Origin of the sequence: Ectothiorhodospira mobilis, assembly GCF_016584115.1 — a bacterium.
Lineage (GTDB): Bacteria > Pseudomonadota > Gammaproteobacteria > Ectothiorhodospirales > Ectothiorhodospiraceae > Ectothiorhodospira > Ectothiorhodospira mobilis.
On sequence record NZ_NRSK01000007.1, the window covers coordinates 1 to 56,702 of the forward strand.

A 56,702-nucleotide genomic window follows, 5' to 3' on the forward strand; every position below is an offset into this window, starting at 1 on the left:
GCGTCCCTTCGACGCCCCGCGTCCCGGGGGCTGAGGTTCCCCCTTGGCCCCCGGGACCTACACCGGTCGTTTTGCCCCCTCCCCCACCGGCCCGCTGCACGCCGGCTCCCTGGTGGCGGCGGTGGCCTCCTGGCTGGATGCCCGCGCCCATGGCGGCCTCTGGCGGGTGCGCATCGAGGACCTGGACCCGCCCCGGGAGATGCCGGGGGCCGCGAGCGCCATCCTGCACACCCTGGAGGCCCACGCCCTGCACTGGGACGGCGAGGTGCTCTTCCAGCATACCCGCCAGGCCGCCTACGAGGCCGCCATGGAGACCCTGCGGGACCGGGGCCAGGCCTATGACTGCGGCTGCACCCGCCGCGAGATCGCCGCCGTGGCGGTGCACGGCCCCGAAGGCCCGGTCTATCCCGGCACCTGCCGCCGGGGGCTGGCGCCGGGCAAGGCCCCCCGCGCCCTGCGGGTGCGCACCCACGACACCCCCATCGCCTTCACCGACCGCCTCCAGGGCCCGGTCCGCCAGTGCCTGGAGACACAGATCGGGGACTTCGTCATCCGCCGCGCCGACGGCCTCACCGCCTATCAACTGGCGGTGGTGGTGGACGACGCCCACCAGGGGATCACCCACGTGGTGCGCGGCCTGGACCTGCTCTGCTCCACCCCCCGGCAGATCCACCTGCAGCGCCTGCTGGGCCTGGCCACCCCAGCCTACCTGCATCACCCGGTGATCCTGGATGCGGGCGGCCGCAAGCTCTCCAAGCAGACCCACGCCCCGCCGGTGGACGATGCCCGCCCGGGGGAGAACCTGGCCGCGGCCCTCACCTTCCTGGGGCTGCCCCCGCCGGAACCCGCCCCCCCGGCGCAACTGCTGGCCTGGGCCGCCGCCCACTGGCCCCACCGCACCGCCCCCTGAGGCAGGCCCCGGAATCAGGCCCCCTTGGCCGGGACGGCCGCATGCTGCATCCTATGTAACATCCATTTCCGTCCTCTCCGCCGTGGGTCCCGGCGCCGGGCACCCCGGCAGGCACCGGCCCAGGCGAATCGCAGCGCAGCCCATGCCGACCCTGGACAAGACCGTCATCCTCTTTTTGACCGGCCTTCTGCTCTTCGCCTCCCCCCTGGTGGGCTGGTGGTCCCGGCCCGGGCTGCCCTGGTTCACGCCCTATCTCCTCTGGGGCGGACTGATCGGGCTGGCCGCCCTGGCCCACCTGCTGCAGCGGCGTCATGATCTCTGAGATCGGCCTGCTCTATGGCGCCGGGGTGGCCTACCTGGGGCTGCTGTTCTTCATCGCCCATGCCACCGAGCGGGGCTGGCTGCCCGCCGCCCTGGTGCGCCATCCCCTGGTATACATCCTGTCACTGGGGGTCTACGCCACCACCTGGACCTACTACGGCAGCGTGGGCTTCGCCCAATCCGAAGGCTACACCTTCCTCACCATCTACCTGGGGCTCACCCTGGCCTTCCTGCTGGCCCCCGTCCTGCTGGCCCCGGTGCTGCGCCTGGTGCGGGACTACCAGCTCACCTCCCTGGCGGACCTGTTCGCCTTCCGCTACCGCAGCCAGCTCACCGGCGTCCTGGTGACCCTGTTCATGCTGGTGGGGGTGCTGCCCTACATCGCCCTGCAGATCAAGGCGGTGACCGAGTCGGTATCGGTGCTCACCCGGGAGGCCCCGCCCAACCTGCTGGCCCTGGGCTTCTGCGCCACCCTGGGGCTGTTCGCCATCCTCTTCGGGGCGCGGCATATCACCCCGCGGGAGAAGCACGAGGGCCTGGTGGTGGCCATCGCCTTCGAATCGGCGGTGAAGCTGGGGGCCCTGCTGCTGGTGGGCGGTTTCGCCCTGTTCCAGGTCTTCGGCGGGCCCGGGGGGCTGGGCGACTGGCTGGCCGCCCACCCGCAGGCCCTGGAGACCCTGTATGCCCCGGTGAGCGAAGGGCCCTGGAGCAGCCTCATGCTGCTGGCCTTCGCCGCCGCCTTCCTGCTGCCGCGCCAGTTTCACATGCTCTTTGTGGAGAACATGGACCCCCGGTCCCTGCAGGTGGCCAGCTGGGGCTTCCCCCTCTTCCTGCTGCTGCTTAACCTGCCCATCCCCCTGGTGCTGTGGGCGGGCCAGGCCCGGGGCCTGGAGATTCCGCCGGACTACTACGTCCTGGGCCTGACCGCCGGGGACGGTGCCGGCTGGCTGGCCCTGCTCACCTTCATCGGCGGGGTCTCGGCGGCCAGCGCCATGATGATCGTCACCACCCTGGCCCTGGCCGCCATGTGCCTGAACCATCTCCTGCTGCCGGCCCACGTGACCCAGCAGAGCCTGCCCCGCAGCAACCTCTATGGCTGGCTGCTGTGGGGGCGGCGGCTGCTCATCCTCCTGATCATCGCCCTGGGCTACGGCTTCTACTGGCTGCTGGAGTTCAACCAGGGCCTGGTGCAGATCGGGCTCATCTCCTTCGTCGCCGTGGCCCAGTTCCTGCCCGGATTCCTCGCCCTGCTGTTCTGGCCCCGGGCCACCCGCATCGGTTTCATCGCCGGCCTCTCCGGGGGCATCCTCATGTGGCTGCTGGCCCTCATCCTGCCGCTGCTGGAGGCCTCGGGTCTGCCGGGACTGCCCCTGAACCTGGCCGCCCTCATGGGCGCGGAGGAGGAGAACCGCTGGGCCTTCGCCACCTTCTGGTCCCTGGCGGTGAACAGCGTCCTGTTCGTGGTGGGCTCCCTGCTCTCCCGCCCCACGCGGGAGGAGGCCGAGGCGGCCCTGGCCTGCCGCCGGGAACAGCTGCCCCCGGCCCGCTCCAGCGGGGAGGTGCAGAGTGTGTCCCAGCTGGAGACCCATCTGGCCCGGGTGGTGGGGCCGCAGACCGCCGCCCTGGAGGTGGAACGGGCGCTGCAGGACCTGGAACTGGAGGCCACGGAACGCCGTCCGGCGGAACTGCGGCGCCTGCGCGGACGCCTGGAGCGCAACCTCTCCGGGCTCATGGGGCCCCTGCTGGCCCGCATGATGGTGGACAACCGGCTGGATGTGGCGCCGCAGACCCAGGTGGCCCTGGCGGACAGCCTGCGTTTCGTGGAGGAACAGCTGGAGCACTCCACCGTACGCCTGCGCGGCCTGGCGGCGGAGCTGGACACCCTGCGCCGCTACCACCGCCAGGTGCTGCACGAACTGCCCCTGGGGGTGTGCTCCATCGCCCCCTGCGGCGACATCCTCATCTGGAACCACACCATGTCCACCATCTCCGGCATCCCCGCCGACGATGCCGTGGGCCAGCCCCTGGAATCCCTGAAGGACCCCTGGGAAGGGGTGCTGCGCACCTTCATCAACGGCGACGACCGCCACCTGTACAAACTGCAGCTCTCCGTGGAGGGGCGCTACCGCTGGCTGAACCTGCACAAGGCGGCCATCGAGTCCCTGATCCCGGGGGACTCCGCCGCCCACGGACTGGGGGGCATGGTGGTGCTGGTGGAGGATCTGACCGAACTCCACACCCTGGAGAGCGAGGTGGCCCACAACGACCGCCTGGCGTCCATCGGGCGCCTGGCGGCGGGGGTGGCCCATGAGATCGGCAACCCCCTCACGGGCATCACCTCCCTGGCGCAGAACCTGCGCTACGAGCAGGACCCGGCGGAGGTGGAACTGACCGTGCGCCAGATCCTGGAACAGACCCGGCGCATCAACGACATCGTGCAGTCCCTGATCACCTTCAGCCACGCCGGCGAGGCGCCGCGTCCCCTGCCAGCGGCGGTGGACCTGCGCGCCTGTGTGGACGAGGCGCTGCAGCTGGTGCAACTGGGGGAGAGCGGGCGGGAGATCGCCTGCCTCAACCACGTGCCCCGGGATCTGCGCGCCCGGGGCAACCAGCAGCGCCTGCTGCAGGTCTTCGTCAATCTCATCAACAACGCCCTGCAGGCCTCCCGTGCCGGTGACCGGATCACCATCACGGGCGAGCGTGTCCCCGGCGGTGTGGAGGTGCACGTGGAGGACGAGGGCAGCGGCATCGAGGACGGCCTGCTGGATCAGATCTTCGAACCCTTCTTCACCACCAAGCCCCCCGGCGAGGGCACCGGACTGGGCCTTTCCGTGGTGTACAGCATCATCCAGGATCACGGCGGGACGGTCTTCGCGGACAACCGCCCCGAGGGGGGCACGCGCTTTCGCATCCGCCTGCCGGCGGCCGAAGAGGAGGTCATGGCTTGAACCGCATTCTCGTCGTCGAGGACGAAACCGTCATCCGCCGCGCCCTGGTGCGCCTGCTGGAACACGAGGGCTACCGCGTGGCCGAGGCCGGCGGCCTGGAGGAGGCCCGGGCACACTGCGGCGAGGCCGCCTTCGACCTGCTCATCTGCGACCTGCGCCTGCCCGATGGCGAGGGCATCCGTCTCGCCGGCGAACTGCCCGGGGTCCCCGTACTCATCATGACCAGCTACGCCAGCGTGCGCTCCGCCGTGGACGCCATGAAGCAGGGGGCGGCGGACTACATCGCCAAGCCCTTCGACCACGACGAGATGCTGCTGTGCGTCGCCCGCATCCTCAAGCAGCACCAGCTGGAGAAGGAGAACGCCCAGCTGCATTCGGAAATCGGCGAGGTCTACCCCGTGGACGGCATGGTGGGGGAGGCCCCGGCCATGCGCGAGGTGTGCCGCATGGTGGAGAAGGTCTCCCCCACCGACACCACCGTGCTCATCCGCGGTGAGTCGGGCACGGGCAAGGAACTGGTGGCCCGGGCCATCCACAAGAAGGGCCCCCGGGCCCAGGCCCCGCTGATCAGCGTCAACTGCGCCGCCATCCCCGAGGGCCTGCTGGAATCGGAGCTCTTCGGCCACGAGAAGGGGGCCTTCACCGGGGCGGGCCAGACCCGCCAGGGCCTGGTGGAGGCCGCCGACACCGGCACCCTCTTTCTGGACGAGATCGGCGAACTCACCCCCCAGGCCCAGTCCCGCCTGCTGCGGGTGCTGCAGGATGGCGAGATCCGCCGCGTGGGGGCCACCCAGAGCCGCAAGGTGGACGTGCGCCTGCTGGCCGCCACCCATCGCGACCTGGAGCACATGGTGCGCGAAGGGGGCTTTCGCGAGGACCTCTACTACCGCCTCAAGGTCATGGAGATCACCCTGCCCCCGCTGCGGGAGCGCCGGGAGGACCTGCCGCGGCTGGCCCGCTTCCTGCTGGAGAAGGCCTGCAAGCGTCTCAAGCGCACCCCGGTGGAGCTGGACCCGGCCGCCCTGGAGGCGATGCAGGCCCATGGCTGGCCCGGCAACGTGCGCGAACTGGAAAATGCCATCGAACGGGCGGTGATCCTGGCCGATGGTGAGCCCATCCGCCCCGAACACCTGGCCCTCACCCCGGCCGTGGACCGCACGCAAGAGGCCAGCACCAGCCTGGAGGACTACTTCCGCCGCTTCGTCCTGGAGAACCAGGGACACATGACCGAGACCGAGCTGGCCCGCCGCCTGGGCATCAGCCGCAAGGCCCTGTGGGAGCGGCGCACCCGGATGGGGATCCCCCGGCCCAAGGGGTGACCCGGCCCGCCCCGGCCGCGACCGTTCTGTTACCTCGGGTAACAGCCGTTACCCGAGGTAACAGAACGCCATGCCGCTGTTCCTTTATGTCCTTGTTTCTCAAGGGAACACTAATCCGGCACGATGCATGCTTTCTATCCCGCATCATCCACGGCGGCGACGGGCCTTCATGCACACGGATCCCACAAGCGGTCAGGAACGCCCCCAGGGCGTATTGATCCCGGTGATGGAATTCCTGGGACGGCATTCGCCGTTCGACCAGATGGATCCCGTGCACCTGGAATTCCTGGCCAAGCGCCTGAAGCTGGTGTTCTACGCCCACGATGAGGAGGTGACCGGCCCCCGTGCCGGTCCGGCGAACCGCTTCTTCATCATCAAGCAGGGCCGCGTCCTGGGAGAACCCCTGGACGCGGACGGCAATATCACCAGCACCGCCTGGGAACTGGTCCCCGGGGAATGCTTCCCCGTGGGGGCGCTCATGGGGCGGCGAGCGGTGCGCACCCGCTACCGGGCGGCGGAGGACACCTTCTGCTTCGAGCTGGACCGGGAGGACTTCCACAAGCTCTTTCGCATGTCCGGGGAGTTTCAGGATTTCTGCACCCGCCGCCTGGCCAGCCTGCTGGACAAGGTGCGCCGCCAGGTACAGGCCAGCGCCGCGGCGGGGCTGGGTGGGGACACCTCCCTGAACACCACCCTGGGGGAGCGGGTGCGCCGCGAACCCATCACCTGCCCCCCGGGCACCCCCATCCGCCAGGTGCTGCAGACCATGGACGACGAGCACGTGGGCAGCGTGGTGGTGGTGGACGCCAGCCAGCGCCCCCTGGGGGTGTTCACGCTGCACGACCTGCTCAGCCGCGTCTCCCTGCCGGAGGTGGGCCTGGACGAACCCATCGAGGCGGTGATGACCCCGGACCCCATCACCCTGCCCCCCACGGCCTTCGCCTTCGAGGCGGCCATGCTCATGGCCAGCCACGGCTTCCATCATCTGTGCATCGTGGAGCGGGGCCGGCTCACCGGGGTCATCTCCGAACGGGACCTGTTCTCGCTGCAGCGGGTGGGGCTGGTGAACCTGAGCCGGGCGGTGGGCCGCGCCGAGGACGTGGCCACCCTGGCGCGCCTGGGCCGCGACGTGCACCTGCTCATCGGGCAGATGATCGCCCAGGGGGTGCGGGTGGACCAGATCACCCAGATCATCACCCTGCTCAACGACCAGGTGACCCGGCGCGTGATCCAGCTCTGCCTGGACGACACGGACCCGGAACTGCCCGAATTCACCTGGCTGGCCTTCGGCAGCGAGGGGCGCCAGGAGCAGACCCTGAAGACGGATCAGGACAACGGCATCCTGTTCCTGCCCCGGGAAGGCATGACCGCCGAGGAGGCGCGGCAGCGGCTGCTGCCGGTGGCCCAGCGCATCAACCAGGCCCTGGACCTGTGCGGCTTCCCCCTGTGCAAGGGCAACGTCATGGCGGGCAACCCGGAATGCTGCCTGAGCGCGGACGAATGGCGCCAGCGCTTCACCCGCTGGATCGACCAGGGCACGCCGCGCCATCTGCTCAATGCCAGCATCTACTTCGATTTCCGCGTGCTCCACGGCAACCAGGCCGCGGGGGAGGACCTGCGCACGTGGCTGCTGGAGAAGACCTCACAGAACAGCCGTTTCCTGCGCCAGATGGCGGAGAACGCCCTGCGTCTGCGTCCGCCCCTGGGCCTGTTCGGGGATTTCAAGGTCACCTCCGGCGGGGCCCATCCCCGCAGCCTGGACCTGAAGGTGAACGGGGCCACCCCCATCGTGGACGTGGCCCGTATCCACGCCCTCGCCCACCAGATACCGGAGACCAACACCGCCCGGCGCCTGGAGGCCTGCACCGGGGCGGGGCTGATGAAGCGCGAGGACGTGGCCGCCTGGCTCAACGCCTATCACTACATCCAGCTGCTGCGCATGCGCAGCCACCAGGAGCAGTCCCAGGCGGGGCAGCCGCTGAGCAATTTCGTCAATCCGGAGCGCCTGGACGAGCTGGAGCAGCGCATCCTGAAGGAGGCCTTCCGTCAGGTGCGCAAACTCCAGTCCCGCCTGGCCCTGGACTACCAGTTGTAGGGAGGTTCGCGGATGGGGCCCGGCAGAAGGCCCCGGCGCGCAAGGGAGGAACCCCGCCGGGGCATGGCCCGCGGCAGCATGTTTCAAGGGGAGGATGAGAGGTTTTTGCGACAACCCGCTCGACAACGACCGAAAACGGAACGATGGAGGAAGACCGGGTGAAACCGACCCACGCAGTCCACAACAAGACCTTTGCACGGAGGAGTATCCCATGAACACAAAGCTTCAAGAGCAACGAAGCGCCTACTGGAAGGCGAACCTGCGCATCCTCATCGGATGCCTGATCGTCTGGTTCATCGCCGGTTATGTGCTGCCCATCTTCATGGTGGACGTGCTGAACCTGATCTCACTGGGCGGCTATCCGCTGGGCTTCTGGATGGCGCAACAGGGGTCGATCTACGTCTTTCTGATGCTGATCTTCTTCTATGCCTGGCGCATGAACCGTCTGGACCGCAAGTTCGACGTCCACGAAGAGTGACACTGGGGGAGACATCATGGATCTCAAGCTAATGATCTACCTGGTGGTCGGTGCCACCTTCGCGCTGTACATCGGCATCGCCATCTGGGCCCGTGCGGGCAGCACGGGCGAATTCTACGTGGCCGGCAAGGGGGTCAACCCCGTGGCCAACGGCATGGCCACCGCGGCGGACTGGATGTCGGCGGCCTCCTTCATCTCCATGGCGGGCCTGATCGCCTTTTTGGGCTATAGCGGATCGGTCTACCTTATGGGCTGGACCGGCGGCTACGTGCTCATGGCCCTGCTGCTGGCCCCGTACCTGCGCAAGTTCGGCAAGTTCACGGTGCCGCAGTTCGTGGGGGACCGGTTCTACTCCAACACCGCGCGCATCGTGGCCGTGATCTGCCTGCTGGTGATCTCCATCACCTACGTCATCGGGCAGATGCGCGGCGTGGGCATCGCCTTCTCGCGCTTTCTGGAGGTGGACCTGCTCTGGGGCCTGATCGCCGGCATGGGCGTGGTCTTCGTGTACGCCGTGCTCGGCGGCATGAAGGGCATCACCTACACCCAGATCGCCCAGTACGTGGTGATGATCTTCGCCTATACCGTGCCCGCCATCTTCATCTCCCTGCAGCTCACCGGCCACTTCCTGCCCCAGACGGGCCTGGGTGGCTCCCTGAGCGGTCAGGACGGGATGTACCTGCTCAACGCACTGGACCAGACCCTGGTGGATCTCGGCTTCAACGAGTACACCACCAACCGTAATCTCAGCACCATGAACATCTTCCTGCTGACCATGGCGCTGATGATCGGCACCGCGGGCCTGCCCCACGTCATCATCCGCTTCTTCACCGTGCCCCGTGTGCGCGACGCCCGTAAGTCCGCCGGCTGGGCCCTGGTGTTCATCGCCATCCTGTACACCACCGCCCCCGCCGTGGGCGCCATGGCCATGTACAACCTGATCGACACCTTCCACCCGGGCGGCGTGGGCAACCCCGAGGCCGCCATGGTCTACGAGGATCGCCCGCAGTGGATGCGCACCTGGGAAGAGACCGGCCTGCTGCAGTTCGAGCAGGAAGGGGATGGCGAGCGGGTGCACTACTACAACTATAAGAACCCGCCGGCATGGACCGAGGAAGCGGAACTGGACGGCTACACCGTCGCCAACCTGGACCGCGACATCATGGTGCTGGCCAACCCCGAGATCGCGAGCCTGCCCAACTGGGTGATCGCCCTGGTGGCGGCCGGCGGCATCGCGGCGGCCCTGTCCACCGCGGCGGGTCTGCTGCTGGCCATCTCCTCGGCCATCTCCCATGACCTGCTCAAGGGGGTGTTCATGCCCAAGATCTCGGAGAAGAACGAGCTCATGGCAGGACGCCTGGCCATGGTGGCGGCCATCCTCCTGGCCGGATACCTGGGGCTGAACCCACCGGGCTTCGCGGCCGAGGTGGTGGCCCTGGCCTTCGGTCTGGCGGCCTCCTCGCTCTTCCCCGTGCTCATGATGGGCATCTTCTACAAGCGGATGAACCGTCAGGGGGCCATCGCCGGCATGCTGGTGGGCATCTCCACCACCCTGATCTATATCTTCCTGTACAAGGGGTGGTTCTTCTTCCCGGGCACCGCCATGCTGGCGGACAACCCGGACGGCTGGCTGCTGGGCATCGCGCCCCAGGGCTTTGGCACCGTGGGCGCGATCTTCAACGTGATCACCGCCTATGTCGTATCCAAGCTGACGGCCCCGCCGCCGAAGGAAATCCAGGACCTGGTGGAAAGCGTGCGCGTGCCGCGCGCCGACACGGCCTGACCGGATCGGGACGATCCATCCTGGCAGGGCCCCGCTCCGGCGGGGCCCTTGCCCTTCGGGGCAACGGCAGGCCCCTTCCCTCAGACCGCCACGACGACGGCCTGAGGGAAGGGTTCTGGAAGACGGGACCCAGGCCCGGCGGCCGACGCCGTCCAACGTCATGCACACAGATGCAGTCATCCGACAAATCGACCAGGCCGGGGACCGCGCTGCGGTACTCCGCGCCGCCCGCGGGCGTGCCGGTGTACAGGTGGCGGTGGTGACCGCGGGCGGTGACGGCAACGCCGTGGGATACGCCCTCACCGCCGTGAGCGATGCCCTCACCCGGCGCCTGATCCGGCTGGCCGAGGCGGAACTGGGGCCGCCCCCCGGCCCCTATGCCTGGGTGGCCTGCGGTTCCCAGGGACGCCGCGAGCAGACGGTGCACACGGACCAGGACAACGCCCTGATCCTCGGCCGCCCCCCGGGGGATGCCGAGGAGCAGGCCTGGTTCCGGCAACTGGCCGAGCGGGTCAACCGCGACCTGGACGCCTGCGGCCTGGTGCGCTGCCCCGGCGGCGTCATGGCCTGCAACCCCCGCTGGCGGTGCCCCCTGGCGGCCTGGGAGGACGCATTCCTGGACTGGTTCCGCCACCCGGACACCCAGGCCGTGATGCTGGCCCAGAACTTCCTGGACCTGCGCACCCTCCACGGTGACGAGGCCCTGCTGCAGCGTCTGCGCCACCGGGTGCTGGCGGCGGCCCCCGGTTCAGGAAGGTTTCTGGGGCAACTGGCGCGGCAGGCCCTGCGCCAGCGTCCGCCCCGCTGGCCACTGCCCGCCCCCGGGCGGCGCAACCGCGCCCTGGATCTGAAACGCGGCGGGGTGCTGCCCCTGGTGGGCCTGGCCCGGCTGCTGGCGGTGGCCCACGGCATCCCGGCGCTGCATACCCGCGAACGCCTGCTGGCGGCACAGGGACCGGCCGGGGTCAGCGCCGAGGGTATGGCGGAACTGGTGGCGGCCTGGGACCGGATCGTCACCCTGCGGGCCCGGCACCAGGTGCGCCAGCTGCGCTCCGGGCGCCCACCGGGGAATGCTATCCTCCCTGGCAGACTCGATGCCGGCGAGCGGCGGGACCTGCGCCGGGCCCTGAGGACCGTGCGCCGCATGCAGAGCGGCCTGGCCGGTCCCCGCACCGGGGGCGTGCTGCAGTGATCCGCCGCCCGGGAGATGGACGAATCTGCCGCAAGGACGCGTTATACTGAAATATTTGCCGGTCATCGGCCCGAATTCATTCATGTCCAAGCCTATGCAGGAGGAGATCCATGTCCGAAGTGAAGGTTCATGAAGTACCCCGGACGTTCGCCGAGCAGGCCAACGTCAGCGCCGACCAGTACGAGGCCATGTACCGGCAGTCGGTGGAGGACCCGAAGGGCTTCTGGGCCGAACAGGCGGAGCAGTACCTCACCTGGTTCAGGAAATGGGACAGTGTCCTGGAGGGTGACTTCGAGGGCGATGTCCGGGTGCAGTGGTTCCAGGGCGGCAAGCTCAACGTGGCCTACAACTGCCTGGACCGGCACCTGGACACCCGCGGCGACCAGCCCGCCCTCATCTGGGAGGGGGACGATCCCGGTGAGGACCGCACCTTCACCTACCGCCAGCTGCATGAAGAGGTGAGCCGGTTCGCCAACGTGCTCAAGGACCGGGGCGTGCAGAAGGGGGACCGGGTCTCCATCTACCTGCCCATGATCCCCGAGGCCGCCGTGGCCATGCTCGCCTGCGCCCGCATCGGCGCCGTGCATTCCGTGGTCTTCGGCGGCTTCTCCCCGGATGCCCTGCGGGACCGCATCCTGGACGCCGAATGCAAGGTGGTCATCACCTCCGACCAGAGCCTGCGCGGCGGCCGCAAGGTGCCCCTCAAGGGCAACGCCGACAAGGCCATCGCCCAGTGCCCCAGCGTCAGCACCTGCATCGTGGTGCAGCGCGGCGGCGAACCGGTGGACTGGCACGAGGGTCGGGATGTCTGGTACCACGAGGCCATGGCCGGTGCCAGCGCCGACTGCCCCGCCGAGGAGATGGACGCCGAGGATCCCCTGTTCATCCTCTACACCTCCGGCTCCACCGGCAAGCCCAAGGGCGTGATGCACACCACCGGCGGCTACCTGCTGCAGGCGGCCATGACCCACAAGCTGGTGTTCGATTACAAGGACGGCGAGGTCTACTGGTGCACCGCCGACGTGGGCTGGGTCACCGGCCACACCTACATCGTCTATGGCCCCCTGGCCAACGGCGCCAAGACCCTGATGTTCGAGGGGGTGCCCAACTACCCGGACTTCGGCCGCTTCTGGCAGGTGTGCGACAAGCACAACGTGTCCATCTTCTACACCGCCCCCACCGCCATCCGCATGCTCATGGGGGCCGGCGACGAGCACGTCACCAAGCATCAGCGTTCCAGCCTGCGCCTGCTGGGCACCGTGGGCGAGCCCATCAACCCCGAGGCCTGGGAGTGGTACCACCGCGTCGTGGGGGACGGCCGCTGCCCCATCGTGGACACCTGGTGGCAGACCGAGACCGGCGCCCACATGATCGCCAACCTGCCCGGCGCCGTGGACATGAAGCCCGGCTCCGCCACCAAGCCCTTCTTCGGCGTGCAGCCGCTGCTGGTGGATGACAAGGGCAACGAGATCACGGAGACCCCCGCCGAGGGCAACCTGTGCATCCGCCATCCCTGGCCCAGCATGATGCGCACCCTCTGGGGCGACCACAAGCGCTTCCTGGAGACCTACTTCTCCATCTATCCCGGACTGTACTTCACCGGCGACGGCGCCCGTCGTGACGCCGACGGCTACTACTGGATCACCGGCCGCGTGGACGACGTGCTCAACGTCTCGGGCCACCGCCTGGGCACCGCCGAGATCGAGTCCGCCCTGGTGCTGCATCCCAAGGTGGCCGAGGCCGCGGTGGTGGGCTACCCCCACGACATCACCGGCCAGGGGATCTACGCCTATGTGACCCTCATGTCCGGCGAGCAGGGCAGCGAGGAGCTGGCCAAGGAGCTGGTGAAGCTGGTGCGGGACGAGATCGGGCCCATCGCCAAGATCAACCTGCTGCAGTTCGCACCGGGGCTGCCCAAGACCCGTTCCGGCAAGATCATGCGCCGCATCCTGCGCAAGATCGCCGCCAACGAACTGGAAAACCTGGGGGACACCTCCACCCTGGCGGATCCGGACGTGGTCAACGTCCTCATCGACAACCGCCTCAACAAGTAAGCGCCTCCGGCGCGGTGTCCGCGGCCCTCGGGGCCGGGCGCCGCGCCGCCCCTACCCTCCCCAGGCCTCCCGCAGGCCCTCCCGATGCAACCGCAGCCACTGCAGGGCGATGATGGGCATGGCCGTCTCGATATCGCGGCGCTCCAGCCAGTCAAAGGCCTCGTCCGCCGACAGGATATGGGTGCGGATCTCCTCCCCCTCCACCTCCAGCCCGTGGATGCCCCCCTCCTCCTGAGGCAGATCCGCGCGTCCCACGAACAGGGAGATACGCTCACTGGCACTGCCGGGGGTGGCGTAGTAATCGTGCACATGACGCATCTCCCCCAGGGTGCAGCCCGCCTCCTCCATGGCCTCGCGCCGGGCCACCGCCTCCGGGTGCTCCCCCGGCTCCACAAGACCGGCGATGATCTCCAGCAGCCAGGGGCCGTGGGGGGATTCCAGGGCCCCGACCCGGAACTGCTCCACCAGCAGCACCCGGTCCCGCACCGGATCATAGGGCAGGACCGCGGCCGCATCCCCCCGCTGGATCAGCTCCCGCTCGATGACCATGGGCTCGCCGCCCCGGAAGCGGCCGTGGCTCAGGCGCAGGCGGTGCAGCCTGAAAAAACCCCGGTAGAGCTCCTCCACATCCAGCAGATCCCAATGCATCATGGCCTGATCCTCTGTTGCCTCTTCTTCCGCCCCGGACCGGGGCCATGGCGGCGTGACCGGCCCCCCATGGCCCCATACCGCAGGGGATGAGTATACTCGGGTCCATGGACACACTACTGCAGACCCTGGGGACCCTGGTGGGCCGCGAGACGGAGGTGGAGGGGGTGCGCCTCCAGGTGATCGAGATCCTGGACGCCCACCCCCTGCCACGGGTGGTGCTGGGGGAACCCCAGGGACAGGCCGAGATCCAGGCGGACCAGCACGGCGATCCCCGACGCCGCACCCGGCGCACCCACACCCTGTCCCTGACGGACGAGGACGGCACGGACCTGAACCCCGTGATCCGCGCCCTGGCGGGTCCCGAACTGGCACGGCGCCTGAAGGACCAACTGATCCCCTGAAAGGCCCTCACCAGGCCGCCCTGGGATTGGTTCGGCAGCCGCCGATGGCGCAGCCGGGGACGGGTCAGGGGTTGGCCCGCTTCGCCCCCAGGGTCAGGGTCACCCGCTCCACGTCCTCCCGGGTGTCCACCCCGGCCGCTGGCACCTCCAGGGCCACGTCCACGTGGATGCGGGCGCCGTTGTACAGGGCGCGCAGCTGCTCCAGGCGCTCGATGCGCTCCAGGGCGCAGGTCTCCATGCGGGTGAAGCGCTTGAGATAGCCCACCCGGTAGGCATAGAGCCCGATGTGACGGTGACAGACCTGCAGCTCCGGCGCGGTCTCCATGTCCAGGGCGTCCCGCTCCCAGGGGATGGGGGCCCGGCTGAAGTAGAGGGCGTAGTCCCGGGCGTCACGCACCACCTTGACGGTATGGGGGTCATAGAGCTGGGCCGCCCGGGAGATGGGGGTGCACAAGGTGGCCATGCTGGCCTCGGGACGCTGCGCCAGGTTGTCCGCCACCTGGCGGATAATCCCCGGCGGGGTGAGGGGCTCGTCCCCCTGGAGATTCACCACCAGGGTGTCCTCGCCCCAGCCCCGCCGGGTGGCCACCTCGGCGATGCGGTCGCTGCCCGACTCGTGGTGCACGGAGGTGAGACAGGCCTGCCCGCCAAAACCCTCCACCACCTCGCGGATGCGGTCGTCGTCCGTGGCCACCACCACCTCCCCGGCGCCGCTGGCCAGGGCCCGTTCGTACACATGGCGGATCATGGGGGCACCCGCCAGCTCCACCAGGGGCTTGCCCGGCAGGCGCGTGGAGCCGTAGCGGGCGGGGATCACCACCTGAAAACTCACCGCACCCCCTCCATCACCGCCGTGAGCCCGTACATCAGCGGGCGTCCTTCCATTGCTCCACCTCCTCCTCGCTCAGGGTCCGGGCCTCGTCCTCCAGCATCACCGGGATGCCATCGCGGATGGGATAGGCCAGGCGCGCCGCGCGGGAGATGAGTTCGTCGTGTTCCCGGTCCAGGATCAGCGGGCCTTTGGTGACCGGGCACACCAGGATGTCGAGCAGTCGTTTGTCCATGGTCCTATTACCTCGTGCTGTGGATTCGGTCGACGGCCTGCACCGCCCCCAGGATGGCCTTCCCCAGGGCCGGATCGGGCACCGCGCTGACGGGGACGAACCAGTGTTCCGGGCCGGCGATCTGACGGCATTTTACGGCATCTTTCTCCGTCATCAGAACGGGCAGATCATCACCGAAGCGGATCTCCCCGGCCGTGAAGGCATGGTGATCGGGAAACCCATGGGGCACCACCTCCAGGCCGCGCCGGCGCAGCATGTCGAAGAAGCGGGGGGGATGGCCGATGCCCGCCAGGGCATGCACCCGCTGCCCGCGAAAGGCCTGCAGCGGCCGGGTGTGCCCCGGATCGCCCACCGCCAGGGCGGTACTCCCCGTGAGCTCCATGGCGTATTCCCCGGGACCGGGTGTGCCCGTGGCGACGCGAAAGTCCACCTCCTGCAGGCGCCCCAGGGGTTCGCGCAGGGGCCCGGCGGGCAGGCACAGACCGTTGCCGAAGCGGCGTGCCCCGTCCACCATGACCATCTCCAGGTCCCGCCCCAGGGCGTAGTGCTGCAGACCATCGTCGGCGATGAGCACATCGCAGGGATGCTGCGCCAGCAGGGCCCGGGCGGCGCGGCGGCGATCCCGGTCCACATACACGGGACAGCCGCTGCGGGTGGCGATGAGCACCGGCTCGTCCCCCACCTGGGCCGGATCGCTCTGCGGCGTCACTGCCCGGGGACCGCCCCGGGCACGGCCGCCGTAGCCACGGCTGACCACGCCGGGCCGGTAGCCGTGTTCCTGCAGCCAGCGGCACAGCCAGATCACCATGGGGGTCTTGCCGGTGCCGCCCACGGTCAGGTTGCCCACCACCAGCACCGCCCGCACCGGCAGCCGCGGGCGGTGGCGGGCGCCCGCCTCCAGACGGATCCGGTTGAGCCGGGCCAGGGCGCAGTAGAGGAGCGAGAGGGGATACAGGGCCAGGGTCACCCCGTCCCACCGTTGCCAGTGCCGCTCCAGGGCATGCATGGGCTTCAGGCGCCGCCCGCGGCGGCATCGGCCTGCGGCTCGTGGAACTGGAGCTGGTAGAGGCGGGCATAGGCCCCACCCCGGGCCAGGAGCCCCCGGTGCGTGCCCGTCTCCAGGACACGCCCCCCCTGCATGACGACGATGCGGTCGGCGTTCTCCACGGTGGACAGGCGGTGGGCGATCACCAGGGTGGTGCGGTTGCGCACCAGGTTGTCCAGGGCCGCCTGGATCTGGCGCTCCGATTCCGTGTCCAGGGCGGATGTGGCCTCATCCAGGATGAGGATGGGGGCATCCTTGAGCAGGGCCCGGGCGATGGCGATGCGCTGGCGCTGACCGCCGGAGAGCAGCACCCCGTTGTCCCCCACGGGGGTCTGCAGCCCCTGGGGCAGCCGGTCGATGAACTCCATGGCGTGGGCCGCCTCCGCCGCCTCGCGGATGCGGGCCTCGTCCGTGGCCTCCACCGGGCTGCCGTAGGCGATGTTGCCGGCGATGGTGTCGTTGAACAGGGTGACATGCTGGCCCACGTAGGCGATCTGGCGGCGCAGGTCCGCCAGGCGGTAGTTGCGCAGGTCCTCCCCGTCCAGCAGGATGCGTCCCCGCTGGGGCTCGTAGAAGCGGGGCAGCAGGTTCACCAGGGTGGTCTTGCCGCTGCCCGAACGCCCCACCAGGGCCACGGTCTCGCCGGGGGCCACCTGCAGGTGGACCTCCTGCAGCACCTCCCCCTTCTCCGGCTCGTAGGCGAAGGAGACCCCCTCCAGGGTGATCTCTCCGCGGGCCCGCGGCAGGGGGCTGGATCCGGTGTCCCGCTCCAGGGGTTCGTCCAGCAGGCCGAAGATGTTCTGTCCGGCGGCGATGCCCTTCTGCAGCGTGGCGTTGACGTTCACCAGGCGCCGGATGGGGGCCAGCAGCAGGAACATGGCCGTGACGAAGGAGACGAAGGTCCCCACGGAGACATCCTGCAGCATGGTGTCCTGGGTGGCGAGCCAGACGATCAGGGCCAGGGCCACGGCCACGAAGAACTGCACGATGGGCACGTTGCTGGACTGGGTGGCCACCATCTTCATGTGCAGTCGGCGGTTACGCTCGTTCACCTGTTCGAAGCGCGCCTCCTCGTAGTCCTCGCCGCCGAAGATCTTCACCACCCGGTGCCCGTCCAGCACCTCGCCGGCCACGTGGGTGACATCCCCCATGGAATTCTGGATGCGGCGGCTGATGCGGCGGAAGCGGCGGGTGACCCGGTCCACGGCGAACACCACCGCCGGGGCGACAATGAGCACGGTGAGGGTCAGGGTGGCATTGAGATAGAGCATCCAGGCCAGCAACCCCAGCACCGTCACCGAGTCGCGCACCAGGACGGTGAGGCTGTCGGTGGAGGCCTGGGCCACCTGCTCCACGTTGTAGGTGAGGCGGGAGATGAGCTGGCCGCCGCTGTTGCGGTCGAAGTAGGCGGCCGGCATGTGCAGCAGGTGCCGGAACATCTGCCCGCGCAACTCCTTCACCACGCGCCGCCCCACCCACTTGATGCAGTAGTTGGCGAGGAACTCCCCCAGCCCGCGCACGACGAAGATGCCGACGATGGCGAAGGGGATCCAGCGGATCACATCCGGATCCTGCTCCACGAAGCTGCCATCCATCAGCGGCCGCATGAGGGCGGCAAAGCCCGTCTCCGTACTCGCGGTCAGGATCATGGCCACCACGGAGACCGCCAGGTACGGCCAGTAGTGCAGGGAATGGGACAGCAGGCGGCGATAGACGCGCATGCCGGAGACCTCGCCGGGCTCCACTTGGGGGGATCGGGGGGCGCTCACCGGGGATCCTCCTCCAGGGTGGCGATGGACAGGCGGGAGACCCCCAGGCGGGCGGCGGCGTCCATCACCCGCACCACGGCCTGATGGGGCGCGCGGGCATCGGCCTGGATCACCACAGGGGCGTCGGGGTGGGCCTCCAGGGCCCTGGAGAGGGCGGCGCGCAGGGTGCGGGGCTGCGTGTTCACCAGTTCCGCCCCGTCCACGAAGAAGCGGCCCTGGGCGTCCACGCCCACCCGCACCCGCTCCCCGGCGGGCATCTCCTGGGTGGCGTCGGCCCGGGGCAGCTGCAGTTGCATCACACTGGGCCGGTCGAAGGTGGTGGATACCATGAAGAAGATCAGCAACAGGAAGACCACATCGATGAGCGGCGTGAGCTGGATCTCCACCGGCTCGCTGGTTTTGCGGCGAAAGTTCACCCCTGGGTCACCTCCGCATCCCCCCGCTCCCCCTTGAGCACCTCCACCAGGCGGATGGCCTCCTGCTCCATCTCCAGCACCAGCTCGTCCACCCGGCCGCGGAAATAGCGGTGGAAGACCAGGGACGGCACCGCCACGGAGATGCCGGCGGCGGTGGTGATCAGGGCCTGGGAGATGCCCCCCGCCAGTTCGCCGGGATCCCCCACCCCCACGGCGGTGATGACGGAGAAGACCTGGATCATCCCCAGCACCGTACCCAGCAGACCCAGCAGCGGGGTCACCGCGGCGATGGTGCCCAGGGTATTGAGGAAGCGTTCCAGCTCGTGGGCCACCTGGCGCCCCGTGTCCTCGATGGATTCCTTCATCACCTCACGGGAATGCCCCCGGTTCACCAGTCCCGAGGCCAGGATGCGCCCCAGGGGGGAGCCCTCGCGCAGGGCGCGCAGGCGGGTGTCGTCCAGTTCCCCCGCCTGCAGCCATTGCCAGATCTGCACCACCAGCCGTGGCGGCACCACCCGCCGCCGCCGCAGGGACCAGAGGCGCTCCAGGACGATGGCCAGGGCCAGGACGGAACAGGCCAGGATGGGCAGCATGAGCCATCCGCCGGCCTTCACCAGTTCAAACACGTGGGATCACCCCGGATGCGGTTACCATGGAACGATTGCCGCGCATGATACTTGATCGGCCGGGGCAAAGGCCAAGGCCGGTTCAGCGGTGCCAGTGCCGCCGCGCCGCATGACGGTACCCCGGGGCGACCCGGATCCCCCGGGGCGACACATCCACCCGCAGCGCCCCGGAGCGGGCGGTATCCAGCAGCGGGATGCCCCGGTCCCGCAGCCGCGCCCGCACCGCCGGGTGGGGATGACCCGCACGGTTGCCAAAGCCCCGGCTGACCAGGGCCAGACGGGGGGAGACCGCATCCAGGAAGGCCGCCGGCAGGGCCCCGCCGGCGCCATGATGGGGCAACACCAGGACATCGGCCTTCAGGGCCTCCCCCGCGCGGCGCAGCAGCACCGCCTGCCCCAGCCCCTCCACATCCCCGGGGAGGAGCACGGACCCGCCCGGCCCGTGCACCCGCAGCACACAGGAGGAGACGTTGTCGTCCCCCCAGTCCGGCGGCGGATGCAGCACCGTGAACGCCACCCCATCCCAGGACCAGCGCTCCCCGGCGCGGCAGGCCCGGCCGGGGAAACGGGACACATCCCGGCTGAGGATCTCCGTCACCGGCAGCAGTGCCCGCAGACTGGCGGCACCCCCGGCGTGATCCAGGTCCCCGTGACTGATCACCAGCCGGTCCACCCGGGGGCGGCCCACCTGGTACAGGTAGGGCACCACCGCCGCCTCGCCGGCATCGAAGCGGGGCCCGAAACGGGGGCCGGTGTCGTACACCAGGGTGTGCTCCCGGGTACGCACCACCGCCGCCAGCCCCTGCCCCACATCCAGCAGGGTGAGCCGAAAGCCCCCCTCGGGGATCTCCGCACGGGGTGGCCACAACAGGGGCAGGATCAGCAGCAGCCCCAGCCAGCGGGCGGGCAACCCCCGGGGACCCAGGAACCAGAACATGCCCAGCAGGGCGGGGACCAGGGTCCAGGCCGGGGCGGCATGACGCCAGTGGGCCCCGGGCAGCGCCACCAGAAACTCCAGCAGCGGCCAGAGCAGGGCCACGGCGTCGTGGGCCAGGTTCCAGGCCCATGCCGCCAACGGCATGGATACGGCGGACAGGGCCGCCCCGGCCAGGGCCAGGGGCACCACCACAAAACTCATCCAGGGCACCGCCACCAGATTGGCCAGGGGCGAGATCAGTGATCCCTGCTGGAACAGGACCAGGGTCAGCGGCAGCAGCCCCAGACCCGCCGCCCACTGCACCCGCCACCAGGCCCGGCCGCCGCCGGCGGGACCCGTGCGCCCCGCCAGGACATACAGGATCACCCCCACGGCGGCGAAGGAGAGCCAGAACCCGGGGGCCAGCAGCGAACGCGGGTCCAGCAGCAGCACCGCCAGCAGGGCCAGGGACAGGGTCTGCAGGGGGCGCTGCGTGCGCTGCCACCACAGGGCCCCCAGGGCCACCAGCAGCATCACCAGGGCCCGTTGCGTGGGTACGGAGAACCCCGCCAGGGCGGCATAGGCCAGGGCACAGGCCAAGGCCGCCGGCACCGCCGCCCGCTGCGCCGGCAGGCGCAGGGCCAAAGGCGGCAGCCGGCGCCAGAGGGCCAGGACCAGGGCATAACCCAGCGCGGCGGTGAGGCCCACATGCAGGCCCGAGATGGCCATGAGGTGGTTCGTTCCGGTGGCGATCAGCAGATCCCACTGCTCCGGCCCGATCCCCGAGCGCTCCCCCACCGCCAGGGCCTGCAGGATGCCGGCGAACGGGGCCTGGGGGTCCAGGGCCTTGTCGATCCCCGCGGCCAGCGCCCCCCGCAGCCGGTTCACGCCATGGACAGGGGCCCCGCTGTATCCGATACGGTGGGCACTGTCGGCATCGCGCACATAGGCGGTGGCGCGATCACCTTTGCGAAACAACCAGCCCTCATAATCAAATCCACCGGGATTGCGCAGCCCGCCGGGCGGGCGCAGCCGCAGGGTCATCCGCCAGCGCTCCCCGGGGGCCAGGTTCGGGGCATCGCCATACCAGCCCACCCGCACCCGTCCGCGCCAGTCCGTCCCCTGCACGGAGGTGGCTTTCAGGGTGAAGCGGGTCACCCGGCCCTGGCTCTCGGGCAGGCCGTGGATGATGCCGGTGACCCTGCGATCGCTGCCGGCCAGCTCCGCGGGCAGGGGCGGCCCCACCATCCAGTGGGTATGGATCAGGGCCCAGAAAAAACCGCTCAACCCCCAGACCAGCAGCCGCAGGGGCAGCGGCCCCCGGTAGAATAGGAGGACAAGGGGCAGCCACAAGACCCCCCAGGCGGGGGACGGCAGGTGCCCCAGCCCGTGCAGCCACCAGACTCCGGCCAGAAAGGCCCATGCCCGCAGTGCCATCTCCATTCCCTGGAACAAGGTCCATCCCCCGCGGGTGGCCCACCCGGCGGGACGGCATCCATACTCTATATCACGCCATGGCCAAGAAGCTCATCAAGGGCCTGTTTCCAGGCTACCAGCGCATCCGCCACCACGAGACCCTGCGGCTGTTCGGGGCCATCCTGCACGATCCCTTCCTGTGGCACCTGAACCGACGCTCCGCCGCCGGGGGCTTTGGCGTGGGCCTGTTCACGGCCTTCCTGCCCCTGCCCGGACAGATGTTGCTGGCGGCGGCCCTGGCCATTGTCCTTCGGGTGAACCTGCCCATCGCCGTGATGCTGGTATGGATCACCAACCCCCTCACCTTCGCCCCCATCTATTACGCCGCCTATACCCTGGGGCGATGGGTGCTGGGTGTCCCCGGACGGGGATTCTCCATGGAACTGAGCCTGGCCTGGTTCACCGGCGAACTGCTGGAAATCTGGAAACCCCTGGTGACCGGGAGCCTGATCCTGTCCACCGTGGCGGGGCTGGGGGGGTACGCTGCGGTGCGCCTGCTGTGGCGGCTGCACATCCTGCACCGGCTGCGGGAGAGGCGCCGACGGCCCGGGGCGCGGCGCTGAACGAGGGCCTCAGTCCTGCTTCGGCGACAGGCGGCCGTGGGACAGCAGCAGGACCCGGTCCGTACGCGCCGCCAGCTCCTGGTCGTGGGTGACGATCACCAGGGCCGTGCCCGAATCCCGGTTGAGCTCCAGCATCAGCTCGAAGATCTCCTCGGCCCGGCCCCGGTCCAGGTTGCCCGTGGGCTCGTCCGCCAGCACGGCCCGGGGCCGGGTGATCAGGGCCCGGGCGATGGCGGCGCGCTGGCGCTCCCCGCCGGAGAGCTCCCCCGGCTTGTGGCCGGTGCGCGCCCCCAGACCCACCCGCTCCAGCAGGGCCCGGGCGGCCTCGGCGGCCCGGGCCGGGGATTCGCGCCGCACCAGCAGGGGCATGGCCACGTTCTCCAGGGCGGTGAACTCCGGCAACAGGTGATGGAACTGGTACACAAAGCCCAGATGGGTGTTGCGCAGCCGTCCCCGGCGGGTGTCCGACAGAGCGGCCAGATCCTGGCCGCAGACCGATACCGTGCCGCCGGTGGGCAGGTCCAGTCCCCCCAGCAGGTGCAGCAGGGTGCTCTTGCCGCTCCCGGAGGTGCCGACGATGGCCAGCTTCTCCCCCGGGGACACGTCCAGGTCCACGCCCCGCAGCACCTCCACCTGCATGGCCCCCTCGTCGAAGGTGCGGCGCAGGTCGCGGCAGCGCAGGACGGGCGCGGTATCGGCTTGCGGCATCGGGTCTCGGGCCTCACTCATAGCGCAGGGCCTGGGCCGGTTGGGTGCGGGAGGCGCGCCAGGCGGGATAGAGGGTGGCCACCACCGTCAGGCCGAAGGCCAGCAGGCCCACCCGCAGCACGTCCCCGGGCTCCAGGTCCGAGGGCAGATCGGAGATGTAGTAGACGTCCGCCGGCAGGAACTGGCGCCCCAGCAGGGACTCGATGGCCGGGACGATGGTCTCCACGTTCAGGGCCAGGGTGACGCCGCCGATCACCCCCAGCACCGTGCCCAGCAGGCCGATGACCGTTCCCTGCACCATGAACACCCCCATCACCCCGGGGGGCGACAACCCCAGGGTGCGCAGGATGGCGATGTCCGACTGCTTGTCCACCACCATCATCACCAGGGTGGAGACGATGTTGAAGGCGGCCACTGCCACGATCAGCGAGAGGATGATGAACATCACCGTCTTCTCCGTCTGCACGGCGCGGAAGAAGTTGGCATGCTGCCGGGTCCAGTCGTTCACCCAGAAACGGCCCTCCAGGTCCGCCGCCACCTGCCGGGCGATGATGGGGGCGCGCATCAGATCGTCCAGCCTCAGGCGCAGGCCGGAGACGGCGTCGTCCATGCGGTAGATGGTGCGGGCATCGTCCAGGTGGAGGAAAGCGGTGCCCCGGTCGTATTCGTACATGCCCACCTCGAAGAGCCCCACCACCGTCAGCCGGCGCATGCGCGGCAGCACCCCCACCGGCGTGACCGCCGCCTTGGGGGTGATGAGGGTCACCCGGTCCCCCGGCTCCACCCCCAGGGCCCGGGCCAGTTCGCGCCCCAGCACCACGCCATAGCCCCCGGCCTCCAGATCCTCCATGTCCCCGTGGACCATGTGTTGCCCCACCCGGGAGACCCGCGCCTCCAGGGCCGGTTCGACGCCGCGCACCAGGGCGCCGCTCACCCGATCCCCGCTGGCGAACATCCCCTCCCCTTCCACGTAGGGGGCCACCCCCTCCACATGGGGGGCATCGGCCACCTGGCCCATCACCTGCTCCCAGTCGTGCAACTGGCCATCGAATTCCGACAGGGTGGCGTGGGCGGCCATCCCCAGGATGCGCTCGCGCAGTTCCTGCTCGAAACCGTTCATCACCGAGAGCACGGTGATGAGCGCCGTGACCCCCAGGGCGATCCCCAGCATGGAGATCAGGGAGATGAAGGAGATGAAGTGGTTGCGGCGCCGGGCGCGGGTATAGCGCAGGCCGATGAAGAGTTCGGGGGGGCGGAACATGGCGCGATTAAATCACAGCGCGGGCGGATTGCCCATGGCATCCAGATCCACGGGCAGGGTCCGCTCCAGCTGGATGGCCCGGGGCGAGACCCGCGCCCCCAGGGCCAGCACCTCCACCCCCGCCGCCGCGGCGCGCCGCAGCCAGCGCCCGTACTCCGGGTCGATCTCGTCGGCGGGGCGCACACGCCCCACGTCCGCCCGCTGCACGCAGAAGACCAGGGCGGCGCGATGGCCGGCCTCCACCATGGCCATCAGTTCCCGCAGGTGGCGCGTGCCCCGGGTGGACACCGCATCAGGGAACAGGGCCGTATCCCCCTGCACGGCGGCGGTGACATTCTTCACCTCCACATAGCAGTCCTGTTCCCCCAGGGTCAGCAGCAGGTCGATGCGGCTGCGCTCACGGCCATAGGCCACCTCCCGGCGCACCCGATGGGCCCCGGCCAAAGTGGGCAGGCGCCCGCCCGCCAGGGCCTCCGCCACCAGGGCGTTGCTGCGGCCGGTATGGATGCCCACCAGGGTGCCGTCCGCCTCCACCAGTTCCCAGGTATAGGCCAGCTTGCGGCGGGGATCGTCGTGGTGACTGAGCCAGACCCGGGCCCCGGGGGTGCAGCAGCCCATCATGGACCCGGTATTGGGGCAGTGGGCCGTCACCCGGCGACCATCATCCAGGTGCACATCCGCCAGGAAGCGCTTATAGCGACGCTCCAGGGTGCCGGGCAGCAGGGGCTCGGGGAAATCCATCCAGGTCCTCGTGGGTGGGGGAGCGGGCAGGATCATACCCGTTCCCCGGCACGGGGGACATGGGCGGGGGCTCCCTCCCGGCGGGCGGTTTCGGCCCCCGCGGGGGGGTGCTATAGTCCAACGGCACGTCCTTGTTTTCGTCCATCGCGCCGGAGCGCCGCCATGCCCGCACGACCCCTCCTCTGCCTGGGGCTTGCCGCCGCCCTCTGCCTGCCCGCAGCCGGGGCGGATATCCTGCGCCTCCCCGAAGGGCAGTGCCAGGTGATCCAGGCCCCATGGACCCCGCCCCGGGGCATGGACCGGGACACGGTGCTGCGCCGCTACGGCGAACCCCAGTCGCGCCAGCCCGCGGTGGGGGATCCCCCCATCAGCCGTTGGACCTATCCCGGCTTTATCGTGGTGTTCGAGGGCCGCCATGTGCTGCACACGGTGGTGCAGGCCCCCGCGCAGCGCAGCCCATCCCCCGACGCGGAACCGTGATGACCGTCCTGCCCGCCGAATGGGCGCCGCAGAGCGCCGTACTGCTCACCTGGCCGCACCCACAGACCGACTGGGCCCCCATCCTGGACGAGGCCGAGGAGGTCTTCGTGCAGATCGCACGGGAGGTGACCCTCCGCCAGGGGCTCATCGTGGTCTGCCGCGACGAGGCCCACGAGGTCCGCATCTGCCGCATGCTCTCCGGCGCGGGCGCGGTGATGGAACGGGTGGTGACCGCCCTGGCCCCGTCGGACGACACCTGGGCCCGGGATCACGGCCCCATCACCGTGCTGGAGGATGGACGTCCCGTGCTGCTGGATTTCCGTTTCAACGGCTGGGGAGGCAAATACCCGGCCGATGCGGACGACGCCCTCACCGGCAGGCTCCACCGCCAGGGGGCCTTCGGCGAACTGCCCCTGCGCCCCGTGGAACGAGTGCTGGAGGGCGGGGCCATCGACAGCGACGGCGCCGGCACCCTGCTCACCACCCGCTCCTGCCTGCTGGCCCCCACCCGCAACCCGGACCTGGATGCCGCCGGTGTGGAGGCGATGTTGCGGGATACCCTGGGGGTGGAGCGGGTGCTCTGGCTGGACCACGGCCATCTGGAGGGGGACGACACCGACGGCCACGTGGACACCCTGGCCCGTTTCTGCGACGCGCAGACCATCGCCCACGTGACCTGCGACGACCCGCAAGACCCGCACCATGGGCCGCTGGCGGCCATGACCCGGGAACTGGAGGCCCTGCGCACCGCCGACGGCCGGCCCTACCGGCTCATCCCCCTGCCCCTGCCCGCCCCGGTCCACGACCTGGAAGGCCGCCGCCTGCCGGCCACCCACGCCAATTTCCTCATCCTCAACGGCGCGGTGCTGGTGCCCACCTACAACGATCCCACCGACGCCACCGCCCTGGCCGCCCTGCAGCAGGCCTTCCCCGGGCGGGAGGTGGTGGGCATCGACTGCCGTCCCCTGATCCGTCAGTTCGGCAGCCTGCACTGCGTGACCATGCAGATCCCGGCGGCAACCGCCTGAAACCACCCCCTGGCGGACTTCCGGGTCTTCAGCCCGGCCACCAGGAGGGCGCCCCGGCGGACGGCCGCGGTGGCGCCGGATCGGCACAGGGGGCCCGCCCGGACGGCACGGACCCGTTCAGGAAGGGCATCCAGCGCACCGGGTCACACCCCTCCCCGGCCCGCAGGCCCGTGCCCGGGTCCACCGGCACCCAGACCACCCCCTCGGGACGCGGGGGCGCGAGCCCCTGACGGGAGACCCGGCGCATCACCTCCGCCCACACCGGCAGGGCACCGGAAGACCCGCTCAGGCCCGTGGGGCCGTTGTCGTCCCGGCCCACCCAGACCACTCCCACCATGTCCCCGGTGAACCCCGCGAACCAGGCATCCCGCAGGTCGCCGGTGGTGCCGGTCTTGCCCGCCGCCGGCAGCGCCTCCGGCAGCCGCCAGCCCAGGGAGCGGGCGGTGCCGCTGCGGGTGACCTGGTGCAGGGCGGCGGTCACCAGGTAGACCGGACCTTCCCCGGCCACCCGGTTCAGGGACAGGCCATAGCGGCGCAGCCGCTCCCCCTCCCGGTCCAATACCGCACGAATGGCCCGGGGGGGCAGCCGGTAACCCCCGGAGGCCAGCACCTGATACAGGCCGGTCACCTCCAGGGGCGTCATCTCCACCGCCCCCAGCAGCAGCGAGGGATAGGGCTCCAGGTCCCGCTCCAGCCCCAGGCCCCGGAGCCGGTCCACGACCTGATCCACCCCCACCTCCAGCCCCAGACGCACGGTGGCCACGTTGTAGGAGTGCACCAGGGCCTCCTGCACGGTCACCACGCCGTGGTATTCCCGGTCGCTGTTCTGCGGCGACCAGATCTTGCCGTCGGCCATCTCCAGGCGCAGGGGGGTATCCCGCAGGCGGGTGGCCAGGGAGAAACGCTCCGGCCGGGACAGGGCGGTCAGATAGACAAAGGGTTTGATCACCGATCCCACCGGGCGGCGGGCATGCAGGGCCCGGTTGAAGCCCGGACGGCGCACGTCACGCCCCCCCACCAGGGCCAGGACCTCGCCGCTGTCCGCCGCCGTCACCACCACGGCCCCCTCCAGTTGCCCCGACGGCAGCCCCCGTTCCGCCTCCAGGCGCCGCAGACGCGTGCCCAGGGCCTTTTCCGCCGCCAGCTGCACCCGCGGATCCAGGGTGGTGAGGATGATCAGCCCCTCCTCCCGCAGGTCCGCCTCTCGATAGTCCTGGCGCAGACGGGCCCGCACCAGCTCCAGGAAGGCCGGGAAGGGGGTGCTGCCGGCAGGCACCCGTTCGCTCACCCCCAGGGGCGCCGCCATGGCCTGCTGCGCCACCTCCGGGGGGATCTGCCCCTGGTCGCGGAGCATGGCCAGGATGCGGTTGCGCCGTTGCAGGGCCCGCTGCGGATGCCGCCGGGGATTGTAGTAACTGGGCCCGCGGATCATGCCCACCAGCAGGGCGATCTGCGGCAGTTCCAGCTCGGAGACCCGTTCACGGAAATAGAACTGGCTGGCCATGCCCACGCCATGGATGGCCCGTGCCCCCTGCTGCCCCAGGAAGACCTCGTTGAGATAGGCCTCCAGGATCTCCGCCTTGGAATAGCGCCACTCCAGCAGCAGGGCCATGATGGCCTCGTTGAACTTGCGCACCAGGGTGCGCTCCGGGGTGAGGAAGTAGTTCTTCACCAACTGCTGCGTCAGGGTGCTCCCCCCCTGCACGGCCCGCCCGGCGCGGAGATTGGCCAGGGCCGCCCGGGCGATCCCCTGGGGGTCCACACCGAAATGATGGGGAAAACGCCGGTCCTCCACGGTGAGCAGGGTCTGCACCAGGGCCGGCGGCATATCCTCCAGGCGCACCAGCAGCCGGTCCTCGCCGTGGCGTGGATAGATATTGGCGATCAGGGCCGGCTCCAGGCGCAGGAGCGCCAGGGAAGCCCCCGTCTGCGGGTCCTCCAGGGCATGCACCCGCCCCCCCTGGAAGACCACCCGCGCCCGCCGCGGCCCCTCATAGCCCTCGGGGAAGGGGAAGCCCCGGGTGTGCAGGATCAGGGTGTTGCCTTGCCGGCGGTAATGGCCACTGGCATCCCCCCCCTGGCGGTAGTGCAGCAGCCCCAGCTCCCGTTCCAGTTCCTCCGGGGTGAGGGACTGGCCGGCGTAGAGCTCCAGGGGGCGGGCGAAGACCCGGGCCGGCAGGGACCAGCGCCTGCCCTCGAACTGGGCCTGGATGCGCTGGTCCAGGGACACGGTGTGCCAACCCAGGCCGACCACCGCCGCCAGGGCGGTGAGCACCAGGGCCGGAACCAGCCAACGGCGCCGCCGCATCGGGCGGCCGGTCTCTGCAGATGAGCGGTTCCGGGGGGCGTTCTGCCGCCCCTTGCGGGCGGGGGAACTGCGGGATTCCGATGGGCGACTGCGTTTGGCCATGCCGGGGGAATGGAGTAGGATCCGTGGGGGTGAACCCTACTATATCCGCCCGACGACGGCGACGACCGGAGGCCTGTCACACCGGCATGAGCGATCAGCACGCAACGCAGCAGCGCCTGCTGGCGGCGCTGCAGTCCCCCGCGGTCTACCCCCACCCCGTGGAACGGGTGGAGCGCATCGAGACCCACATCTCCACGGTGCTCCTGGCGGGGGACTACGCCTACAAGATCAAAAAGCCCCTGGACCTGGGCTTTCTGGACTTCAGCACCCTGGAGCAAAGGCACTTCTTCTGTGAGGAGGAGATCCGGCTCAACCGGCGCCTGGCCCCGCAGATCTACGAACGGGTGGTGGCCTTCTCCGGCAACCCCGATCAGCCCGTGTTCGACGGGACGGATCCCGCCTTTGAATATGCCGTGCGCATGCACCGCTTCGATCCCGGGTACACCCTGGACCGGCTGCATGAACGTGAAGGGCTGTCGGTGCAGCTCATGGACACCCTGACCCTGCGCATCGCCGATTTCCACGAGGCGGCCGCAGTCGCCCCCCCGGACAGCGATTACGGCACCCCGGAGGCGGTGCTGGCCCCCATGGAGGAGAACTTCCGCCAGATCCGCGCACTCAGCGAGGACCCCCGGGCCCTGGAGATGCTGGAGACGGTGGAGGCCTGGACCCGGACCCGCTTCGACGCCCTCACCCCCCGGCTGGAGGCACGCCGCCGGGAGGGGCGCATCCGGGAATGCCACGGCGACATGCACCTGGCCAACATGGCCCTGGTGGAGGGCGAGCCCCTGCTCTTCGACGGCATCGAGTTCAACGCCGGCATGCGCTGGATCGATGTGGTCAATGACCTGGCCTTCTTCACCATGGACCTGCACGACCGCGGCGCCCACGGCCTCGCCGCCCGCGTCCTCAACACCTGGCTGGAACGCACCGGCGACTACGCCGGCCTGGCCCTGCTGGATTTCTATCAGGTCTACCGGGCCATGGTGCGGGCCAAGGTGGCGACCATCCGCCTGGGCCAGGAGGGGCTGGAGGCGGCGGAGGCCGAACGCCTGCAGGCCGAATTCATGACCTATCTGCAACTGGCCCGGGACTTCACCCGGTCCCGGAACCGGGCCCTGTTCATCAACCACGGCTTCTCCGGCAGTGGCAAGACCAGCATCAGCCAGCCCATCCTGGAGGACCTGGGGGCGGTACGCATCCGCTCCGATGTGGAGCGCAAGCGCATGGCGGGCCTGGAGGCCACGCAGCGGGGGGACGCGGCCGTGGGCGAGGGACTGTACAGCCGGGAACGCAGCGAACACACCTACGACCACCTGGCCCGGCTGGCGGGGGGGATCCTGGATGCCGGCCACAGCGTGATCGTGGACGCCACCTTCCTGGAACGCCCGCGCCGGGACCGCTTCGCCCGTATCGCCCGGGGGCGGGGACTGCCCTTCGTCATCCTGGACTACCAGGCCCCGGCGGACCTGCTGCGGCAATGGGTGCGGGAGCGCACTGAGGCGAACGCGGATGCATCGGACGCCAACCTGTCGGTGCTGGAGCATCAGCTGCGGCACCACGACCCCCTGGGGAACGACGAGCCCGTGGTGACCATCGATGCCCGGGGGGAACCGCCGCTGGACACCTTGCGCCGCATCGTGCCCCCGCCGGGGGACACGGGGGACTGAACCATGGCGGGGAGGGTCCCATCCCCGCGGCCATGGCGGCGGCCGGTGGCCACCGCCACGGCCTGCGCCCTGACCCTGCTGCTGGCGGCCTGCGCCTCACATCCCCCGCACACCGGGAAGGACCCTGCCGCCGGCCCGCTGGGGGCGCAGCGGGCCGCGGTGGTGTTCAGCGCCCTGAGTCAGGTGGGCACCCCCTACCGCTATGGCGGCCGCACCCCGGAGCAGGGCTTCGACTGCAGCGGCCTAGTCTGGCATAGCCATCGCCAGGCAGGGCTGAAGCCCCCACGCACCACCACTGCCCAGAGCCGTGCGGCCCGCCGGATCCCCACCACGGCCCTGCGCCCCGGGGACCTGCTGTTCTTTCGCACCGGCGGTGGCGGCGTGAATCACGTGGGGATCTACATCGGCGAGGGCCGCTTCGTGCACGCCCCCTCCAGCGGTCGCAGGGTAAGCACCCAGCGCCTGGACCACCCCTACTGGCGCCCACGCCTGGTGCACACCGGCCATCTGTACGGAGACACCGAACCACGAGGAGGAAGGAGACCATGAAATCCCTGACCCAGTTCTTCGCCCCCCTGATCCTGGCGGGCCTGACCCTCTGCCCGCCGGCCCTGGCCCTGGAGCCGGATCACGTCACCCCCCACATGCGCCTCTACAGCGTGGAGGGGGACTTCCAGCTCTACCGGGATGCCCTGGAGATCGCCATCACCGGGCGCGGCATCGTGATCAACAACGTGGCCCACATCGCCGACATGCTCCGGCGCACCCGCGATGCGGTGGAGGGGGAGCCGGTGTACCGCCATGCCCAGGCCCTGGAATTCTGCAGTGCCGTGCACTCCCGGCGGATGATGGAGGCGGACCCGCGCAACATCGTCTTCTGCCCCTACGTCATCGTCCTCTACGAGACGGTGGAGGAACCCGGGGTCATCCACATGGGCTACCGCCGCCCCGCCGGAGCTGGGGACGAGGCCAGCCGGGAGCGACTGGAACGGGTGGAGTCCCTCCTGGACGGGATCGTGCGCGAGGCCCTGGCGTTCTGAGGGATGGGCCGGCTCAGGCCCCGATGCGGCGCCGCAGCAGGCGCAGGATCCCCCGCACCAAGGGGATCTGATCGTAGAGGTATTCCGCCGGGTCCCAGTAATCCACGTGGCTGACGGCCCGGCCGGCCTCGTTGAAGAGGACACGGCTCACCCCGTCCACATCCAGGCGCAGGCGGCCATCGGCGTCATCCTCCCGGTCGGTGAAGCGCCAGTGGAAGAAGGCCGTATTGTCCTGGACCGCCCAGGAGTGGAGATAGAAACGCGGTTTCGGGCACTGGCGGAACATATGCCGGAAGACCCGCCGGATCTCCTCCAGGCCGGTGACATCGTTGAAGGGGTCCTTGAACCGGGCCCCGGGATCGAAGATCTCCCCCAGCCGCTCCAGGTCCGGTTCGGAGAGTTCGGAAAAGAAGGCGGCATAGCGCCGGGCCCAGGTCTCGGTGGACTCGCTCATGCCTTGATCATCCTCCGTGTGATGCGCAGGAACACCCCATAGGGCAACAGGCGCAGCCCCTGCATGATGAGGGCGAAGGGCCGCGGGAAACGGATCTCGAATCCCCGCCTCTCCAGGCCGCGCAGGATGGCCTCCACCGCCTCGTCCGTCTCCATGAGAAAGGGCATGGGGAAGCGGTTCTTGTCCGTCAGGGGAGTACGCACGAATCCGGGATTGATCACCCGCAGGCGCACCCCCTGCTGCGCCAGCTCCGGCTGCAGGGATTCCGCCAGGCTGATCACCGCCGCCTTGGAGGCGGCATAGGGCGCGGCCCGGGGCAGCCCCCGGTAACCGGCCAGGCTGGCGGTGAGCAGGATCTCCCCCCGCCCGCGCCGGATCATGGCGGGCATCACCGCCGCCAGGCCATGGACCATCCCCAGGTAGTTGACCCGCATCAGACGTTCGAACAGGGCGGGGTCGAAGTCCTCCAGGGCCATGGGCTCGTAATCCCCCTGATTGAACAGGGCCCGGTCGATGGGCCCGAGATGGCCCTCCACCGCCGTGGCCAGTTCCGCCATGGCCGCCGCATCGGTCACGTCCCCCGGAAAGGGAATCACCCGCCCCGGCCCCGGGGCCTTCGCGGCCAGGTCCTCCAGGGCCTCGGCACGCCGGGCGGTGGCGGCCACCTGCCAGCCCGCCGCCGCCAGGCGCAGGGCCAGGGCCCGGCCGATCCCCGAACTGGCCCCCACGAGCCAGAAGACGCCGCCATCCCCGCCGGACCCCGTCTGCGCCTGTTGCATGCGTCCTCCTCCAATCGGCCTGTGCCCGCCGACTATTCAAAAATTATACAACGATTGTACAATAGCACCATGATCGACACCTCCCCTTCCGCGCAGCGGACACCCCAGGGCGAAGGACTGTTCCCGATCCGTACCGCAGCCGCCATGACCGGCGTCCACCCGGTGACCCTCCGGGCCTGGGAACGCCGTTACGGCCTGGTGAATCCCCGCCGCACCGCCAAGGGGCACCGCCTCTACAGCCCGGAGGATGTGCGCCGCATCCGCCGCATCCTGGAACTGCTGGACCAGGGGGTCTCCATCGGCCAGGTGGCCCCGCTGCTGGAATCCCCCGCCCCCGAACCGGGGGAGACAGCCGCCGGCGGGGTCTGGCCGGGCTACCGGCGGGACCTGCAGGCGGCGGCCGCCGCCTTCGATCACCACGCCCTGGAACGCATCTACGCCGATGCCCTGTCCCTGTTCCCGGTGCAGCAGGTCATCCCCCGGCTGCTGGCGCCGGTGCACCACAGCCTGGTGGAGGGCAGCGGCGGCCCGCAGGACCAGGCGGCCCTGCAGTTCTTCCGTGCCTGGGCCCGGCCCACCCTGGGCTGCCGCTTCCGCCATGAGGCCAGCCATGCCACCGGCCCGGTGGTGGCCCTGAGCCCCTACCCCCGGCAAGGGGACGGCCTGGAGACGGACATGCTGGCCCTGCTCCTGGCCACCCACGGCCTGCGTGTCCTGCGCCTGTGCGGTCCCGGGCAACTGGAGGCCGTCGGGACCCTGCAGGCCCGCAGCGGCGCCGGCGCGGTGGTGCTGGTGGGCCCCGCACCCCTGGCGGAGGCGGTGATGCACAACACCCTGCCCCGCTGGAGCGGGCATCTGCCGGTGCCGGTATTCGCCGCCGGCCCCGCCGTCAAGGCCCACGGTCCCGCCCTGGAGCGGGCCGGCCTCATCCCCCTGGATCCGGACCCGCAACGAGCGGCCGGGGACATCCATGCCCGCCTGCAGGATCCGGCGGTCGACTGATACGTCCAGACCCATGTCCATCACCCTGATCTGGTTCCGCCGCGACCTGCGCCTGGAAGACAACCCCGCCCTCGCCCACGCCCTGGAGACGGGGGGGCGGATCCTCCCCGTCTATATCCACGCCCCCGGGGAGGAAGGGGAATGGGCCCCGGGGGCGGCCAGCCGCTGGTGGCTGCACCACAGCCTGCAGGCCCTCGCCGATGAACTGGCCCGCCGCGGTGCCCCACTGGTGATCCGTCGCGGCCCCAGCCGGACGGCCCTGGAGGCGCTGGTACGGGAGACGGGGGCCACGCGGGTGGTATGGAACCGCCTCTACGATCCCGCCGCGATCCGGCGGGACCGGGAGATCAAGGCCGCCCTGCGGGAACGGGGGCTGCAGGTGGAGAGCTTCAACGCCGCCCTGCTCATGGAGCCCTGGACGGTGAGCAACCGCTCCGGTCAGCCCTACCGCGTCTTCACCCCCTTCTGGAAGGCCTGCCGCGCCCTGGGGGCGGAACGCCAGACCCCGGGCCCCGTGGCCCCGGCACAGCTGCCAGGGATGGCCGAAGCCCCCGCCACGGAGCCTGTGGAGGCCCTGGACCTGCTGCCACACATCCGCTGGGACACGGGACTGGCCGCCACCTGGCAACCCGGTGAAGCGGGGGCGCAACAGGCCCTGGCGCATTTTGCCGGGGCGGCCCTGGAGGGCTATGACCGGGGACGGGATCTGCCGGGGCGGACCGGCACCTCCCGCCTCTCCCCGCACCTGCACTTCGGCGAGATCGGCCCGCGGCAGGTGATGGCGGTCTGCACCCGGGCACGGGAGCGCACGGCAGGGGGCGTGGACCGCTTCCTGAGCGAACTGGGTTGGCGGGAGTTCGCCCATCACCTGCTGTTCCATTTCCCGGAGACGGTCACCCGCCCCCTGGACCGGCGTTTCGAGGAGCTGCCCCTGGCGGATCCCCGGGAGGTCCCCTTCGAGGCCTGGTGTCACGGGCGCACGGGCCTGCCCATCGTGGACGCCGGCATGCGGGAGTTGTGGCACACCGGCTGGATGCACAACCGCGTGCGCATGATCACCGCCTCACTGCTCACCAAGAACCTGCGCGCCCCCTGGCTGGAGGGGGCCCGCTGGTTCTGGGATACCCTGGTGGACGCGGACCTGGCGGCCAATACCCTGGGCTGGCAATGGACCGCCGGCTGCGGCGCCGACGCGGCGCCGTACTTCCGCATCTTCAACCCGGTGCTGCAGGGGGAACGCTTCGATGCCGCGGGCGACTATGTGCGCCGCTGGGTGCCCGAGCTGGCCGCCCTGCCCGATCGCCACCTGCACAGGCCCTGGCAGGCGCCGGAGACGGTGCTGCGCGCCGCCCGGCTACACCTGGGCCGGGACTACCCCCGGCCCGTGGTGGACCTGGCAGAGAGCCGGCGCGCGGCCCTGGCGGCGTTCGAGCACATCAAGGCACGGCCCAAGGCGGACTGAGCCCCGTCAGCCCCGCACCAGATCCATGAACTCGGCACGGGTGCGGGCGTCCTCGCGGAAGTTGCCCAGCATGACCGAGGTGATCATGGCGGACCCCTGCTTCTCCACCCCGCGCATCATCATGCACATGTGCCGCGCCTCGGCCACCACTCCCACGCCCCGGGCCCCGGTGACCTGCATCACCGCCTCGGCGATCTGTCGGGTCAGGCTCTCCTGGATCTGCAGGCGGCGGGCGAACATGTCCACGATGCGGGCGATCTTGGACAGACCGAGGACGCGGCCATCGGGGATATAGGCCACGTGGCACTTGCCGATGATGGGCAGCAGGTGATGCTCGCACAGGGAATAGAGTTCGATATCCTTCACCAGCACCATCTCGTCACTGTCCGTGGTGAACAGGGCGCCGTTCACCAGGGTCTCCAGGGACTGGTGATACCCCCCGGTGAGGAACTGCATGGCCCGGGCCGCCCGCAGTGGCGTGCCCTGCAGACCCTCCCGCTGCGGATCCTCCCCCAGGCCCTCCAGCACCCGGTGATAGAGACCGGCCAGGGCCTCGGCAGGCATGAGGGCGCCATCCCCGGCTGTTGTATCTTCGTCCCCGGCGATCCGGGCCGCTGGCTTGATCATGGGTTTCCCTCCGATCCGGTAAGGCCGCTGTGATGACGACCCAGGGGGCCGCCCCCGACCCGGTACGCATCCCCGGGCCTTCGGGATCCTTGTATAACAATTCTCAAAGATTGTACAGTTCATGTATAAGTATCCTTTCCAGGACAGGGGATATCGCCATGGAGCAACGCATCGCCGTCATCGGCGCAGGGATTTCCGGACTGGCCGCCGCCTGGCTGCTGTCCCGCCGCCATCACGTGACCCTCTTCGAGAAGAACGACTACATCGGCGGCCACACCCACACGGTGACGGTGCAGGGGGATCAGGGCCCCCTGGGGGTGGACACCGGCTTCATGGTCTTCAACCACCGCAACTACCCCCACCTGAAGGCCCTGTTCCAGCATCTGGGGGTGACCTCCCAGCCCACGGACATGTCGTTTGCCGCCTCGGTGGACGACGGCCGCCTGGAATACGCCGGCTCGGACCTGAACACCCTCTTCGCCCAGCGGCGCAACCTGGCCAACCCCCGTTTCCTGCGCATGCTGGCGGACATCCTGCGCTTCAACCGGGCGGGCAAGCGCCTGCTGGCTGAAGGCGCCTCCCCGGACATCACTCTCGGGGGGTACCTGATCCAGGCGGGATACGGGCCCGGATTCCGGGACGACTACCTGCTGCCCATGGCCGCCGCCATTTGGTCCTGTCCCACGCGGCGCATGCTGGACTTCCCCCTGACCGCCTTCCTGCATTTCTTCGCCAACCACGGCCTGATGGATCTCACCGGACGCCCCCAGTGGCACACGGTCCAGGGGGGCAGCCGGACCTATGTGGAGCGCATGCTGCAGGCCCTGCCGCAGGGGGTGCATGCCAACCGCCGGGTGGTGGCGGTGCAACGGCGCGATCCCGGGGTGCGGATCCTCACCGACGATGGCGGCGAGGCCCATTTCGACCAGGTGGTCTTCGGCTGCCACGCCGACGAGGCCCTGGAGGTCCTGGAATCCCCCCGGGAGGCCGAGAGCCGGGTGCTGGAGGCCTTCACCTACCAGCCCAACGAGACCTTCCTGCATACCGACACCCGGCTCATGCCGCAACGCCGGCGCGTCTGGTCCTCCTGGAACTACCTGGCCCGCCGGCGTCTTTCCGGGGCCTCGGAGCATCAGGTATCGGTCACCTACTGGATGAACCGCCTGCAGTCCCTGCAGCAATCCCGTCAGTACCTGGTGAGTCTCAACCCCCTGGAGGCGCCCCGGGAGGACACGCTGATCCGGCGCATGACCTACCACCATCCGGTGTTCGACCGGGGGGCCATGGAGGCCCAGACAGCGCTCCCCGGGATCCAGGGCCAGGACCGCATCTGGTACTGCGGCGCCTGGACCGGCTACGGCTTCCACGAGGACGGTCTGCGCTCGGCCCTGGACGTGGCGGCCAGACTGGGGGTCACCCCGCCCTGGACCGCGCCGGAGACCGCCGCCCCCGGCGGCACGGGGGACCCCCGCCCATGACCCATCCTCCCATCCCCCCCGAGGACGGACGCCTCTACCGCACCCGGGTGATGCACCGGCGGCTCTTCCCGGTACGCTACCGCTTCACCTACCGGGTCTTCAGCCTGCTCCTGGACCTGGACCGGCTGCCGGCCCTGGAGAAGCGCCTGCGCTGGTTCTCCGTGGACCGGTTCAATCTCCTCTCCCTGCACGCCCGGGACCATGGCCCCGGGGATGGCCGTCCCCTGCGCCCCTGGGCGGATGCCCTGCTGGCCCGCCACGGCGTGGACCTGGAGGGCGGACCCATCCGCCTGCTGTGCTTCCCCCGGGTCCTGGGCTACGTGTTCAACCCCCTGAGCCTGTGGTACTGCCATCACCGGGACGGGGACCTGCGGGCCGTGATCTGCGAGGTGAGCAACACCTTCGGCGGACGCCATCATTATGTCTTGCACGACACCGGCCGGCCCATGGCATGGCCGGTGCGGGCCGCCCGGGACAAGACCTTCTACGTCTCCCCCTTCATCGGCATGGCGGCCCGCTACCATTTCCGCCTGGCGGAACCCGGGGAGCGCCTCGGGGTCTTCATCCATGAATACGAGGACGACCGGCTCATGCTGGCCGCCACCCAGACCGGGGAGGCCCGCCCCCTGTGCGACGCCGAACTGCTCAGGGCCGTGGCCGCCATACCCCTGATGACCGTGAAGGTGATCCTTGGCATCCACTGGCAGGCCCTGAAGATCTGGCTCAAGGGGGGGCGTTACCACCCGCCCCCGGAAGATGCCGCGAAGGAGGCGGACTGATGTCCCTGGAAGACACCCATACCGTCCCGGGAAGCCAACGGCCTGACCCGGCCCTGCGCTTCCTGTTGTGGCAACTCAAGCGTCTGCACCAGGGATGCCTGCAGGTGACGGGGCCCGATGGCCAGCCCCACCGCATCCAGGGAACGCACCCGGGGCTGGAGGCGGCCATCCGTATCCACCGCCCCGGCGCCCTGCTGCGCCGGCTCCTGTCCCGGGGCCTCGTGGGCCTGGGCGAGGGCTACATGGCCGGGGAATGGGACACGCCGGACCTGCAGACCCTGCTGGCCATGGGCTCGGTGAACCAGGAACACATGCGCACCCTGGTGTACGCCTCCCCCTGGTCCCGCCTGGCCGATTACCTGCGCCATCGCCGGCGGGACAATCACCGCACCGGCAGCCGGCGCAACATCGCCTTCCACTACGACCTGGGCAACGCCTTCTACCGCCTGTGGCTGGATGCGGGCATGACCTACTCCTGTGGCCTGTTCGCGGCGGAGGACGAACCCCTGGAGGCGGCCCAGGAGCGCAAATACGCCCGGCTCCTGGAGCGCCTCGACCCCGCCCCGGGCGCCCACATCCTGGAGATCGGCTGCGGCTGGGGGGGGTTCGCGGAATACGCCGCCCGCCGGGGGCATCGGGTCACGGGCATCACCCTCTCCCGGGAGCAGCTGGACTTCGCCCGGGAACGCCTGCAGGCGGCGGGCCTGGCGGAGCAGGTGGAACTGCGTCTGCAGGACTACCGGGACGTGACCGACCGCTTCGACCACGTGGTCTCCATCGAGATGTTCGAGGCCGTGGGGGAGGCCTTCTGGGAAGACTGGTTCGCTGCCGTGCGCCGGGCCCTGCGCCCGGGGGGACGCGCCGCCGTACAGGTCATCACCATCGCCGAGGCCGCCTTCACCTACTACCGCCGCGCCGCCGATTTCATCCAGCTCTATATCTTCCCCGGGGGGATGCTGCCCACCGTGCAGGCCTTCGAGGACAAGGCCAAAGCCGCCGGCCTGCGCACCCGGGAGCGGGACTTCTTCGGCGCCGACTACGCCCGCACCCTGGACCGCTGGTACCGGCGGGTGCAGGAACAGGCCCCGGCCATCCGCGCCCTGGGCTACGACGAGCCCTTCCTGCGCATGTGGGGGTTCTATCTCGCCTACTGCGAGGCGGGCTTTCGCTCGCGCAACACCGACCTGATGCAGACCATCCTGGAGGCCCCGGCCTGAGGCCATCCACCCCCTGCCCCTCTCCTGAGCCGAACCGCGAGGTGACACCCCATGCGCCCCGAAGAGCTTGCCGATACCCGCCCCCTGCTGGACCTGGAGGCCTATTTCGACGGCCCGGTGCGGGCCTGGGGACTGTTCCAGGACCGTTTCGGCCGGGTCCACCGGCCCTTCACCGTGGAGATCCAGGGGCGCCTTGAGGAGGGGGAGCTGATCCTGGAGGAGGATTTCGCCTTCGCGGATGGGGAAACGGACCGGCGGGTCTGGCGGCTGCGGCGCCTGGACGATCACACCTATGAGGGCCGGGCCGAAGATGTGGAAGGGGTGGCCCGGGGCCGCCTCTTCGGCCAGGCCTTCCGCTTCCGTTATACCCTGCGCCTGCCGGTGGGCGGGCGCACCCTGCGGGTGCAGATGGACGACTGGATGTTCCTGCACGAGGACGGGGTGCTGATCAACCGCGCCGTGATGCGCAAGTTCGGCCTGCCCCTGGGGGACGTGACCCTGGTCTTCCGGCGCATGGATTCCTGAGCCACAAGACCCAACGGGGGGTGGTCCTTTGAAGGCATTTATTGGATACTAACGGGAATATCGGTGGGGTTTTACGACCCGGGTGTTCCCGCGGTGCCCGCCGGTAGTTTGCAGTGACGGGCGCCGCCCGCCGGGCGGGTCGCGGACACAGGTGGCGCAGAACCACCATCCGCCCCGCCCGCCCCCTCATCGCGAGACCTTAGGAGAAGACAATGAAGAAGCAAGACATGAGCCGTAGAAGCTTCATGAAGTTCGGTGCGGCGGGCATGGTCGCCGTTCCCCTGGCCGGCCTGGGCTGGACCACCACCGCGGCGGCCGCCGAAAAGCTGGAAGAGAGCTCCGCCGAGGCCAAGGCCCTGAGCTATGTGCACGACGCCACCACCTCCGGGCACGACTCCTATCAGGAAGGGCAGAAGTGCATCAACTGCCTGCTCTACACCGACCCCAGCCAGGAAGAATGGGGCGGCTGCGCGGTGTTCCCCGGCAAGCTGGTGAATGCCAACGGCTGGTGCACGGCCTACGTGGCCCGCGGCTGATCCCGCCGCATCCGGATGCAGACCGGGCCCGTAAGCGCATGGGCCCGGCGATCCGTCCCCAGGACCCGCCCCGAGCGGGTCCTTCCGTTTCCGGGAGATCGTCCATGCCCGATCCATCCCCCCACACCCCCCTGGATACCGCCATCCTCGGCAAGACCCGGGGCGATTTTCCCCTGGAAGGCAGCGCAGACCTGCTCACCGCCACCCTTGCCATGGCCGCACAGGCCCGGCGCAGCCTGCAGGTGGTCAGCCGGCACCTGGATCCCCAGCTCTACGACCACGCGGAACTGGTGGCGGAATGTTCCCGCCTGGCACGCCGCAGCCGTCACTCCGGGATCCGCATCCTCATCCAGGACCCCGAACCCCTGCGGGGGCGCACCCATGCCCTCATCGAACTGGCGCGGCGCCTGAGCAGCCACATCCAGGTGATGCGCATGTCCGAGGCGGACCGCAAGACCCGTGTGGATGCCTTCCTCATCGCCGACGGCCTGGGCTGGATCCACCAGCCCCGGGGGGACCGTGCCGAAGGCATGGCGAATTTCCATGCCCCGCGCCGGTCCAAATTGCTGACGGCCGAATTCCAGACCCTCTGGGATGCGGCCGAACCCGATCCCCATCTGAGACGCCTCTACCTGTGAAACGACGCCCGTTCCTCGCCCTGGCCGCCCTCCTCGTGCTGATCCCGGGGCCGATGCTTGCGGCGGGGGCAGAGGAGCGGCCGATCCGGGTCCTCCCCCTGCAGCACCGCCCCGCGGAGGACCTGCTCCCCCTGCTGCGGCCCCTCCTGGGCCCAGGGGAGACCCTCACCGGCGAGGGGATGCGCCTGGTGGCCCGCGCCACCCCCGCCACCCTGGCCCAGCTGGAGCAGGCCGTGGCCGCTCTGGATAGAGCGTCAGCGGACCTGCGCCTGAGCCTGCAATGGGGGGAGGCGGATGCGGATACCGGGGGCGGCCATCGCATCACCACCCGACGGGACACGGGCATCCGCAGCCTGCGGCTGCTGGAGGGGGAGACGGCCCTGGTGCGCAGCGAGCGCAACCTGCCCCGGGGGACCGCACGGCTGGTCCCGGTCCCCGGCGGTATCGCCGTAGAACCCCATATCACACGGCAGCGGCTGCAGGAGGGCTTTCTGGTGAAGGCGCGGCTGCTGCCGGGGGAGCGGGTGCGCCTGGACATCCGCAGCCTGCGCGAGCGTCCCGATCCCGCCGGCGGTGGACGCAGCCTCAGCCAGGCGGTGGAGACGGCGGTGACCGCGGATCTGGGGGAATGGATCCCCCTGAGCACCCTGCACCGGGAGACCGCCGCGGAAGGCTCCCGGGTGCTGCGCACCCGGGAGCCGGAACATCGCCGCGAGCTGGACCTGCGGGTACGCGTCGAGCGCATGGAGTGACCATCCGGGCCCGTTCGCGCCGGGGACAGCCCTCTGCTACCATGCAGCACTCCCGCTCCCGGACCGCCGTGCCATGACCTACTGCCTCGCCCTCACCGTCGATGCCGGACTCGTCTTCGCCTCGGACTCCCGCACCAATGCCGGGGCCGACCAGGTGAGCACCTACGGCAAGATGCACACCTTCGAACGCCCCGGGGAACGGGTGTTCGTGCTGCTGGCGGCGGGCAACCTGGCCACCACCCAGGCGGTCCTGGGGCGATTGCGCCGCGACATCGAGGACGGCGCCGCGCACAGCCTGTACACCGTACGGGACATGGCCGGTGCCGCCGAGTACCTGGGCCGGATCAACCGCGAGGAGCAGGAGAAACACGGCGAGGCCCTCACCCGCGCGGGCTTCACGGCGGAGGCCTCGTTCATCCTGGGGGGGCAGCTGCGCCAACAGGCCCCGGAACTCTTCCTGGTCTATCCCCAGGGGAACTTCATCACCACCTCCGCCCAGACCCGCTACCTGCAGATCGGCGAGAGCAAGTACGGCAAGCCCATCCTGGACCGCATCATCACCCGCGACACCCCCCTGGGGGATGCGGCCCGCTGCGCCCTGGTGTCCATCGACTCCACCATGCGCTCCAACGTCACCGTGGGCCCGCCCCTGGAGGTGATCGTCTACGAGCGCGACCGCCTGCATTTCGAGCACTACCTGTGCCTGGAGGCGGACGATCCCTATCTGGCGGACCTGAAGGCGGCCTGGGACGACAACATCCGCCGCGCCTTCCGCGATCTGCCCCGCTTCGACTGGGAATCGGCGGGGGCCCCGCACCGCACCGGCGGCTGAAGGGGATTCACCCCCCGGCAGTTTGTACCTGCCAGCCCCTGATATCCTCCGGACGGAACCAGGTGGCGGTGATCAGGCTGTGCAGATCCCCCATCTCCCGCTGCAGGTCATCAATGAAACGATGCAGGATACGGGCCTCCAGGAGGGGCTCGATGTCCGCCTCCAGGGTATGGCGCTTCACCTGCAGGGCCAGGCGCAGGGGCAGATCGCCCCGCGGCAGCCGGGCCAGGCTGCCCTCCACCTCCCCCAGGGCATGGGCAATGGCGCGGGGGAACTGGGTGTCCTGAATGAGATAGCGCAGGACATCGGCGGGATTGATGCGCCGGCGCACGTGCTGGCGGTACATCTGGAAGGCGCTCAGGGAGCGGAGCACGTTCATCCACAATAGCCCCTCCATGGCGCCGGCCTCGGCCCCCTCCGCCCCATCCTCCCGGGCCAGCAGGCCCACCGCCCCCACATCCAGGAGGCGGGAGGTCATGTCCGCCCGCTCCAGGTTGCGCCCGGCGCGGATGAACTCGTAGCCCTGGTCGTGGCTCATGGTGCCCGCCAGCATGCCGGTGATCTGCTGGCAGCGGTCCCGGATCTGGGAAAGATAGCGGTACCGCCCGCGCTTGCCCTCCCCGACGTCCAGCTTGTAGCGGGCATGGAGGTGCAGCTCGTTCACCGTCTCCCAGACCTCGGTGGGGACCCGGTCCCGGGTGGTGCGCACGTTCTCCCGTGCCTGGGTCAGGCAATTGAGGATGGACCCGGGGTTCTCCGGGTCCCCCAGCAGGAAGCGGATGACGTCGGCCTCCGTGTATTCCGGATAGCGGGCATCGAATACCGCCTCGTTGCCGGTGATGGCCACCAGGCCCCGCCAGGAGAGGCGCACCTGCCGGGGCATGTCCAGGGCCAGGTGGTTGAAGGCCGTGACCATGCGCGCGGTGTTCTCGGCCCGTTCCAGGTAGCGGGCCATCCAGTAGAGCCGTTCGGCGACGCGGGAGAGCATGTCGTATCAGTCCCCGGGGTCCGTATCCACGATCCAGGTGTCCTTGCTGCCCCCGCCCTGGGAGGAGTTCACCACCAGAGAGCCCCGGCGCAGGGCCACGCGGGTGAGCCCGCCGGCGGTCACATCGCTGCGCACCCCCTGCAGGACGAAGGGGCGCAGGTCCAGGTGTCGCGGCTCCACGGTCCCGTCGCAGAGGGTGGGGGCCGTGGACAGCTGCAGGGTGGGCTGGGCGATGTAGTTGCGCGGATCGCGGCGGATCAGGTCGGCGAAGGCCTCCCGCTGCTGCGGCGTGGCATGGGGGCCCACCAGCATGCCGTAGCCGCCCGATTCGTTGGCGGGTTTCACCACCAGGCGGTCCAGGTGGGCCAGCACGTGCTCCCGCTGGCGCGGGTCCATGCACAGGTAGGTGGGCACATTGGGCAGGATCGGCGCCTCGTCCAGGTAATAGCGGATCATATCGGGGACGAAGGCGTAGATCACCTTGTCGTCCGCCACGCCGGCCCCGGGGGCATTCACCAGGGCCACGTTGCCGGCCCGCCAGGCGCGCATCAGCCCCGGCACCCCCAGCATGGAATCGGGATGGAAGACCTCCGGGTCCAGGAACAGGTCATCGATGCGCCGGTAGATCACATCCACCCGCGCCGGCCCCTCGATGGTGCGCATGTAGACACAATCGTCCTCCGCCACCATGAGGTCGGCCCCCTCCACCAGCTCCGCCCCCATGCGCTGGGCCAGATAGGCGTGCTCGAAGTAGGCGGAGTTGTAGATCCCCGGGGTGAGCACCACCACCTGGGGGTAGTCCATGGGACGGGGGGAGAGACTGGCCAGCATGTCGAAGAGCTGGGCCGGGTATTCGTCCACGGGACGGATGCTGTGGTGTTCGAACAGCTCCGGGAAGACCCGCTTGGTCACCTGCCGGTTCTCCAGCATGTAGGAGACCCCGGAGGGCACCCGCAGGTTGTCCTCCAGGACATAGAAGCACCCGTCGGCGTCACGCACCAGGTCCGAGCCGCAGATATGGGCCCAGACCCCGTGCACCGGCCGCATGCCCCGGCACTGCTCGCGGAAGTTGCGGGACTGGGCCAGCACCGCCTCCGGCACCACGCCGTCCCGGACGATACGCCGCTCGTTGTAGAGATCGTCGATGAAGCGGTTCAGGGCGGTGAGGCGCTGGCGCAGACCCCGCTCCACCCGGGTCCATTCCTGCAGGGGGATGATGCGGGGGATGATGTCGAAGGGCCAGGCCCGGTCGATGTTGCCCCCCTCGGTATAGACGGTGAAGCTGATCCCCATCTCCAGGATGGCGTGCTCCGCCGCCAGGCGCCGTTCCTGGATCTCCGCATCCCCCAGGGAGGCCAGGTAGCTGGCCAGGGTACGGGCGGCGGGACGCGGCCGCCCCGGGGCGGCCATCAGCTCGTCATAGAACCCGCCGGGGTCATAGCGCTGCCAGTCGATACCCATGGGTCCCCCGTGGCCGTTACCCGGACGATGCCGCCCGCTTCAGGATAGCCTGTCGGCAGGGTCCGCCCAAGGGATCAGCCCGGCTGATCCGCCGGTTGCACCTCCGGGGTGCCGCCGGTCTCCCCCAGGGGCAGAGCCCCGTTGCGGTAGTGGACCAGTTTCCAGTAGCCGAAGAGGTTGGCGGGCTCCACGCTCACCCGGTGCAGGTCCGGCAGCACCGGCAGGCTGTCCAGTTCCATGTCGGTGCGAAAGCCCACCAGACGCGACAACGGCCGCAGGGCCCGCTCCACGCGGCGCACCAGGGGATGGGTGGAGGCGAAGTGGTTGATCACCAGCACGTCCCCCCCGGGGGCGCAGACCCGGTGCATCTCCGCCATGAGCCGGTCCGGATGGGGCACCACCGAGGCCACGTACATGGCCACCACGGCATCGAAATGATCGTCGGGGAACCCCAGGCATTCCCCGTCCATCTCCACCAGACCCTCCACGTGGCCCAGCCCCAGATCCTCCACCCGGCGCCGGGCCACCTGAAGCATCTCCGGACTGACATCGATGCCCGTCACCCGCGCGTCGTCCCGGTAGTCCGGCAGGGACAGTCCCGTACCCACACCCACCTCCAGGATGCGCTGCCCCGGGCGCGTGTTCACGCGCTGCACCGCCATGCGGCGACCGGCGGCGAAGACGGGGCCGAATACGGTATCGTAATGGCGGGCATAACGCCGGTAGGCGTCTTTGATCGAGGAGAGGTCCATGCAGTGCCTGATTTTGGTGTGGGAATGGCCCTCCCCTTTTAGCCGCTCGATGATCGGGTTTCAAGGGCTGGCCCCCGGCAGACCCCTTCGTCGCGCACCCGCCCCTTTGGCTCCGTACAACCATCCGTACAACAACAAGGGATCTTCATGATCGTCGAAGGGGATTTCCGACCCGCCCCCTGGCTGCCGGGCGCCCATCTGCAGACCCTGGTACCGGCCCTGCTGCGCCCCCGGGTGCAGTTGCCCCTGCGCCGGGAACGCCTGGAGCTGCCCGACGGGGATTTCCTGGACCTGGACTGGGCCCCGCCCGCGCCCGGCCCCGTCATCCTCCTGCTCCACGGACTGGAGGGCTCCAGCCGTTCGCCCTACGCCGCCGGACTCATGCGCTGCCTGCACGGGGCGGGTTTCCAGGCCCTGACCCTGCACTTTCGCGGCTGCTCCGGGGAACCCAACCGCCTGCCCCGCAGCTACTTCGCCGGGGACACCGGCGACCTCCAGCATGGGGTGGAGGTGCTGCGCGGACGTTTCCCGGATCGCCCCCTGGGGGCGGTGGGGGTCTCCCTCGGGGGCAACGCCCTGCTCCAGTGGCTGGGGGAGAGCGGCCCGGCCAACCCCCTGAGCGCCGCGGCGGCCCTGTCCGTCCCCTTCGACCTGGACGGCGCCGCGCGACGCATGGAGCGCGGCGCCTCCCGTCTCTATCAATACTACCTGCTCACCCGGCTCAAACGGGCCCTGGCGCGCAAGGCAGGGCGCATGGATCTGCCGGTGGACCCGGCGGCGGCACGGCGGGCGCACACCTTCCGCGCCTTCGACGATGCCGTGACAGCGCCGCTGCACGGCTTTTCCGGAGTGGACGACTACTATACCCGCTGCAGCTGCCGGCCCCGCCTGCGGGGGATCCGCGTCCCTACCCTGATCCTCCATGCCCGCAACGATCCCTTCATGACCCCCCGGGTCATCCCCGCAGCCGGGGAGCTCTCCCCGGCCGTGCGCCTGGAGCTGAGCGAGGATGGCGGTCATGCCGGTTTCGTCGAGGGCTGGGGACGCTACTGGCCCGAACGCCGCATCCCGGCCTGGTTTGACGCCATGATCCGGATGTGATGCCCTTTTCCGGCCCCTGCGGGGGCCCCATACCCATTCACGGCCGCCACGGCGGCCCCTGGCGCGAGGAGATCACAACGACATGCTTCAGGGACTCATGGTGTTCAACGACTGGCTCAACGGCATCGTCTGGGGCCCTCCGTTCATGATCCTGCTGGTGGGCACGGGGGCCTATCTCACCCTGCGCCTGGGCTTTTTCCAGTTCACCCACCTGCGCTTCGCCTGGCGGCGCACCTTCGGCACCCTCTTCCGTCGCCGCAAGGTGGCGGAGAAGGGGGCCATCTCCCCCTTCCAGGCGGTGAGTTCCGCCATGGCGGCCACCATCGGCGTGGGCAACATCGCCGGGGTGGCCACGGCCATCGCCCTGGGGGGGCCTGGCGCCGTGTTCTGGATGTGGGTGGTGGCCCTGGTGGGCATGGCCACGAAGCTGGCGGAGGCCACCCTGGGCCTGAAATACCGCCAGGTGGACGCGGACGGCCATGTCTCCGGCGGTGTGTTCTACTACATCGAACACGGTCTGGGACGACGCTGGAAGTGGCTGGCCCTGGTCTATGCCGTGCTGGCGGGGGTCGCGGCCTTCGGCATCGGCAACATGGTGCAGGCCAACACCATGGCCCATGCCCTGGAGACGGGCATGGGGGTGCCCGACTGGGTCACGGGCCTGGTGATCATGTTCCTGGTGGGGCTGGTCACCCTGGGCGGGATCCGGCGCATCGCCGTCACCGCCGAACGCATCGTCCCCACCATGGCCCTGATCTACATCATCGGCGCCATCGGCATCCTGGTGAGCTTTTACGACCGCATCCCCGATGCCTTCGCGCAGATCTTCTCAGGGGCCTTCACCCCCGCCTCCGCCGTGGGCGGCTTCGCCGGGGCCACCGTGGGCAGTGCCATCCGTTACGGCATCGCCCGCGGCATCTTCTCCAACGAGGCGGGCCTGGGCTCGGCCTCCATCGTCCACGCCCAGGCCCAGAACAAGCCCTTCGCCCAGGGCCTCTGGGGGATGTGGGAGGTGTTCGTGGACACCCTGGTGGTGTGCACCATGACCGCCCTGGTGATCCTGGTGACTGGCGCCATCGGTACCGGCCAGACGGGGGCGGAACTCACCTCCACCGCCTTTGCCAATGGCCTTCCGGGCATCGGCGGCTGGATCGTGCTGGTGGCCCTGGTGCTGTTTTCCTACACCACCATGCTCACCTGGAACTTCTACGGGGAGAAGAGCTGGGAATACGCCTTTGGCCGGCGGGTGGTCCTGCCCTACCGGGTGATCTTCATCGGCTTTCTCTATCTGGGGGCCGTGGGCGGGCTCACCACCGTCTGGGACATCTCGGATACCCTGAACGGGCTCATGGCGGCACCGAACCTGGTGGCCCTGGTGCTGCTGGCGGGGGTGCTGGTGAAGGAGAAGGCGCAGTATCTGCGGGAGGAACGCAGCCGGCCGTCCCGGGACAACGGTGAGGATACCGGCTGAGATCGCCGGGGTGATGCGGGGCCGCCGAAAGGGTGTTGCGGCGGCCCCGGGGCCCCCGGTACGGGGCTCAGGAACCCGGGCCGGAATCCGTCTGTGCCTGGTCCCCGCCCCAGGCATAGACCCCCAGGCCCAGGATCATCACCGCCACCGCCGGCAGGAAGGGCCAGACCAGCGCCATGCCCGTAGCCTCCTGCGGCAGCCCCGGAACCGTGGCAAACAGCCAGACCGTCCCTGCCAGAAAGATCCCCATTCCGATCGCGGTACGCACATTCATGCCCTCTTTTTCAGCACCCGCCTGGGCGGGCAACGTGGTCTTCCGACGCCGGAACCGGCCTCGGCGCCGTCCGGCACCGGCCTCGCAGGGGCGCATACCGGACCGGTTCATGCTAATGCAGCCCCCGCTGGGTGCCAACCCATCCTTTTGACCTGTACGGAGCGGATTCCCCGCCATGAACGCATCACACGCAAGACGCCTGACCACGGCCCTGGTGGCCACCCTCCTCCCGCTCTCCTTCCCCGCCCCCCTGATCGCCGAGGGGGCGGATAAAAACCCCATCCCTCTGGAGGAAGTGGCCCGTCACGATCATCGCAAGGACTGCTGGATGGCCATCGACGGCCAGGTCTACGACATCACCGACTACCTGCCCCGCCATCCCGGATCCATGGACACGGTGCTGGAGTGGTGCGGCCGAGAGGCCACCGAGGCCTGGGAGACCAAGGGGGACGCGGATCAGCCCCGGGTCCACAGCCGCGGGGCCCACTACCTGCTGCGCCGCTATCATCTGGGCCCCCTGGCTCCGCAGGAAGCGGCCCGGGAGGACTCCCCCGGGGCCGCCACTCCCAAAGGGCAAAAGGGCGGCCGGGATGAACCGGGGAACCCCGCCGCGCAGGAGGAATGATCCGCCCGGGGCGAGCTCCGGGACCGGAAACGCGAAAGGGGCCCCGGAGGGCCCCCTTCATACGCAACGGAGTGGCGCAACGGACTAAGTCGGTGCCCGACCTTCAGTCGCCGCTGCCCACCGCCTTCATGCTCAGCCGGATACGGCCCTGCTTGTCCACCTCCAGGACCTTCACCTGCACGCTCTCCCCCTCGCTGAGCTTGTCGGAGACGCTCTCCACCCGCTCCTCCGAGATCTGGGAGATGTGCACCAGGCCGTCGCGGCCGGGGAGGATGGTGACGAAGGCACCGAAGTCCATGATCTTGGCCACACGGCCCTGGTAGACCTTGCCCACCTCCACGTCGGCGGTGATCTCCTCGATGCGGCGCCGGGCCTCCTCACCCGCCTGCTTGTCCACGGAGGCGATCTTGACCACCCCGGAGTCGTCGATATCGATGGTGGCCCCGGTCTCCTCGGTGAGGGCCCGGATGGTGGCGCCACCCTTGCCGATGACGTCCCGGATCTTCTCGGGATTGATGCGCAGGGTGATGAAGCGGGGGGCATAGGCGGACATCTCTCCGCGCGGGGCGCTGAGGACCTTGCCCATCTCATTCAGGATGTGCAGGCGTCCCTCCCGGGCCTGGGCCAGGGCCTTCTCCATGATATCCCGGGTGATGCCGTCGATCTTGATGTCCATCTGCAGGGCGGTGACCCCCTCCTCGGTACCGGCCACCTTGAAGTCCATGTCCCCCAGATGGTCCTCATCCCCCAGGATATCGGTGAGGACCGCATGCCGGTCGCCTTCCTTGATCAGGCCCATGGCGATGCCGGCCACGGGGGCCTTGAGGGGCACACCGGCATCCATCAGGGCCAGGCTGGTGCCGCAGACCGAGGCCATGGAACTGGAGCCGTTGGATTCGGTGATCTCCGAGACCACCCGCAGCACATAAGGGAAGTCCTCCTCCGCCGGCATCACCCCCTGCACGCCGCGCTTGGCCAGACGCCCGTGGCCGATCTCCCGGCGCTTGGGGGAGCCCACCATGCCGGTCTCGCCGGTGCAGTAGGGGGGGAAGTTGTAGTGCAGCATGAAGCGCTCGCGGCGCTCCCCCTCGATGGCATCGATGACCTGGGAATCCCGGTCGGTGCCCAGGGTGGCGGTGACGATGGCCTGGGTCTCGCCACGGGTGAACAGGGCGGAACCATGGGTGCGGGGCAGCACACCGGCACGCACACCGATGGGACGCACGGTGCGGGTATCCCGGCCGTCGATGCGAGGCTCACCGTCCAGGATGCGCTGGCGCACGATGCGCTTCTCGATGCCGTGGAAGAGCTCTTTCACGGTCTCGGCCGACGGGGCCTCCTCCTCGCCGGTGGCGAAGGCGGCCATCACCGCCTCGCGCAGTTCGGCCACACGGGCGGTGCGTTCCTGCTTGTCGGGGATCTGATAGGCGGCCGTCAGATCCTGGGTGCAGTGGGCCTCGATCCGTTCCTGCAGCGTGGTGTCCTGCTCCGGGGGCTGCCAGTCCCAGGCCGGCTTGCCCGCCTCGGCGGCCAGTTCCCGGATGGCCCCGATGGCGGTCTGCATCTGCTCGTGGCCGTACATGACGGCACCGAGCATGACCTCCTCCGGCAGGATGCTGGCCTCGGACTCCACCATGATGACGGCGTTCTCCGTGCCCGCCACCACCAGGTCCAGCTGGGAATCCTTGACCTGGCTCAGGTCCGGGTTGAGCACATACTCGCCGTCGCGGTAGCCCACCCGGGCCGCCCCGATGGGGCCGTTGAAGGGCATCCCGGACAGGGCCACCGCGGCGGAGGCCCCCAGCAGCGCCGGGATGTCCGGATCCACCTCCGGGTTCAGGGACATAACCGTGGCCACGATCTGCACCTCGTTGGTGAACCCCTTGGGGAACAGCGGGCGCAGGGGGCGGTCGATGAGCCGGCAGGTGAGGGTCTCCTTTTCCGAGGGACGGCCCTCCCGCTTGAAGAACCCACCGGGGATGCGGCCCGCCGCATAGGTGCGTTCCTGGTAGTTCACCGTCAGCGGGAAGAAGTCCCGTCCCGGGACGGCCTCCCTGCGCCCCACCGCCGTCACCAGGACCACGGTGCCGGCCACGTTGACCATGACGGCGCCGCTGGCCTGGCGGGCGATCTCGCCGGTTTCAAGGGTGACGGTGTGCTGACCGTACTGGAACGACTTGCTGATGGGCGCCACGACGATTCCCGCTTCGGTTGGGTGTACTGGACTGGAGGCGAGGGCCGCGGATTCAGCGGCGCAGGCCGAGGCTGCTGACCAGTTCCTGGTAGCGCTGCTGGTCCTTGCCCTTGAGGTAGTCCAGCAGCTTGCGGCGCTGGTTCACCATCTTCAGCAGGCCGCGGCGGGAATGATGGTCCTTCTTGTGCTTGGCGAAATGATCCATCAGGTGCTGGATACGGGCGGACAACAGGGCCACCTGTACCTCGGGGGAACCGGTGTCGGAGGCGTCGCGCTTGTACTTCTCGACGATCTCGGCTTTGAATTCACTGCTCAGGGACATTGCTTTCTGGGCTCCTGGGATGGGAACCGGCCAATGGGCCGTTCGTTCTGTCGATTCCGAAGGCGTAGGATTCTAGCATGCACCCCCCCGGCGGAACAGGGGTTTACCCCCGGGCGGGGGGCACCATGAGGCGTTTCGGGGCGACCCGGCCGTCGTCCTGCAGGCGACCGATCCCCAGGAAACGATGCTCCGGGCCATAGACCCGCAGCCACCCGTGTGCACTACACCCGGGGACGAAGACCGCCTGCCCCTGGCGCAGGTAGAAGGCGCTGTCGGCGTCCAGTTCCACGGCGGGCCAGTGGGCCAGGGCCTCATCCACGGGGCGCAGAACGGCATCCAGGGCCCCGGGCCCTTCCTCGGCCAGGGCCTCCAGGCGTTCCAGAGGGATCATCTCCGGATGCGCATAGGCCCCCAGGCCCAGGCGCCGCAGCACCGTGACATGGGCGCCGCAGCCCAGGGCCGCCCCGATGTCCTCCACCAGGGTGCGGATGTAGGTCCCCTTGGAGCAGACCACGTCCAGGGTGAGCAGATCCCCCTCCAGGGCCAGGCATTCCAGGGCATGGATGTGCACCTGGCGCGGTTGGCGCTCCACCTCCTGGCCCTTGCGCGCCAGATCGTAGAGGCGCTGTCCCTGGTGCTTGAGGGCCGAGTACATGGGCGGCACCTGCTGGATCCCGCCGCGGAAGTCCGCCAGCACCGCCTCCACCTGTTCGGCGGTCAGGGACGGGACCGGGTGGGTTTCCACCACCTCGCCTTCGGCATCACCGGTGAGGGTGCGCTGCCCCAGACGGCAGGTGACCCGGTAGTGCTTGTCCGCATCCAGCAGGAAGCCGGACACCTTGGTGGCCTCGCCAAAGCACAGGGGCAGCAGCCCGGTGGCCAGGGGGTCCAGGCTGCCGGTATGCCCCGCCTTGCGGGCGCGAAAGAGATACTTCACCCGCTGCAGGGCCTGATTGGAGGTGTATCCGGACGGCTTATCCAGAAGGACGATGCCGTGGACATCACGGCGCGGGATCCTGGGCTTGCTCATGCGGGATCGGAGTCGTCTACGGGGGGTTCATCCCCATGGCGGGCACGGTCCTCGGCCACGGCCTCGTCGATGAGGGCCGAGATGCGGGCACCGCGGACCTGGGTGTCGTCGTAGTGAAAATGCAGTTCCGGAACGGTGCGGATGCGCATGCGCCGCCCCAGTTCCCGGCGCAGGAAACCCGCGGCCCGGCGCAGTCCCTCGGTGGTGCCGGCGATGGCCTGGTCATCCCCGAGCACGGTGAAAAACACCTTGGCATGGGCCAGGTCACGGCTCACCTCCACGCCGGAGAGGGTGAGCATCCCCACCCGGGGATCCTTCAATTCCTGGCGGATCAGCTCGGAGAGTTCCCGCTGGATCTGGTCCCCGACGCGCTGGGGACGTGAATAGTCTCTGGGCATGGGGGCCTCCGGGTCCGTTGGGGGAAGGAAGGGCGGGCGCGGTTACAGCGTCCGCGCCACCTCCACGCGATGATAGACCTCGATCTGATCCCCGGGCTTGACGTCGTTGTAGTTCTTCACCGCGATACCGCATTCGGTGCCGGTCTTGACCTCGTTGACGTCATCCTTGAAGCGGCGCAGGGATTCCAGTTCGCCCTCGTAGACCACCACGTTGTCCCGCAACACGCGGATGGGATTGCCGCGCTTGACGCTGCCCTCCACCACCAGACAGCCGGCCACGGCACCGAACTGGGAGGACTTGAACACATCCCGCACCTCGGCCAGGCCGATGATCTCCTCGCGCAGTTCCGGCGACAGCAGCCCCGACAGGGCCTGCTTGACGTCGTCGATGGCCTCGTAGATGACGCTGTAATAGCGCAGGTCGATGTCCTCGTCCGCGGCCGCCTTGCGGGCCCCGGCATCGGCGCGCACGTTGAAGCCGATGATGATGGCCTTGGAGGCCGCGGCCAGGTTCACGTCGGACTCGGTGATGCCGCCCACACCGGCGGCCACGATCTTCACCTTCACCTCGTCGGTGGACAGCTTCTCCAGGGAATCCCGCAGTGCCTCGGCGGAACCCTGCACGTCCGCCTTGAGCAGGATGTTGACCACCGGGGCGGCCCCCTCCTGCATCTGGCTGAACAGATTCTCCAGTTTGGCGGCCTGCTGCGTGGCCAGCTTGGACTCGCGGAACTTGCCCTGACGGAACAGGGCCACCTCCCGGGCCTTGCGCTCGTCGGCGGTCACAAGGACATCATCCCCGGCGTTGGGCACGCCCGAGAGCCCCAGGATCTCCACGGGGATGGAGGGCCCGGCGGACTTCACCGGCTTGCCGTTCTCGTCGAACATGGCACGCACGCGGCCGTATTCCTGCCCCGAGAGGACGACATCCCCCTTTTGCAGGGTGCCGGACTGCACCAGCACCGTGGCCACCGGGCCGCGCCCCTTGTCCAGCTGGGACTCCACCACCACGCCGCGGGCCGGTCCCTCCCGGGGGGCCTGGAGCTCCATCAGTTCCGCCTGCAGCTGGATGGCCTCCAGCAGGGCGTCCACCCCCTCGCCGGTGATGGCCGACACATGGACGAACTGGGTATCCCCGCCCCACTCCTCGGAGATGACGTTGTGCTGGGCCAGTTCGCTCTTCACCCGGTCCGGGTCCGCCTCGGGCTTGTCGATCTTGTTCACGGCCACCACCATGGGCACCTCACCGGCCTGGGCATGCTGGATGGCCTCCAGGGTCTGCGGCATGACGCCATCGTCGGCGGCCACCACCAGGACCACCACGTCCGTCACCTTGGCCCCACGGGCACGCATCGCGGTGAAGGCGGCATGTCCCGGGGTGTCCAGGAAGGTGATGCCGGTGCGGTCCTTGAACGGTACGTGATAGGCGCCGATGTGCTGGGTGATCCCCCCCGCCTCGCCGGCCACCACCTTGGTCAGGCGGATGTGGTCCAGCAGGGAGGTCTTGCCGTGGTCCACATGCCCCATCACCGTGACCACCGGCGGACGCGGCAGGGCCTCGCCCTGTTCCTCGGCCTCCAGCACCAGTTCGTCCTCCACCTCGCCTTCCTGCATGGGCTTGGGGATGTGCCCCATCTCCTCCACCACCAGGGTGGCGGTGTCCTGATCGATGGTCTGGTTGATGGTGGCCATCACGCCCATGCCCATGAGGGCCTTGATGAGTTCGGGGGCCTTGATGGCCATCTTCTGGGCCAGTTCGCCCACGGTGATGGTCTCGGGCAGGCTGACCTCCCGCACCACCGGCGCCGTGGGTTTCTCGAAGCCGTGCTTGGACGGGGTCTGCGGGGATGCCGCGCGGCCACCCTTGCCCTTGCCGCGGCGACCCCGCTTTTCGCTGGCCACGTGCAATTCCTCACGACGGGACTTGCTGTCCTCGTCCCGACCCTTGCCGCGACGGCGACGCCGGGGCTGATCCGACGAAGGCGCCGGGGCCGCCTCTCCGGCAGGGGGGGCGGCGGGAGCAGACGGGGCGGCGGCGGCCGCGGCCCGGGCCTCGGCCTCGCGGCGGGCGGCCTCTTCGGCAGCACGACGGGCGGCCTCCTCCGCCTCGCGGCGGGCCTCTTCCTCGGCGGCCTTGAGGGCCTCCGCCTCCAGGGCCTTGCGCTTCTCCTCTTCCTCGCGGCGCCGGGCCTCCTCTTCCTCCGCGCTGGGCACCGCTTCAGCGGCCGCGCCGGGGGCCTCGGCAACCTGGGTCTCCTGTTGCGGAGCCTCCTGTTGCGGAGCCTCCTGCTGCGGGGCCTCCTCCTGCACCGGCATCTCCTGCTGCGAACGCCCGGGCGGGGTCGTGGTCTCCCCTGCCGGTTCCGACTGCGGCCGTGTCGTGGCCGCTGCCACCGGCTGTTCCTTGTCCGCGGCCGCGGGTTTCTCCGGGGCGGCGGCTGGCGTGGGGGCGGCCTGTGGCGCTTCACCCCCCTTGACGTAGGTGCGGCGCTTGCGCACCTCGACGCTCACCGTCTTGGAACGCCCCTGAGCCCCGGAAACCTTCAGCTCCGTGGTACTGCGGCGTCGCAGGGTGATGCGGCGGCCACCGTTCTCCTCGGAGCGGCCATGGGCCTTGCGCAGGTGCTCCAGCAACTGCATCTTCTGCTCTTCGGTGACCAACTGATCGGGATCGGCGACGGGCACGCCGGCCTCGGACAGCTGTTCGAGCAGCCGCTCCACCGGTGTTCCCACCACTTCGGACAACTGTTTCACCGTAACGTCGGTCATGTGCCGTTACCTCCGATCTCAATGCTTCCGCAGACCCGGCCGCGGCCCAAAAGGCCGCAAGGGGCGCGCACGGCGGGCGCGCGGGTCCGTCTGACTTACGCGTCTTTGGCCTGGTCCGCAAACCAGGGGGCACGGGCCGCCATGATGAGGCTCGCCGCCTTTTCCGGGTCCAGGCGGGTCTGTTCCACGAGATCGTCCACCGACTGCTCGGCCAGATCCTCCATGGTACAGATCCCCTGCCCTGCCAGCTGCCGGGCCAGCTCCGGGTCCATGCCTTCCATGGCCAGCAGGTCCTCGGCGGGTTCGCCCCCCTGGAACTGCTCCTCCGAGGCGATGGCCCGGGTGAGCAGGGCGTCGCGGGCACGCCCGCGGAGTTCGTTCACGATCTCCTCGTCGAACTCCTCGATCTGCAGCATCTCTGCGGTGGGGACATAGGCCACCTCCTCGATGCTGGAGAAACCCTCCTGCACCAGGATGGCGGCCACCTCCTCGTCCACATCCAGGTTGTCCATGAACAACTGCTGCAGCTCGGCCGTCTCCTGCTCCGTCTTCTCCTGGGCCTGCTGCTCGCTCATCACGTTCAGCTCCCAGCCGGTGAGCTGGGAGGCGAGCCGCACGTTCTGCCCGCCGCGGCCGATGGCCTGGGAGAGCTTCTCCTCGGAAACGGCGATGTCCATGCTGGAGCGGTCCTCGTCCACCACGATGGACAGCACCTCCGCCGGAGACATGGCGTTGATGACGAACTGCGCCGGATTCTCGTCCCAGAGGATGATATCGATGCGCTCCCCCGCCAATTCATTGGAAACGGACTGCACGCGGGAACCGCGCATCCCCACACAGGCCCCCACGGGATCGAGCCTGGGGTCGTGGG

At 69.6% G+C, this 56,702-nt stretch carries 53 protein-coding genes (1 of these 53 running past the window's edge); 29 read left to right on the forward strand and 24 right to left on the reverse strand.

What is annotated here, in order from left to right; translation table 11 throughout:
* Positions 1-43 precede the first annotated feature (43 nt).
* The 9 genes from gluQRS to acs all read left to right on the forward strand — a co-directional run bounded on the left by gluQRS (position 44) and on the right by acs (position 13,100).
* Positions 44-910: a tRNA glutamyl-Q(34) synthetase GluQRS gene (gene gluQRS / locus CKO33_RS04445; protein WP_200179703.1), complete on the forward strand. Its 867-nt coding sequence runs from the start codon at positions 44-46 to the stop codon at positions 908-910.
* Between the two features lie 142 nt (positions 911-1,052).
* On the forward strand, positions 1,053-1,232 hold the full coding sequence (locus CKO33_RS04450; protein WP_200179923.1) for a hypothetical protein: 180 nt from the start codon (positions 1,053-1,055) through the stop codon (positions 1,230-1,232).
* Positions 1,222-4,179, forward strand: coding sequence for a sensor histidine kinase (locus CKO33_RS04455; RefSeq protein ID WP_200179705.1), 2,958 nt, complete (start codon positions 1,222-1,224; stop codon positions 4,177-4,179). The genes CKO33_RS04450 and CKO33_RS04455 overlap by 11 nt, the downstream gene beginning before the upstream one ends.
* Positions 4,176-5,498, forward strand: a complete 1,323-nt coding sequence (locus CKO33_RS04460; RefSeq protein ID WP_200179708.1) for a sigma-54-dependent transcriptional regulator — start codon at positions 4,176-4,178, stop codon at positions 5,496-5,498. Before CKO33_RS04455 ends, CKO33_RS04460 begins: the two co-directional genes overlap by 4 nt.
* Before the next feature lie 169 nt (positions 5,499-5,667).
* A complete protein-coding gene (locus CKO33_RS04465; protein WP_200179715.1) occupies positions 5,668-7,593 on the forward strand; it encodes a putative nucleotidyltransferase substrate binding domain-containing protein in 1,926 nt (641 codons plus the stop codon).
* A gap of 211 nt (positions 7,594-7,804) precedes the next feature.
* Positions 7,805-8,071: a DUF4212 domain-containing protein gene (locus CKO33_RS04470; RefSeq protein WP_090483858.1), complete on the forward strand. Its 267-nt coding sequence runs from the start codon at positions 7,805-7,807 to the stop codon at positions 8,069-8,071.
* Positions 8,072-8,087: 16 nt separating this feature from the next.
* Complete coding sequence (locus CKO33_RS04475) at positions 8,088-9,854, forward strand: sodium:solute symporter family protein (protein ID WP_200179717.1); 1,767 nt, start codon at positions 8,088-8,090, stop codon at positions 9,852-9,854.
* 160 nt (positions 9,855-10,014) lie between these two features.
* Entirely contained in the window at positions 10,015-11,046 is a 1,032-nt protein-coding gene (locus CKO33_RS04480; protein WP_200179719.1) for a DUF294 nucleotidyltransferase-like domain-containing protein, read from the forward strand.
* A gap of 110 nt (positions 11,047-11,156) precedes the next feature.
* Positions 11,157-13,100 (forward strand): acetate--CoA ligase, encoded by a 1,944-nt coding sequence (acs, locus tag CKO33_RS04485; RefSeq protein WP_200179720.1) that lies wholly within the window; start codon positions 11,157-11,159, stop codon positions 13,098-13,100.
* A 51-nt stretch (positions 13,101-13,151) separates the two neighbouring features.
* Here the strand turns inward: acs and CKO33_RS04490 are convergent, their stop codons facing one another.
* Complete coding sequence (locus CKO33_RS04490) at positions 13,152-13,748, reverse strand: NUDIX domain-containing protein (protein WP_200179915.1); 597 nt, start codon at positions 13,746-13,748, stop codon at positions 13,152-13,154.
* 107 nt (positions 13,749-13,855) lie between these two features.
* On the opposite strand from CKO33_RS04490, the gene CKO33_RS04495 reads away from it, so the two are divergent.
* The gene (locus CKO33_RS04495) at positions 13,856-14,152 is read left to right on the forward strand and encodes a hypothetical protein (protein WP_200179722.1); all 297 of its coding nucleotides are present in this window, start codon (positions 13,856-13,858) and stop codon (positions 14,150-14,152) included.
* 64 nt (positions 14,153-14,216) lie between these two features.
* Here CKO33_RS04495 and kdsB read toward each other — a convergent pair whose 3' ends face one another.
* The 7 genes from kdsB to CKO33_RS04530 form a co-directional block, all read right to left on the reverse strand.
* On the reverse strand, positions 14,217-14,984 hold the full coding sequence (kdsB, locus tag CKO33_RS04500) for a 3-deoxy-manno-octulosonate cytidylyltransferase (protein WP_200179728.1): 768 nt from the start codon (positions 14,982-14,984) through the stop codon (positions 14,217-14,219).
* A 34-nt stretch (positions 14,985-15,018) separates the two neighbouring features.
* Positions 15,019-15,216, reverse strand: coding sequence for a Trm112 family protein (locus tag CKO33_RS04505; protein WP_200179730.1), 198 nt, complete (start codon positions 15,214-15,216; stop codon positions 15,019-15,021).
* Positions 15,217-15,223: 7 nt separating this feature from the next.
* Positions 15,224-16,222, reverse strand: a complete 999-nt coding sequence (gene lpxK, locus CKO33_RS04510; protein WP_200179732.1) for a tetraacyldisaccharide 4'-kinase — start codon at positions 16,220-16,222, stop codon at positions 15,224-15,226.
* A gap of 5 nt (positions 16,223-16,227) precedes the next feature.
* Positions 16,228-17,982, reverse strand: coding sequence for a lipid A export permease/ATP-binding protein MsbA (msbA, locus tag CKO33_RS04515; RefSeq protein ID WP_200179917.1), 1,755 nt, complete (start codon positions 17,980-17,982; stop codon positions 16,228-16,230).
* Between the two features lie 44 nt (positions 17,983-18,026).
* A complete protein-coding gene (locus CKO33_RS04520; protein ID WP_200179733.1) occupies positions 18,027-18,446 on the reverse strand; it encodes a biopolymer transporter ExbD in 420 nt (139 codons plus the stop codon).
* Positions 18,443-19,072 carry a MotA/TolQ/ExbB proton channel family protein gene (locus tag CKO33_RS04525; protein WP_200179734.1) on the reverse strand — a complete coding sequence of 210 codons (630 nt, stop codon included), beginning with the start codon at positions 19,070-19,072 and terminating at the stop codon, positions 18,443-18,445. The genes CKO33_RS04520 and CKO33_RS04525 overlap by 4 nt, the downstream gene beginning before the upstream one ends.
* Before the next feature lie 82 nt (positions 19,073-19,154).
* Positions 19,155-21,425: a DNA internalization-related competence protein ComEC/Rec2 gene (locus CKO33_RS04530; protein WP_200179735.1), complete on the reverse strand. Its 2,271-nt coding sequence runs from the start codon at positions 21,423-21,425 to the stop codon at positions 19,155-19,157.
* Positions 21,426-21,502: 77 nt separating this feature from the next.
* Between CKO33_RS04530 and CKO33_RS04535 the strand changes: the two genes are divergently transcribed.
* On the forward strand, positions 21,503-22,027 hold the full coding sequence (locus CKO33_RS04535; protein ID WP_200179736.1) for a DUF2062 domain-containing protein: 525 nt from the start codon (positions 21,503-21,505) through the stop codon (positions 22,025-22,027).
* Positions 22,028-22,036: 9 nt separating this feature from the next.
* Here the strand turns inward: CKO33_RS04535 and lolD are convergent, their stop codons facing one another.
* Genes lolD through sfsA form a run of 3 tightly spaced genes read right to left on the reverse strand, consistent with a single transcriptional unit; the run spans position 22,037 to position 24,737 of the window.
* A complete protein-coding gene (gene lolD / locus CKO33_RS04540) occupies positions 22,037-22,735 on the reverse strand; it encodes a lipoprotein-releasing ABC transporter ATP-binding protein LolD (protein ID WP_200179737.1) in 699 nt (232 codons plus the stop codon).
* A gap of 13 nt (positions 22,736-22,748) precedes the next feature.
* Complete coding sequence (locus CKO33_RS04545) at positions 22,749-23,996, reverse strand: lipoprotein-releasing ABC transporter permease subunit (protein WP_200179744.1); 1,248 nt, start codon at positions 23,994-23,996, stop codon at positions 22,749-22,751.
* A 12-nt stretch (positions 23,997-24,008) separates the two neighbouring features.
* Positions 24,009-24,737, reverse strand: coding sequence for a DNA/RNA nuclease SfsA (gene sfsA / locus CKO33_RS04550; protein ID WP_200179746.1), 729 nt, complete (start codon positions 24,735-24,737; stop codon positions 24,009-24,011).
* A gap of 162 nt (positions 24,738-24,899) precedes the next feature.
* Between sfsA and CKO33_RS04555 the strand changes: the two genes are divergently transcribed.
* Together CKO33_RS04555 and CKO33_RS04560 are read left to right on the forward strand one after the other, a co-directional pair.
* Positions 24,900-25,217, forward strand: a complete 318-nt coding sequence (locus CKO33_RS04555; RefSeq protein ID WP_200179748.1) for a hypothetical protein — start codon at positions 24,900-24,902, stop codon at positions 25,215-25,217.
* Positions 25,217-26,245, forward strand: coding sequence for an agmatine deiminase family protein (locus CKO33_RS04560; protein ID WP_200179750.1), 1,029 nt, complete (start codon positions 25,217-25,219; stop codon positions 26,243-26,245). The genes CKO33_RS04555 and CKO33_RS04560 overlap by 1 nt, the downstream gene beginning before the upstream one ends.
* 28 nt (positions 26,246-26,273) lie before the next feature.
* Here the strand turns inward: CKO33_RS04560 and mrcB are convergent, their stop codons facing one another.
* Positions 26,274-28,553, reverse strand: coding sequence for a penicillin-binding protein 1B (gene mrcB, locus CKO33_RS04565; protein WP_242472465.1), 2,280 nt, complete (start codon positions 28,551-28,553; stop codon positions 26,274-26,276).
* Between the two features lie 188 nt (positions 28,554-28,741).
* Between mrcB and CKO33_RS04570 the strand changes: the two genes are divergently transcribed.
* Genes CKO33_RS04570 through CKO33_RS04580 form a run of 3 tightly spaced genes read left to right on the forward strand, consistent with a single transcriptional unit; the run spans position 28,742 to position 31,365 of the window.
* Entirely contained in the window at positions 28,742-30,325 is a 1,584-nt protein-coding gene (locus CKO33_RS04570; RefSeq protein WP_200179753.1) for a bifunctional aminoglycoside phosphotransferase/ATP-binding protein, read from the forward strand.
* 45 nt (positions 30,326-30,370) lie between these two features.
* A complete protein-coding gene (locus CKO33_RS04575; protein ID WP_200179755.1) occupies positions 30,371-30,874 on the forward strand; it encodes an NlpC/P60 family protein in 504 nt (167 codons plus the stop codon).
* Positions 30,871-31,365 carry a DUF302 domain-containing protein gene (locus CKO33_RS04580; RefSeq protein ID WP_200179757.1) on the forward strand — a complete coding sequence of 165 codons (495 nt, stop codon included), beginning with the start codon at positions 30,871-30,873 and terminating at the stop codon, positions 31,363-31,365. The genes CKO33_RS04575 and CKO33_RS04580 overlap by 4 nt, the downstream gene beginning before the upstream one ends.
* A 13-nt stretch (positions 31,366-31,378) precedes the next feature.
* Here the strand turns inward: CKO33_RS04580 and CKO33_RS04585 are convergent, their stop codons facing one another.
* Positions 31,379-31,819, reverse strand: a complete 441-nt coding sequence (locus CKO33_RS04585; protein ID WP_200179759.1) for a nuclear transport factor 2 family protein — start codon at positions 31,817-31,819, stop codon at positions 31,379-31,381.
* On the reverse strand, positions 31,816-32,598 hold the full coding sequence (locus tag CKO33_RS04590) for an SDR family NAD(P)-dependent oxidoreductase (protein WP_200179767.1): 783 nt from the start codon (positions 32,596-32,598) through the stop codon (positions 31,816-31,818). Before CKO33_RS04590 ends, CKO33_RS04585 begins: the two co-directional genes overlap by 4 nt.
* A 69-nt stretch (positions 32,599-32,667) precedes the next feature.
* On the opposite strand from CKO33_RS04590, the gene CKO33_RS04595 reads away from it, so the two are divergent.
* The gene (locus CKO33_RS04595; RefSeq protein WP_200179769.1) at positions 32,668-33,600 is read left to right on the forward strand and encodes a MerR family transcriptional regulator; all 933 of its coding nucleotides are present in this window, start codon (positions 32,668-32,670) and stop codon (positions 33,598-33,600) included.
* Positions 33,601-33,613: 13 nt separating this feature from the next.
* The gene (locus CKO33_RS04600) at positions 33,614-35,062 is read left to right on the forward strand and encodes a cryptochrome/photolyase family protein (RefSeq protein ID WP_200179771.1); all 1,449 of its coding nucleotides are present in this window, start codon (positions 33,614-33,616) and stop codon (positions 35,060-35,062) included.
* A gap of 6 nt (positions 35,063-35,068) precedes the next feature.
* On the opposite strand, the gene folE is transcribed toward CKO33_RS04600, so the two are convergent.
* Positions 35,069-35,626, reverse strand: a complete 558-nt coding sequence (folE, locus tag CKO33_RS04605) for a GTP cyclohydrolase I FolE (RefSeq protein WP_242472470.1) — start codon at positions 35,624-35,626, stop codon at positions 35,069-35,071.
* A gap of 221 nt (positions 35,627-35,847) precedes the next feature.
* Between folE and CKO33_RS04610 the strand changes: the two genes are divergently transcribed.
* The 8 genes from CKO33_RS04610 to CKO33_RS04645 all read left to right on the forward strand — a co-directional run bounded on the left by CKO33_RS04610 (position 35,848) and on the right by CKO33_RS04645 (position 42,446).
* Positions 35,848-37,167 (forward strand): NAD(P)/FAD-dependent oxidoreductase, encoded by a 1,320-nt coding sequence (locus CKO33_RS04610; RefSeq protein ID WP_200179775.1) that lies wholly within the window; start codon positions 35,848-35,850, stop codon positions 37,165-37,167.
* Positions 37,164-37,946, forward strand: a complete 783-nt coding sequence (locus CKO33_RS04615) for a DUF1365 domain-containing protein (protein WP_200179776.1) — start codon at positions 37,164-37,166, stop codon at positions 37,944-37,946. The genes CKO33_RS04610 and CKO33_RS04615 overlap by 4 nt, the downstream gene beginning before the upstream one ends.
* Positions 37,946-39,163, forward strand: a complete 1,218-nt coding sequence (locus CKO33_RS04620; RefSeq protein ID WP_200179778.1) for an SAM-dependent methyltransferase — start codon at positions 37,946-37,948, stop codon at positions 39,161-39,163. The genes CKO33_RS04615 and CKO33_RS04620 overlap by 1 nt, the downstream gene beginning before the upstream one ends.
* A 51-nt stretch (positions 39,164-39,214) precedes the next feature.
* Complete coding sequence (locus CKO33_RS04625) at positions 39,215-39,688, forward strand: DUF3833 domain-containing protein (RefSeq protein WP_200179779.1); 474 nt, start codon at positions 39,215-39,217, stop codon at positions 39,686-39,688.
* Positions 39,689-39,915: 227 nt separating this feature from the next.
* Positions 39,916-40,224, forward strand: a complete 309-nt coding sequence (locus tag CKO33_RS04630; RefSeq protein ID WP_242472468.1) for a high-potential iron-sulfur protein — start codon at positions 39,916-39,918, stop codon at positions 40,222-40,224.
* A 104-nt stretch (positions 40,225-40,328) separates the two neighbouring features.
* Positions 40,329-40,862, forward strand: a complete 534-nt coding sequence (locus CKO33_RS04635; protein ID WP_200179781.1) for a DUF7931 domain-containing protein — start codon at positions 40,329-40,331, stop codon at positions 40,860-40,862.
* A complete protein-coding gene (locus CKO33_RS04640; protein WP_200179782.1) occupies positions 40,859-41,614 on the forward strand; it encodes a secretin N-terminal domain-containing protein in 756 nt (251 codons plus the stop codon). Before CKO33_RS04635 ends, CKO33_RS04640 begins: the two co-directional genes overlap by 4 nt.
* Before the next feature lie 73 nt (positions 41,615-41,687).
* Complete coding sequence (locus CKO33_RS04645; protein WP_200179783.1) at positions 41,688-42,446, forward strand: proteasome-type protease; 759 nt, start codon at positions 41,688-41,690, stop codon at positions 42,444-42,446.
* Between the two features lie 7 nt (positions 42,447-42,453).
* On the opposite strand, the gene CKO33_RS04650 is transcribed toward CKO33_RS04645, so the two are convergent.
* From CKO33_RS04650 to CKO33_RS04660, 3 genes are all read right to left on the reverse strand, one after another.
* Positions 42,454-43,434: an alpha-E domain-containing protein gene (locus CKO33_RS04650; RefSeq protein ID WP_200179785.1), complete on the reverse strand. Its 981-nt coding sequence runs from the start codon at positions 43,432-43,434 to the stop codon at positions 42,454-42,456.
* Between the two features lie 6 nt (positions 43,435-43,440).
* Complete coding sequence (locus CKO33_RS04655; RefSeq protein WP_200179787.1) at positions 43,441-44,895, reverse strand: circularly permuted type 2 ATP-grasp protein; 1,455 nt, start codon at positions 44,893-44,895, stop codon at positions 43,441-43,443.
* 74 nt (positions 44,896-44,969) lie between these two features.
* Positions 44,970-45,647, reverse strand: coding sequence for a class I SAM-dependent methyltransferase (locus CKO33_RS04660; RefSeq protein WP_200179789.1), 678 nt, complete (start codon positions 45,645-45,647; stop codon positions 44,970-44,972).
* 147 nt (positions 45,648-45,794) lie between these two features.
* On the opposite strand from CKO33_RS04660, the gene CKO33_RS04665 reads away from it, so the two are divergent.
* The 3 genes from CKO33_RS04665 (at position 45,795) to CKO33_RS04675 (ending at position 49,118) form a co-directional block, all read left to right on the forward strand.
* Positions 45,795-46,748, forward strand: coding sequence for a hydrolase (locus CKO33_RS04665; RefSeq protein WP_200179791.1), 954 nt, complete (start codon positions 45,795-45,797; stop codon positions 46,746-46,748).
* Positions 46,749-46,830: 82 nt separating this feature from the next.
* The gene (locus CKO33_RS04670) at positions 46,831-48,219 is read left to right on the forward strand and encodes an alanine/glycine:cation symporter family protein (protein ID WP_200179793.1); all 1,389 of its coding nucleotides are present in this window, start codon (positions 46,831-46,833) and stop codon (positions 48,217-48,219) included.
* A gap of 449 nt (positions 48,220-48,668) precedes the next feature.
* Entirely contained in the window at positions 48,669-49,118 is a 450-nt protein-coding gene (locus CKO33_RS04675; RefSeq protein WP_200179794.1) for a cytochrome b5 domain-containing protein, read from the forward strand.
* Between the two features lie 103 nt (positions 49,119-49,221).
* On the opposite strand, the gene pnp is transcribed toward CKO33_RS04675, so the two are convergent.
* From pnp to nusA, 6 genes are all read right to left on the reverse strand, one after another.
* Positions 49,222-51,312, reverse strand: a complete 2,091-nt coding sequence (gene pnp, locus CKO33_RS04680; RefSeq protein WP_200179796.1) for a polyribonucleotide nucleotidyltransferase — start codon at positions 51,310-51,312, stop codon at positions 49,222-49,224.
* A gap of 52 nt (positions 51,313-51,364) precedes the next feature.
* A complete protein-coding gene (gene rpsO / locus CKO33_RS04685; RefSeq protein WP_200179800.1) occupies positions 51,365-51,634 on the reverse strand; it encodes a 30S ribosomal protein S15 in 270 nt (89 codons plus the stop codon).
* Between the two features lie 103 nt (positions 51,635-51,737).
* Complete coding sequence (truB, locus tag CKO33_RS04690) at positions 51,738-52,664, reverse strand: tRNA pseudouridine(55) synthase TruB (RefSeq protein ID WP_200179804.1); 927 nt, start codon at positions 52,662-52,664, stop codon at positions 51,738-51,740.
* Entirely contained in the window at positions 52,661-53,062 is a 402-nt protein-coding gene (gene rbfA, locus CKO33_RS04695) for a 30S ribosome-binding factor RbfA (protein ID WP_200179806.1), read from the reverse strand. Before rbfA ends, truB begins: the two co-directional genes overlap by 4 nt.
* Positions 53,063-53,104: 42 nt before the next feature.
* The gene (gene infB / locus CKO33_RS04700; RefSeq protein WP_200179808.1) at positions 53,105-55,831 is read right to left on the reverse strand and encodes a translation initiation factor IF-2; all 2,727 of its coding nucleotides are present in this window, start codon (positions 55,829-55,831) and stop codon (positions 53,105-53,107) included.
* A 95-nt stretch (positions 55,832-55,926) separates the two neighbouring features.
* Positions 55,927-56,702, reverse strand: the 3' portion of a protein-coding gene (gene nusA / locus CKO33_RS04705; RefSeq protein ID WP_200179809.1) for a transcription termination factor NusA. It continues 730 nt past the right edge of the window; the window shows 776 of its 1,506 coding nt (coding positions 731-1,506); the start codon falls outside the window, past its right edge — the gene reads right to left on this strand; its stop codon occupies positions 55,927-55,929.

Coding starts and splice junctions, on each gene's coding strand:
- CKO33_RS04650 (WP_200179785.1), bottom strand. CDS start 43,434: ATGCTCTCCCGCGTCGCCGAACGGCTCTACTGGATGGCCCGCTACCTG.
- CKO33_RS04590 (WP_200179767.1), bottom strand. CDS start 32,598: ATGCAACAGGCGCAGACGGGGTCCGGCGGGGATGGCGGCGTCTTCTGG.
- CKO33_RS04505 (WP_200179730.1), bottom strand. CDS start 15,216: ATGGACAAACGACTGCTCGACATCCTGGTGTGCCCGGTCACCAAAGGC.
- CKO33_RS04535 (WP_200179736.1), top strand. CDS start 21,503: ATGGCCAAGAAGCTCATCAAGGGCCTGTTTCCAGGCTACCAGCGCATC.
- CKO33_RS04635 (WP_200179781.1), top strand. CDS start 40,329: ATGCCCGATCCATCCCCCCACACCCCCCTGGATACCGCCATCCTCGGC.
- CKO33_RS04610 (WP_200179775.1), top strand. CDS start 35,848: ATGGAGCAACGCATCGCCGTCATCGGCGCAGGGATTTCCGGACTGGCC.
- CKO33_RS04490 (WP_200179915.1), bottom strand. CDS start 13,748: ATGCATTGGGATCTGCTGGATGTGGAGGAGCTCTACCGGGGTTTTTTC.
- CKO33_RS04570 (WP_200179753.1), top strand. CDS start 28,742: ATGAGCGATCAGCACGCAACGCAGCAGCGCCTGCTGGCGGCGCTGCAG.
- CKO33_RS04620 (WP_200179778.1), top strand. CDS start 37,946: ATGTCCCTGGAAGACACCCATACCGTCCCGGGAAGCCAACGGCCTGAC.
- CKO33_RS04450 (WP_200179923.1), top strand. CDS start 1,053: ATGCCGACCCTGGACAAGACCGTCATCCTCTTTTTGACCGGCCTTCTG.
- CKO33_RS04555 (WP_200179748.1), top strand. CDS start 24,900: ATGCCCGCACGACCCCTCCTCTGCCTGGGGCTTGCCGCCGCCCTCTGC.
- CKO33_RS04560 (WP_200179750.1), top strand. CDS start 25,217: ATGACCGTCCTGCCCGCCGAATGGGCGCCGCAGAGCGCCGTACTGCTC.
- CKO33_RS04585 (WP_200179759.1), bottom strand. CDS start 31,819: ATGAGCGAGTCCACCGAGACCTGGGCCCGGCGCTATGCCGCCTTCTTT.
- CKO33_RS04495 (WP_200179722.1), top strand. CDS start 13,856: ATGGACACACTACTGCAGACCCTGGGGACCCTGGTGGGCCGCGAGACG.
- CKO33_RS04675 (WP_200179794.1), top strand. CDS start 48,669: ATGAACGCATCACACGCAAGACGCCTGACCACGGCCCTGGTGGCCACC.
- lolD (WP_200179737.1), bottom strand. CDS start 22,735: ATGCCGCAAGCCGATACCGCGCCCGTCCTGCGCTGCCGCGACCTGCGC.
- CKO33_RS04645 (WP_200179783.1), top strand. CDS start 41,688: ATGACCTACTGCCTCGCCCTCACCGTCGATGCCGGACTCGTCTTCGCC.
- CKO33_RS04630 (WP_242472468.1), top strand. CDS start 39,916: ATGAGCCGTAGAAGCTTCATGAAGTTCGGTGCGGCGGGCATGGTCGCC.
- CKO33_RS04660 (WP_200179789.1), bottom strand. CDS start 45,647: ATGGACCTCTCCTCGATCAAAGACGCCTACCGGCGTTATGCCCGCCAT.
- CKO33_RS04595 (WP_200179769.1), top strand. CDS start 32,668: ATGATCGACACCTCCCCTTCCGCGCAGCGGACACCCCAGGGCGAAGGA.
- sfsA (WP_200179746.1), bottom strand. CDS start 24,737: ATGGATTTCCCCGAGCCCCTGCTGCCCGGCACCCTGGAGCGTCGCTAT.
- CKO33_RS04615 (WP_200179776.1), top strand. CDS start 37,164: ATGACCCATCCTCCCATCCCCCCCGAGGACGGACGCCTCTACCGCACC.
- CKO33_RS04475 (WP_200179717.1), top strand. CDS start 8,088: ATGGATCTCAAGCTAATGATCTACCTGGTGGTCGGTGCCACCTTCGCG.
- acs (WP_200179720.1), top strand. CDS start 11,157: ATGTCCGAAGTGAAGGTTCATGAAGTACCCCGGACGTTCGCCGAGCAG.
- CKO33_RS04600 (WP_200179771.1), top strand. CDS start 33,614: ATGTCCATCACCCTGATCTGGTTCCGCCGCGACCTGCGCCTGGAAGAC.
- CKO33_RS04625 (WP_200179779.1), top strand. CDS start 39,215: ATGCGCCCCGAAGAGCTTGCCGATACCCGCCCCCTGCTGGACCTGGAG.
- CKO33_RS04665 (WP_200179791.1), top strand. CDS start 45,795: ATGATCGTCGAAGGGGATTTCCGACCCGCCCCCTGGCTGCCGGGCGCC.
- CKO33_RS04465 (WP_200179715.1), top strand. CDS start 5,668: ATGCACACGGATCCCACAAGCGGTCAGGAACGCCCCCAGGGCGTATTG.
- rpsO (WP_200179800.1), bottom strand. CDS start 51,634: ATGTCCCTGAGCAGTGAATTCAAAGCCGAGATCGTCGAGAAGTACAAG.
- msbA (WP_200179917.1), bottom strand. CDS start 17,982: ATGCGCGTCTATCGCCGCCTGCTGTCCCATTCCCTGCACTACTGGCCG.
- CKO33_RS04580 (WP_200179757.1), top strand. CDS start 30,871: ATGAAATCCCTGACCCAGTTCTTCGCCCCCCTGATCCTGGCGGGCCTG.
- CKO33_RS04545 (WP_200179744.1), bottom strand. CDS start 23,996: ATGTTCCGCCCCCCCGAACTCTTCATCGGCCTGCGCTATACCCGCGCC.
- mrcB (WP_242472465.1), bottom strand. CDS start 28,553: ATGCGGCGGCGCCGTTGGCTGGTTCCGGCCCTGGTGCTCACCGCCCTG.
- CKO33_RS04480 (WP_200179719.1), top strand. CDS start 10,015: ATGCACACAGATGCAGTCATCCGACAAATCGACCAGGCCGGGGACCGC.
- truB (WP_200179804.1), bottom strand. CDS start 52,664: ATGAGCAAGCCCAGGATCCCGCGCCGTGATGTCCACGGCATCGTCCTT.
- CKO33_RS04455 (WP_200179705.1), top strand. CDS start 1,222: ATGATCTCTGAGATCGGCCTGCTCTATGGCGCCGGGGTGGCCTACCTG.
- infB (WP_200179808.1), bottom strand. CDS start 55,831: ATGACCGACGTTACGGTGAAACAGTTGTCCGAAGTGGTGGGAACACCG.
- CKO33_RS04470 (WP_090483858.1), top strand. CDS start 7,805: ATGAACACAAAGCTTCAAGAGCAACGAAGCGCCTACTGGAAGGCGAAC.
- CKO33_RS04530 (WP_200179735.1), bottom strand. CDS start 21,425: ATGGCACTGCGGGCATGGGCCTTTCTGGCCGGAGTCTGGTGGCTGCAC.
- CKO33_RS04670 (WP_200179793.1), top strand. CDS start 46,831: ATGCTTCAGGGACTCATGGTGTTCAACGACTGGCTCAACGGCATCGTC.
- rbfA (WP_200179806.1), bottom strand. CDS start 53,062: ATGCCCAGAGACTATTCACGTCCCCAGCGCGTCGGGGACCAGATCCAG.
- CKO33_RS04655 (WP_200179787.1), bottom strand. CDS start 44,895: ATGGGTATCGACTGGCAGCGCTATGACCCCGGCGGGTTCTATGACGAG.
- folE (WP_242472470.1), bottom strand. CDS start 35,626: ATGCCTGCCGAGGCCCTGGCCGGTCTCTATCACCGGGTGCTGGAGGGC.
- lpxK (WP_200179732.1), bottom strand. CDS start 16,222: ATGCATGCCCTGGAGCGGCACTGGCAACGGTGGGACGGGGTGACCCTG.